Raw genomic sequence first — 57,671 nt, forward strand, 5'->3', positions numbered from 1 at the left:
AACTCCCTTTGGGAGTGTCCAGAAGTACTTGACCACCACAGATTCACGGCGTCCCCCGCAACCGGACCCACCCCGCCAACCCGCAGGAAACCAGCTCCTGCTTTGGCCGTTGCCGTTGCAGTTGCAGCTGCCTCTGCGGGTGCAGGGCGCAGCCCTGCCGAGAACCCCCAACCCTTACTGCAGCAGGGAACGCAGCATCCACGCGTACTTCTCGTGGGTCTGCAGGCGCTGGGTCATCAGATCCTCGGTCGGGGCGTCGTCAGCGTCGTCGGCCACATCCAGCACTTCACGTGCCGTACGGCATACCGCTTCGTTGGCGACCACCAACTGGCGTACCATTTCACGCCAGTCCGCACTGTCGGTCAGGCCCGGCTCCTCGACGATCGAGGTCAGCGCAGCAAATTCCCGGTAGGAGCCCGGGGCATTGAAGCCCAGTGCGCGGATGCGCTCGGCCACATCGTCCAGTGCCGCCCACTGCTCGGTGTACTGCGTCTCGAACATGGTGTGCAGCGAGTTGAACATCGACCCGGTGACATTCCAATGGAAGTTGTGGGTCTTCAGGTAGAGCGTGAACGCATCGGCCTGGAACCGCGCCAGACCGTCGGCGATCTTCTTGCGGTCGCCCTGGGTGATCCCGATATCGATGTTGGGGGCCGACGGCGCGGAAGCCGCAAGCTTCTGCTTGCCGGTCTTGGGCTTGGTCGTGCTCTTGGTCTTCGCCATGGGGTTCCTCCTTGTGGAATCGTTGGCCTTCACAATAAATCAGTCTTGATGACTGGTCGCATTCAAAGTTTTAAACGAACCGATTGATGAACGCTATCGACAAAATGCCGCAGCCCCGCCAGCGCCAACAGCGTGCCGCCATCGACGGCGCCATGAGCCGCGACCGTGGACGATTGCTGGGAATGCTCTCGCGTTGCCAGGCCAAGCCACAGGATGCGGCGTTGGCCGCCAGCTTCGAGCAGGCCTTGCAGGTTTCGGTGCAGCGCCGGCAGGCGCGGGCGCAACAACAGCCGGCCATTACTCTGGACCCTCAGCTGCCGATTGCGCGTGAAGCCGAGACCATCACCCAGTTGATCCGCGACCACCAGGTGGTGGTGATCGCCGGTGAAACCGGCTCGGGCAAGACCACGCAGCTGCCGAAACTGTGCCTGGCCGCCGGCCGCGGCCAGGCCGGCATGATCGGCTGCACGCAGCCGCGACGGATCGCCGCGCGTGCGGTGGCCAGTCGCGTCGCACAGGAGCTGCAGAGCGAACTGGGCCAGCTGGTGGGCTACCAGGTGCGCTTCAACGACAAGGTCGGCGAAGACACCCGCATCAAGTTCATGACCGACGGCATCCTGCTGGCCGAAATCGCCAGTGATCGCTGGTTGTCGAACTACGACACGATCATCGTCGACGAAGCGCACGAACGCAGCCTCAACATCGACTTCCTGCTCGGCTATCTCAAGCAGCTGCTGCGCAAACGCCCGGACCTGAAGCTGATCGTCACGTCGGCGACCATCGACACCGAGCGTTTCGCCCAGCATTTCGACAACGCGCCGGTGATCAGCGTCGAAGGCCGCACCTATCCGGTGGAGGTGCGCTATCGCGCGCTGGAAGGCGAGGGCGAAGACCAGGGCGAGCGCACGGTCAACGATGCGATCGTCTCGGCCATCGATGAAATCACCCGCCTGGATTCGCGCGGTGACGTGCTGATCTTCCTGCCGGGCGAGCGCGAGATCCGCGATGCGCACCAGTCACTGGAACGGCGCAAGTACCGCAATACCGAAGTGCTTCCGCTGTACGCGCGGCTGTCCAACCAGGACCAGGACCGGGTGTTCAACCCGGGTCCGAACCGGCGCATCGTGCTGGCCACCAACGTGGCCGAGACCTCGCTGACGGTGCCGCGCATCCGCTACGTGGTCGACCCCGGTTTCGCCCGCGTCAAGCGTTACAGCCCGCGCAACAAGCTTGACCGCCTGCATATCGAGCCGATCTCGCAGGCCAGCGCCAACCAGCGCAAGGGCCGCTGTGGCCGTGTGGCTGAAGGTATCTGCTACCGCCTGTATGCCGAGGCCGATTTCCAGGCGCGGCCGGAGTTCACCGATCCGGAAATCCGTCGCTCCAGCTTGGCCGGGGTGATCCTGCGCATGCTGCAGCTCGGCCTGGGCCGCATCGAGGACTTCCCGTTCCTTGAGGCGCCGGATGAGCGGGCCGTCGCTGATGGTTGGCAGCATCTGACCGAGCTGGGGGCGATCGACAGCGAGCGCCATCTGACCGCGATCGGCAAGCAGATGGCGCGCCTGCCGGTGGACGTGAAGCTGGCGCGCATGCTGGTGGCCGCACAGGCGGCCGGCTGCCTGCGGCCGATGCTGGTGATCGCCTCGTTCCTGGGCATCCAGGATCCGCGCGAGCGCCCGCCCGAAGCCCGTGGCGCCGCCGACAACGCACATGCACAGTTCGCTGACGGCCGCTCTGAATTTGTCGGTGTGCTGCGCCTGTGGGATGCCTATCGCCAGTCCCATGAGGATCTGACCCAGTCAAAGCTGCGCGACTGGTGTGGCCGCCACTTCCTCGGCTTCCTGCGCATGCGCGAATGGCGCGAGCTGCACCGGCAGCTGCGCCTGCTGTGCGAGGAACTGGGCTGGAAAGAAGAGACCAATGAGGTATCGATGGCGCCGTTGCTGGCCGGCAGCAGTGCGCCGGCGCCGACGCGCGATGATGCCGCGGCGGTGAAGGCGACCCGCGGCCAGCTGCACCGTGCCGCGCGCCTGGCCCGCGAGGGCAAGGCCGAAGCAACGCCGGCACCGGTTGCTGCACGCGCACAGAAAGATCAGGCTCCGGAGGGCGGCGGCTACAGCGAGCGCGCGCGCGCCAATGCCTACCAGACCCTGCATCGGGCGCTGGTGGCGGGCCTGCCCACGCAGATCGGCCATCGCAGCGAGAAGGGCGATTTCCAGGCGCCGCGCCAGCGGCGCTTCCTGCCGTTCCCCGGCTCGACGCTGTCCAAGCGGCCGCCGCCGTGGCTGCTGGCGGCCAACCTGCTGGATACGCAGAAGGTATGGGGCATGACCCTGGCGGCAATCGAGCCGGACTGGGTGATTGCCGAACTGCCGCACCTGCTGCTGCGCAAGCACTTCGATCCGCATTGGTCGCGTGCACAGGGACAGGTGCTGGCCTCCGAGCAGATCAGCCTGTTCGGGCTGGTGCTGGCACCGAAGAAACCGGTGCACTACGGCCGCATCAATGCCGGCGAAGCGCACGACATCTTCGTGCGCCAGGCGCTGGTGACCGGTGAGATCAACACCCGTGCCAGCTTCGTGGCCGACAACCAGAAGGTGCTGGAGCAGGCCCGCGAGGAAGAAGCCAAGCTGCGCCGTGCCGGCATCGTCGCCGACGAGGACTGGCAGGCACGCTGGTACCTGGACCGGGTGCCGCCGCAGATCCACTCCGCGTCTGGACTGGATGCGTGGTGGAAGGGGTTGCCGCCGGAACAGCGCAAGGGGCTGCACTGGTCGCTGGTGGATCTGCTGCCGGGCGAAGGCAGCGAGCAGGAGCGCTACCCGAAGTACCTGGCGCTGGGCCAGGCACGGTTGCCGCTGCACTACCGCTTTGAACCGGGGGCCGAAGATGACGGCGTGACCCTGGACGTGCCGCTGCATCTGCTCAATGCGCTGGATGCAGTGCAGTTGGGGTGGCTCGCGCCCGGTTTCGTTGCCGACAAGGCGGCGGCCTTGATCCGCAGCCTGCCCAAGGCCATGCGGCGCAACTACGTGCCGGCACCGGATTTCGCGCGCGCGTTCTACGAGGCCTTCCCGCAGCCCAGCGCCGACGCGATCACCGGTGAGCTGGCGCGCTTCCTGTCACGGGCAACCGGGGCAAGCGTGGCCGCGACCGATTTCGAGCCCGGTTCAATCGAGCCGCACCTGCACATGAACCTGCGCCTGCGCGACGAGCAGGGCAAGGTGCTGGCAACATCGCGCGACCTGGATGCGCTGCGTGCGAAGTTTGGCGGCCGGGCCGGCGATGCGTTCGCCGCGCGTGCCGGGCGCGAGATGGGGGCCGATGGTCTGCGCACCTTCCCGGCCACACCGATTCCGCTGCAGGTACCGGGCGAGGCCGGCGTGCCGGCCTATCCCGCACTGAAGGATGAGGGTGACAGCGTCGCATTGCGTATCTACGCCGATCGCCAACAGGCCGAGGAATCACACCCGCTTGGTGTGCGCCGACTGCTGGAGATCGGCCTGGGCGAGAAGATCAAGCAGGCACGCAAGCAGTTGCCGGTCGCGCCGAAAACCGGACTGTTGTACGCCTCGATCGAAACCCAGGAACGCCTGCGTGGCGATCTGGTCGACGCGGCGCTGAATGCCGTGCTGGCTGATGGTCTGGGCGATATCCGCGATGCGGCGGCATTCGAGCAGCGCCGCGAACACGCAGCAAAAACGCTGTTCGGCGAAGCCATGCAGCGGTTGAAGCTGGCCGAGTCGATCCTTGCCTTGGTGGCCGAGTTGAAGCCGATGCTGGAGGCGCCGTTGATGGGCTGGGCGCGCGGCAATCTGGATGACATGGAAGCGCAGCTGGTCGGGCTGATCCATCCGGGTTTCCTGCGTGACACGCCGGCTGACGCCCTGGCGCAGTACCCGCGCTACCTGAAAGCGATGATCCTGCGCACCGAGCGTGCCAAGCGCGATCCGCCGCGTGACCAGGCGCGCATGCTGGAACTGCATCCGTTCCTGGAGGCGTTGCAGGTGGGCGAGCAGCAGGGCCTGCGCGAGCGGCCGCAGTGGCAGGCACTGCGCTGGGACCTGGAAGAACTGAGGGTGTCGTTGTTCGCGCAGGAACTGGGCGCACGCACCGGCGTTTCGGCAAAGAAACTGGCGCAGCGGGTGACCGCACTGCGCCAGGCCTCGTAACCCTTGGTCCGACCCCGCCGGGTGCTCGCCGGTGGGGTCAAGCGGAATGCCATCCACGCGTGGCGTGGATCTGCTGCGGGTCCCGGCGGTAGCGGCCGATGGTGCCGCTACTTGGTGCGACGCACCTTGGGCTGGGTGTTCACGCCTTCGACCTTCATGTACCACACGCCCATCACCCCGGGGCTGATGCTGACCTTCGGCGACTGCTTGCGCACGCCGGAAACCGAGGTGGTATCGGTCTGTTCCCATTGCTGGCCATTGTCGAGCACGTAGATCCGGCCCTTGCCGAAACCGCGGAACTCGCCCTGCAGCACACCGCTGATCGGCTCGTTGCTGCCGAAGTCGAAGAAGCCGCGGTTCTTCACGATCACTTCCTGGCGGCCTTCCTCACGCGCTTCTTCGCGCACCGCAGCGACGGCTTCGGTGGTGGCGGCTTCAACCTTGCCCTGCAGCCAGCGGTTCAGCGTCGCCAGCTCGGCGGCATTGAGCTTGTCCAAGCCAGCGGCCTTGAATTCGGCTGCTGACATCTGCTGCTGCAGGTCACCCTGCACCACGCGCTGGGCCAGCGCGGGCGCCGACAGGGACAGCAGCAGGGCGGTACAGGCCAGCAGGCGCGGGTGGAAAGGCAGGGTGATCGAAGGCATGGCGGAACTCTCCGGTGGATGCCGGCGAGTGTAGCGGCATGTCCACATTCCCGGCGATGGTGGCCGCGGCGATTGTTCCTGAACGGCTGCGGCGCTAGTGTAGGGGCTTCTGTCTTGCCTGCTCGATGCTGTGAACCGCGCTTCCGTCCCCGGCCTGGATGCCTTGTTGAACCGTCCCTCGGCAGCCGTGCTGCCGGCTCCGCTGCGCCAGGCCCTGCGCGGGCATTGGGAATCGCCGGACTGCGACCCACAGATGCGTGCCAGCTGGTCGGTGCTGGGCGATACCCTGGATGCGCTGGCGATGCTGTCGGCAGACGAGGGCGCCGTGGTGGCGGCCCTGCTGTTCGATCTGCCGGGCCTGCGCGTCCACCTCGACGCGTTGCCGCTGGGCAGCCACAAGGCGGCAGTGATCGGCCTGCTCGACGGCCAGGACGCGGCCGATCCAGTGTGGGCCCTGCACGCCGGTCGCGAGGCGGGCCGCAACAGCGAAGGCCTGCGCCGGTTGCTGCTGGCCATCATCCGCGACCTGCGGGTGGTGCCGATCCTGCTGGCCCGGCAGCTGGCGCGCATGCGCGCGGCCGACAAGCTCGATGAGGAGCAGCGACGCGCACTGGCCCAGTTGACCCGCGACATCCATGCGCCGCTGGCCAACCGGCTGGGCATCTGGCAGTTGAAGTGGGAACTGGAAGACCTGGCGTTCCGCCACCTGGAACCGGACACGTACCGGCGCATCGCGCGCGAGGTCGACGAAACGCGCATCGCCCGCGAGCGCTACGTCGAGAACGTGAAGAAGGTGCTGTCGCGCGAACTGGGCGTGCAGGGCATCCACGCCGAGGTCAGTGGCCGGCCCAAGCACATCTACAGCATCTGGCGGAAGATGCAGAAGAAGCGCCTGGCCTTCGACCAGCTGTATGACATCCGTGCGGTACGGGTGATGGTCGATGACGTGGCCGCCTGCTACGCCGCGCTCGGCGTGGTGCATGCGCTGTGGGCGCCGGTGCCGAGCGAGTTCGACGATTACATCGCCCGGCCGAAGGCCAACGATTACCGCTCGCTGCACACGGCGGTGGTTGGCCCGGAAGGGCGCACCATCGAAGTGCAGATCCGCACCCACGACATGCACGCGCAGGCCGAGCTGGGCGTGGCCGCGCACTGGAAGTACAAGGAAGGCGGCAAGGGCGCGGAGAAGTCGTTCGATCGCAAGATCACCTGGATGCGCCAGCTGCTGGAGCAAGCACAGGACGGGCAGGGCAATGAACTGGCTGGCGCGCTCGATGCCGAGCTGACCGAGGACCGGGTCTACGCGCTGACCCCGAAGGACGAGGTGCTGGACCTGCCGCAGGGCGCAACGCCGCTGGATTTTGCCTACCAGGTGCACACCATGGTCGGGCACCGCTGCCGCGGGGCCAAGGTCAATGGGCGCATCGTGCCGCTGACCTATCGCCTGCGCAGCGGTGACCGGGTCGAGATCCTGACCGGCAAGGAGGCCGACCCGCGCCGCGACTGGCTGATGCCGGCCAACGGCTTCCTGGCCAGCAACCGCTCGCGCGAGAAGGTGCGCAGCTGGTTCCACAAGCTGGACCGGGCGCGCAACGTGCAGGCAGGGCGCGAGCTGCTGGAGCGCGAACTGAAGCGGCTGGGCCTGCAGCATTCGGACCTGTCCGCAGCGGCGAAGAAGTTCCATGCCGACAGTGTCGACGACCTCTACATCCAGGTCGCCCTCGGCGATACCGGCCCCAACCAGGTCAGCCGTTCGCTGCTGGAAGCCGAGCGTGCGGCCAGCCAGCCGGTCGCACCGCCGTCCCTGCCGCGGCCGACCGCGCGCCGCGAGAACCTGGGCAAGTCCAAGTTCACCGTGCAGGGCGTGGGCAATCTGCTGGTACAGCTGGCGCGTTGCTGCCAGCCGGTGGCGGGCGAACCGATTGTCGGCTACCTGACCCGTAGCCGCGGTGTCACGGTGCATCGTGCAGACTGCGTTGCACTGGCGCGGCTGGCTGCGACCAGCCCGCAGCGGATCCTGCCGGTGGAATGGGGCCAGGCCGGCGGCGGCTATGAAGTGGACGTGGTGGTCGAGGCAGTTGACCGCCGCTGGCTGCTGAAGGACATCACCAACCTGATCGCACAGGAAGACGCCTACGTGCTGGACATCCACAGCGACAACGTCCGCAACAGCGGCCGCGCGCATCTGCGCCTGCGGCTGAAGGTCAGCGACTACGGCCAGTTGTCGAATCTGCTGGGCAAGCTCGATGCGCTGCCGGGCGTCAGCGAGGCGCGTCGTCTGGGCTGAGCTTCACGCTGCCCCGGCTACCCTGCACGCATGGAACGCGAGCCCCCGCATCGCTCACACGGCGCCGCACATCCGGCGCTCGATCGCGTTCGCCGCGAAAGCCGCTGGTGGTGGCTGCAGGCGCGCCATGCGCGCCGGGTGTGGCGTTGGGCGCTGTTGGCGGCTGCAGCGGTGTTCGTGCTGCTGGTGCTGGTGCGCAAGCCGCTGGCCGACTGGTTCTGGGATGAGCCACAGATAGAGCAACTGCTGGCCGAGGGCGATCGCGCGCTGGCCGACGGGCGCCTGACTGCGGTCGACGGCAGCGGCGCGCGCGAACGCTACCAGGCGGTGCTGGCGTTGGATGGCGACCGCCCGCAGGCGCGGCAGGGACTGGCCCGCACCGGCGCGGCAGCGTTGCAGCAGTCGCGTGAGCGGCTGCAGGCGGGCGACCTGGAGGGCAGTGCGCAGGCCCTGGCGTTGGCGCGTGAGCTGCAGGTGCCGCGCGCCGAAGCGGATGCAGTGGCCCAGCAGCTGCAGGCGCGTCGTCGCGCCGGCGCTGGCATCGGTGCCTTGCTTGCACAGGCCCGCAATGCCTTTGCAGCAGGGCGGCTGGACGACGGCGACAGCAGCGCGCTGCCGTTGTTCCAGCGTGTGCTGGCGCTGCAGCCGGACTATCTGCCTGCGCTGGAAGGTCGCGAGGATGCATTGAGCGATCTGCTGCAGCAGGCGCGTGCACAGGCCGCGCGCGGCGAACTGGCCACGGCGGCCGCGATCCTGCAGCGTGCACGCCAGTTCGATGCAGGTCATTCCGAACTTCCTGCCAGCCAGGAAGCGCTGGCCCAGGCCGTCGACCAGCGGCTGCAGCAGGGCCAGCGTGCGCTCAAACGTCAGCAGCTCGAGACGGCCGCAGACAGTTTCCAGGCCGTGCTGGCGGTCACGTCCGATGATCCCACTGCACTGCGTGGGCGCGAGCAGACCGTGCAGGCATTGCTGGCGCGCAGCCAGAAGCGGGCCGACGACTTCCAGTTCGAGGCGGCCGACAAGGATGCTGCGCTGGCGGCAGGGCTGGGCGCCTCGCAGACGGCGCAGCAGCAGCTGGCACAGCGCCTGCAGCGTGCGCGACAGGCACGCCAGTCGTTGCAGCAGCCGGGCATCAGCGCTGCCCAGCGTGAGCGCCAGCTGCGTGATCGGTTGCGCCAGATCGATCGTGCCGAGCGTGCCGGGCAGTGGATCAGCCCCCCCGGTCACAGCGCCTTCGATGCGTTGCGCGAAGCGCAGGCACTGGCGCCGCGCGACAGCCGGGTCAAGGCGGCGGCAGCGCGTCTGCTGCCCGCCAGCAGGTCCTGCTTCGATGACAACCTGCGACAGAACCGGGTGCAGGCTGCGGGCGCTTGCCTGCAGGCCTGGCAGACGCTGGCGCCGACCGCCGCAGGATTGCCCGATGCGCGTTCCCGCCTGGCACAGCGCTGGCTGGCGATCGGCAGCGAACGGCTGGCCCGCGGGGATGTGGAATTTGCCGCCTCGGCCGTGGAGCAGGTGCGGCGGCTGCAGCCGGATCTGGCCGAACTTGCCGCGTTCGAGGACCGCCTGCGGCACGCTGGCGGCCACATCGACTAGTCGAAGAACACCCGCTGCACGGTTGCCGACGCGGCATCCAGCGAGAAATGCTCGGCCACGTTGGCCAGGCCAGCGGCGGCCAGCTGCTGCCAGAGAACGGGGTCCTGGTACAGGCGGACCACCGCATCGGCAAAGCCCGTTGCATCGTCGGCCACCAGCACATCCTGGCCGGCACGCAGGTGCATGCCTTCCACCGCGCAGGTGGTGCCGACCACGGGCTGGCCATGGGCCATGCTCAGGTTGATCTTGCCCTTCACGCCAGCGCCGAAACGCAGCGGCGCGATGGCGATCCGGGCACCGTCCATGTACGGAACGATGTCTTCGACGAAGCCATGCATCACTACGCCCGGCTGGTTGGCTGCCAGGGCATGCAGCGTGTCAGGTGCGCCGGCACCGATGCAATGCAGGCGCACCTGCGGCAGCGCACCGCGGATGCGCGGGAACACGTCGCCGATGAACCACTCCATCGCATCCAGGTTCGGCGGATGGCGGAAGCCGCCGACGAACACCAGGTCGTGGCGCTGCGCGAACGGCGCGCCCGCGCCGGCAACCTCATGCAGGTTGGAGATCAGCTCCACCCGCACCTGGGGTGCATCGGCCTGCAGCTGTTCGCGCTCGGCGGCGCTGACCAGCACGGTGATGTCGCACCGGTCCATCACTGCCAGTTCGCTGGCGCGGGTGCGTTCGGCGTTGCGCAGCAGGCCAGCATCGCCCGCCACTTCCGCACCACGGCGCTCGCGCAGGTAGTGCAGGTCGACGGTGTCGAACACGGTGCGGGCCTGCGGTGCATAGCGTTTGAGCAGCGGCAGGCATTCGTTGGCGACGTGGTGGCGCACCATCATCACCACGTTGAAGCGGGTGCCGTGGCTGCGCAGCCAGCCTGCAACACCGTCCAGGAAGGGCGTGTACCAGACTTCCACGCCCATCCGCTGCAGGGCTTCGGTCGCCACGCCGCCGTGTTCGCGCCGGGTGGGCACGAACACCACGTGGGCGCCGCCCTGCAGCAGCAGGCGGATCAGGTTGACCTGCCGCAGCGAGCCGGAGTCGCGTTCCGGACGCGGCACTTCCTCATCCAGGATCAGCACCTGGCGCCGGCCGCGCAGCAGCAGCGCCGGCGAGGGCACTTCGCCGACCTTCGGATGGGAGGCCAGTTCAGCGGCCCATCTGGCTGCGAAAACACCTTGGTTGCGTACCTGGTAGGCCTTCACGCCGCTGCCGGTATCGGTGCCGTTGCTGGTGCCTTCATCGTGGATCACCCGGCTGGCCGGCTGCACCAGCACGCGCAGGCCCTGCGCACGTACGCGGAAGGCCAGGTCGGTGTCTTCGTAGTAGGCCGGCTTGTAGCGGGTGTCGAAGCCGCCCAGTTGTCGCCACAGTGCGCGGGGCAGCATCAGCGCGGCGCCGGAGCAGTAGTCGACGTCGCGCAGGCTGGCGAAGCGGGGATCATCGGCCGCTTCGAAACGGCCGTAGCTCCAGCCACTGCCATCGGCGAAGATCACCCCGCCCGATTCCTGCAGGCGGCCGTCGGGGTACAGCAGCTGGCTGCCGACCAGGCCGGCATCGGCGACGGTCGCAAAGGTGTCCAGCAATGCTTCCAGCCAGCCCGGCTGCGGCACCGTATCGTTGTTGAGCAACACCACGTAGCGACCGCGCGTGCGCGACACGCCATCGTTGCAGGCCTCGATGAAGCCACCGTTGCGCTCGCGCACTTCGTAGCGCAGGCCGCTGATCTGCGGCATCCACTGCACCGTAGCGTCGCTGCTGCCGTCGTCCACGACGAGGATCTCGCAGGGCACCGACGGCGGGTGTGCGGCCAGGGCGCGCAGGCAGGCCAGAGTATGGTCGACGTGGTTGTAGACCGGAATGACGATGCTGACGTCCGGCGTATCGCTGGTCGGCACCGTGAAGGGAGCGAAGGGCTGTGCCGGTGGCAGGTACAACGGTTTGCGCGGTGCTGGGACGGCGCGCTGGCTGTGCACGCGGATCCGCTGCCAGGTGGCCCGCCAGCCGCGGGTGCGCAGGCTGGCCAGGCTGCGGCGGGCCAGCCCGGTCAGGCGATTGATCAGGTAGCGGATTTCGGCCAGGGACATCGCCATCCGGGTGCAACTCCAGCTTAAGCAGGGGGGCCGGGAGAATTCGCCTGCCGCAGCGGCTGGGGTAGACTCGCCAGACCCTACATTGTCGCATTCCCGTGCCCCGACGCTACGATTCAGACGATATCGACGATTTCGACGACGACGACCAGCAGGACACCGGTCCGCTCTGGCGCCGCCGGCTGATCACCTGGAGCATGGCGGCGGTCGCGTTGGGATTGGGTTTCCTGATCCCCTATACGCTGTACCTGAACCAACAGGTGACGCAACGTTTCGGTGAACTGCGCTGGCAGATCCCGACGCGCGTCTATGCACGCCCGCTGGTGCTGATACCCGGCAAGGCGATGGATGCGGCGACCCTGAAGACCGAGCTGGCCGCCTCGGCCTATCGCGATGATGGCCAGGGCAAGGAACCGGCAACCTATGCGGTGCAGGGCGGCCGCTTCGTCATCTCCAGCCGCGGCTACAACGATGTCGACGGCCAGGTCGCGGCGCGTCGGGTCGAGCTGTCGCTGTCCGGCGGCAGCATCGCCTCGCTGCGCGACGCCGACAGCCGCAAGGCGCTGAAGGCGGCCCGCATGGATCCTGCGCGCATCGCCACGCTGTATGGGCAGAAGCAGGAAGAGCGCCGCCTGATCCGCATGAACGAGGCCCCGGACCTGTTGGTCACTGGCCTGCAGGCGGTCGAGGACAAGGATTTCAACCGCCATCACGGCATCGATCTGTCCGGCATCGCGCGCGCGGTCTGGGTGACGGTCCGTTCCGGCGGGCAGAGCCGGCAGGGCGCTTCCACCCTGACCCAGCAGCTGGCCCGCAGTGGCCTGCTGGGTATCGGCAAGGAACAGACCTATACCCGCAAGTTCAACGAAGTGCTGTATGCGTTGATCATGGAAGCGCGCTATGACAAGCGCACCATCTTCGAGGCCTACCTCAACCAGGTGTATCTGGGCCAGCGCGGCAGCCAGGCGATCCACGGCATGTCCTCCGGTGCCGAGTTCTGGTTCGGGCGCGATCTTTCCTCGCTGGAAACCGAGCAGATCGCGCTGTTGATCGGCCTGGTCAAGGGGCCGTCGTACTACGACCCGCGGCGCAATCCCGAGCGTGCGCTGGACCGTCGCAACTTCGTGCTGGGCAAGCTGCACGAGGCGACCCTGATCGATGATGCCGAGTACCAGCGGGCGTTGAAGGCGCCGCTGGGCGTGCCCAAGACCCCGGGCCTGGTGGCGGCCAACCGCTTCCCCGCCTACGTTGACCTGGTGCGTCGCCAGCTTGGCCACGACTATCCGGAATCTGCCCTGCAGGGCGCCGGCCTGAGCGTGATGAGCGGCATGTCGCCGTCCGCGCAGGCCTATGCCGAAGGCGCGGTCACGCGCACCATCAAGTCGCTGGAAAGCAAGCGTCGCCCCGAGCTGCAGGCCGGCCTGGTGATGACCGACGTGCACAACGGTGACGTGGTGGCGGTGATCGGCAGCCGCGAAGTATCCGAGGTCGGCTTCAACCGCGCCATCGAGGCGCAGCGCCCGGTCGGCTCGCTGCTCAAGCCGTTCGTGTACCTGCTCGCACTCGCGCAGCCGGACCGCTACTCGCTGGCCAGCTGGGTCGACGATTCACCGGTGACCGTGCAGCTCAGCCGTGGCCGCAACTGGAATCCCGGCAATGCGGACAACCGTAGCCATGGCACCGTGCGCCTGATCGACGCGCTGGCCCATTCCTACAACCAGGCCACAGTCCGCGTGGGCATGCAGGTTGGCCCGGAGCGGGTGACCCAGCTGATCCACGTGCTGGCCGGCATCAAGGCCGAGGCAAACCCGGCGGTGATCCTCGGTTCGACCGACCAGAGCCCGTACGCGATGGCGCAGCTGTACCAGTTCCTGGCATCGGGTGGCGAGATCCAGCCGCTGCACGCGGTGCGTGGTGTCCTTGATCCGCAGGGCAAGCTGCTCAAGCGCTACGACAAGACCCCCGCACCGGCACAGGAAGGCGACTCGATTGCCGCCAACCTGATCAGCATCGGTCTGCAGCAGGTGGTGGCCAGTGGTACCGCGCAGCGCTTGAATGCCGATGGCCTGGGCCGGCTGCAGCCGGCCGGCAAGACCGGCACGACCAATGATGGCCGCGACAGCTGGTATGCCGGTTACACCGGCGACCATCTGGCGGTGATCTGGATGGGCAACGACCAGAACGAACAGGCCGGCCTGTACGGCGCCACCGGCGCGATGCGGGTGTGGTCGGGCATCTTCCAGCGTCTGCCGACGGCGCCGCTGAAGGTCAGCAACAAAGGCCTCGACTGGCAGCCGGTTGCGGCGACCGGTACCAACAGCACCGATGAAGGCTGCCCGGGCGCGCGGCGATTCCCGTTCGTGGTGGGCTATGCGCCTGCCTACGAACCGTGTGCACCGGCCGCCGTGCCGGACGCGCAGGGCGGTGCCGAAGGCGAGGGCGGCGGCTGGCGCAGCTGGTTCGGCCTTGACCGTAAACCGGAACCCGCCGCTGAACCTGCCGCAGCACCCGCTGCAGCGACTCCTCCCCCAAGCCGATGATGCCGATGACTAACCGTTCGCTGTTCCAGCCCCTGGTCCTGAGTGGCCTCGCCCTGGCCCTGGCGGCCTGCGTGAGCAGCGCGCCGCAGGTGGTCAAGCCGGTGGACACCACCACGCCCGCACAGCGACTGGCAGCGGTGGAAGCCGCCGCCGGTCCGGATGACAAGGAACTGTCGGTGCAGCCGCTGCGCGATTCGCAGGTGGAGGATCTGCGGCAGACGGCGCTGAGCCAGCGCCAGGCCAATGATCTGGCCGGCGCGGCCGGCAGTCTGGACCAGGCGTTGCAGATCGTGGCTGGCGATCCGTCGGTACTGCAGGAACGCGCGGAACTGGCGCTGCTGCAGGGCCAGTGGGCGGAAGCGGAAACGTTCGCGCGCAAGGCCGTGGACCTGGGTTCGAAGACGGGGCCGCTGTGCCGCCGGCACTGGGCGACGATCGAACAGGCGCGCCTGGCGCGGGGCGAGAAGGAGAATGCGGTGTCGGCGCATGCGCAGATCGAAGGTTGCACGGTGCCGGGGATCAAGCGGTACTGAGGTATTCCCCTCCATCGGGCGCTGCCCCCTCTGCGGCGGGCGGGCTGATGGCCTGATGTGGGTTGGCCGGGTGGATGGACTGGGCAGGGGGCGCTGCAAGTACGTCCATGTAAGCTCGGTCGCCGCATCCATGCGGCTCACGCCCCTGTCCAGCCCATCCACCCGGCCACGGACAGTTTCCTGTGGCCGCCGCAGGCAAGAACAAAATCAAACTCAAACGCGGGTCGCGCGCTGCGCGCACTCGCTGAGGGGTCGGAGCCGTTCTCCGCAGGAAAACGGCTCCGACCCCTTCTACTTTCCCCGTCCAAACCAACCGCTTCTGCTCCGCCTTTGCCTCCCGTCACCGGGAAACTGTCGAGGGTGGGGCGGGCAGGGCAGGCAGGACCGTTGGCGCCATGGATGGCGCCATCGAGCCCCCAGGGATGGGTTCGCGGCGTGTCCTGCCTGCCCTGTCCGACCCACCCCAGCACGTAGCAACCCAGAGCCATGAACAAACGCGGTTGCCGTTGCTTTTGCCTGTGCTCCGGCTTGAAACGGGTGCCGGGCAGCGCCCGGCCGGGTATCCTTTCCACCTGATGTCCGACCTTGTCCATGCCAGCCGCGAAGCCCTCAGCGAAGGCGGCGCGCTCGCCTCCCATCTGGATGCATTCGTTCCGCGTCCTGCGCAGCTGCGCCTGACCGAGGCCATTGCCGCATCGATGCAGCAGCGCGACCTGCTGCTCGCCGAAGCCGGTACCGGCACCGGCAAGACCTTTGCCTATCTGGTGCCTGTGCTGCTGTCCGGAATGCGCACCATCATTTCCACCGGTACCCGCGCGCTGCAGGACCAGCTCTATCACCGTGACCTGCCGCGCGTGCGCCAGGCGCTGGGCGTCGGCCTGCGCAGCGCGTTGCTGAAGGGACGCAGCAACTACCTGTGCCGTTATCGCCTGCAGCAGGCACGCGGTGAACCGCGATTCTCCAGCCCCGAACAGGCGGCACAGTTCCAGCGCATCCTGGCCTGGTCCGGCCGCTCGGATTCGGGCGATATCGCTGAACTCGATGGCCTGGCCGATGACTCGCCGCTGCTGCCGATGGTCACCTCCACCGTCGACAACTGTCTGGGCAACGAGTGTCCCTTCTGGGATGACTGCTTCGTCGTGCGTGCCCGCCAGCGTGCTCAGGCCGCCGACCTGGTCGTGGTCAACCACCATCTACTGCTCGCCGATCTCGCGCTGAAGCAGGAGGGCTTCGGTGAGCTGTTGCCCGGCGCGCAGGCCTTCGTCATCGACGAGGCCCATCAGTTGCCCGAGCTGGCCGCGCAGTTCTTCGGCGAGGGCTTCGGCATGCGCCCCTGGCAGGAGCTGGGCCGTGACTGTCTGGTTGAAGCGCGCGGCGTGGGTGGCGCGCAGTCGGCATTGCAGGAACCGGTCGATCATCTGCAGCAGGCCTTGTCTGCGCTGCGTGCTGCGATGGAGGGCTTGCCCGCGCGCGGTACGCAGTGGCGGGCGTTGGCAATGCCACAGGTGCGCGAGGGTTTCGATGCGGTGATGTCCAGCCTGGTGGTGCTGGAGCAGGCACTGCAACCGTTGCGCGAAGCCGCTGCCGGCCTGGATGCCTGCCATGCGCGTGCGCGTGAGGCGATCTCGCGGCTGGGCCGTTGGCTCGGCGATGAAGAGCCCGCACTCGACTTCGATGCCGATCCCGCCGAAACGAGCGCCGCCGCCGGCGACGTGCTCTGGTACGAGTTGACCCCGCGCGGTTTCCGCTGCCAGCGCACGCCGATGGATGTGTCCGCGCCGCTGCGCGAACATCGCGAGCGCAGCCATGCCGCATGGATTTTCACCTCGGCCACGCTGACCGTTGGCGGCGGCTTCGAGCACATCGCCACGCGCCTGGGCCTGGACGATCCGCAGACACTGGTGCAGCCCAGCCCGTTCAACTGGCCCGAGCAGGCACTGTGCTATCTGCCTGAAGGTCTGCCCGATCCGGCCGCGCGCGGTTTCGGAACCGCACTGATCCAGGTGCTGCGCCCGGTGCTGCAGGCGTCGCAGGGCAGGGCGTTCCTGTTGTTCGCTTCGCATCGTGCGCTGCGCGAAGCAGCCGAGGCATTGCGTGATGGACCCTGGCCGCTGTTCGTGCAGGGCGAAGCGCCGCGCGCGACCCTGCTGCAGCGTTTCCGCGAATCCGGCAATGGCGTGCTGCTGGGATCGGCCAGCTTCCGCGAGGGTGTGGATGTGGTTGGCGAGGCATTGAGCGTGGTGGTGATCGACAAGCTGCCCTTCGCTACGCCCGATGATCCAGTGTATGAAGCGCGGCTGGAAGCAATCCGTACCCAGGGCGGCAATCCGTTCCGCGACGAGCAGTTGCCGCAGGCGGTCATTGCCCTGAAGCAGGGCGTTGGCCGGCTGATCCGCAGCGAGACCGACCGCGGCGTGCTGGTGCTGTGCGACCCGCGTCTGCTCAACCGTGGCTATGGCAAGGTCTTCCTGCAGTCGCTGCCGCCGTTCCGGCGAACCCGGGCACTGGCCGATGTGCAGGCCTTCTTTGCGCCACAATGGGCCCCCGTGGCAGATGCCGCAGCCCCGACCGCCCCCGTGGCTGGCCCGGAGCCGGTTCCCGGTGCCACGTTCCCCCTGTTCTGACCCGATCCGATGAAACTGCTCGCCTTTGAAACCGCCACCGAAGCCTGTTCCGTAGCCCTGCATGTCGATGGGCAGGTACTGGAACGCTTCGAGATCGCCCCCCGCCGGCATGCCGAACTGAGCCTGCCATGGGCGGAGGAGCTGCTGGCCGAGGCCGGCATCAGCCGCCGCCAGCTGGACGGCATCGCGCTCAGTCGCGGTCCCGGTGCGTTCACCGGCGTGCGCCTGGCGATCGCCTTGGCGCAGGGCATCGCGCTGGCGCTGGATCGCCCGTTGCTGCCGGTGTCGACGCTGCAGGTGCTGGCACTGCGCGCGCCGATGGAAGAGAAGCAGATCCTGTCGGCGATCGATGCGCGCATGGGCGAGTTGTACGTGGCACGTTTCGAGCGCGTGGATGGACTGCCGGTGGCGCGTGATGCCGAGCGCGTGTACGTACCGACGGCGGTGTCGTTGCCGGAAGACGCATCCGTCTACGGCGTCGGCACCGGTTTTGCCGCGGCGGAGGGCGCGCTGGTCGCGCAGCTGGGTGCGGGTCTGCGCCGCTTCGATGCGACGGCGCTGCCGCATGCAGCGGATGTGCTGGCACTGGCGGTGCCGGCGTTCGCACGCGGCGAAGGCATTGCTGCGGAGAAGGTCGAGCCGGCGTACCTGCGTGACAACGTGGCGCTGACGCTGGTCGAGCAGCAGGCTGCGCGGGACGCGAAGGCGAAAGCCAACGGCTGAGCCCCTCGTGGCGTGTCGCTGAAAGCAGAAGCCGTGGGTTGGCCGGGCGGGTGGGCTGCGCAGGGGACGCTGCAAGTACGTCCATGTAAGCTCGGTCGCCGCATCCATGCGGCTCACGCCCCTGCGCAACCCACCCGCCCGGCCACGGACAGTTTCCGTGCGCGCCCGCCACGCAAAATCAAAAAAACAAAATCAAAGTCAAAAGCAGATCGCTTCGCTCGCATCCACGCATGGCGTGGATCTACTGTGCAGGCATGGCGTGGATACGTCGTGTCGACCAAGGTCGACACCTACCAACAGCAAAGATGCGCCGCGATCTGTCAGAGGTGGGGCGGTGTGGGCTTGCAGGACCGTTGGCGCCATGGATGGCGCCATCGAGCCCCCATGGACGGGTTTACGGCGTGTCCTGCAAGCCCACACCGCCCCGCCAAACCAACAGCCCAACCGCCGCTCTTGATCTTGCCGTTGCAGTGGCAGTTGCTTCCAGCGGGTCCCGGGCCGCAGGCCCGGGCAGAAAACCTTACCGGTCGTCGCGCAGTTCGCCGCCCGGCAGGAACACCCACGTGCGCGTGACCTGCAGAATGTCGATCTGATCGTCGCTGTCGGGCAACGGCGGGAACGGCTGCGCCAGCTGGATCACCCGCAGCGCCGCCTCATCAAGCAAGGGCGTGCCGCTGGAGCGCAGGATGCGGCTGCTTTCCACGCTGCCATCGCGGCGCACCCCCACGCTGATCACGACCTGCCCGCCCAGCCGGCGCTGCCGCGCTTCGTCGGGGTAGTTCAGGTTGCCGACCTGCTCTGCGCGGTCCACCCACGCGCGAAGGTAATTGGCATAGGCGTATTCGCGCGTACTGGCCGAAACGAATTTCCGGTTCGGGCGCTTGGCGTACTGCGCCGAGCGCAGGTGCACTTCCGCCGCCAGCCGAGCCATCTCGGCATCGCGCTGTTCGCGTGCAGTCAGTGGTGCATCCGGCGTGGGCTGCAGCGGGGTAGGGCGCGACTGCGCCAGGGCCACCGTGTCCTGGCCATTGCGGCTGCTGACCACCCGCGCCTGCGGCGGCGGCACCGGTGCTGCCGACTGTTGCTGCTGCGGTACCGGGCTGATGCCGGACTGCGCCTGCGGCACGATGCCGGCCTGGTTGTCGCGTGGGCGCTGCGCACGATCATGTTCGCCACCACCCTCCTGGCTGGCGGCGGCCAGGAAATCCGCCTGCTTCGGGGTCAACGCGGTGCGGGTCTGGCTGAAGATCACTTCCAGGGTCGGCACCAGTGGCGCATCGCCTTTCACGGCAAAGCCGACCCCTAGGATCAGCAGGGCGTGCACCAGCACCGACAGGGCGATGGTGGCGCCCAGCCGCTGCGCTTCGCGCGGCGGCGGGGCGAGGACGGCAGGTGCGGCATCCATCAGTGCAGATCGGCCTCGATCGCGTCGAACAGGGTGCCGGCAATGTTCAGGCCGTACTGCGCGTCCAGTTCGCGCACGCAGGTCGGGCTGGTCACGTTGACCTCGGTCAGGTAGTCACCGATGACGTCCAGGCCGACGAAACGCATGCCACGACGCTTCATCTCCGGGCCGACCTGGGCGGCGATCCAGCGGTCGCGTTCGCTCAGCGGGCGGCCTTCGCCGCGGCCACCGGCGGCCAGGTTGCCGCGGAACTCATCGCCCTGCGGAATGCGCGCCAGGCAGTAGTCGACCGGCTCGCCATCGACCAGCAGGATGCGCTTGTCGCCGGCGGTGATGTCGGGAATGAACTTCTGGGCCAGGGCCAGCTTGCGGCCGCCGTCGGTCAGCGTTTCCAGGATCACGTTCAGGTTGGGGTCGCCCTGGCCGCTGCGGAAGATCGAGCGCCCACCCATGCCATCCAGCGGCTTCAGCACGGCCTGACCGTGTTCCAGCGCGAAGGCCTTCAGCGCCTTGGCATCGCGGCTGACCAGGGTCGGCGGGCAGCACTGCGGGAACAGCAGCGCGGCCAGCTTCTCGTTGTAGTCGCGCAGGCCCTGCGGGTTGTTGACTACGCAGGCACCGGCGGCGGCAGCAACATCCAGTACCTGGGTGTCGTAGACGTACTCGGCGTCGACCGGTGGGTCCTTGCGCATCAGCACGATCTGGCCGGGGCCGAATTCAGTCCGGCTGAATGCGCCCAGCTCGTACCAGCCGGCCGGGTCGTCGCGCACCTGCAGGGGGGCGGTCCAGGCCACGGCTACCCCGCCTTCCAGCGCCAGTCCGCCCGGGCGCACGTAGTGCAGGGCGTGGCCGCGGCGCTGGGCTTCCAGCAGCATGGCGAACGTGGTGTCCTTGGCGATCTTGATGTGGGCGATGGGATCCATCACCACGATGACGTTCAACGGCATGGGCGCACCTGTCAGGCAAGGCGTTGATGGTAGCGGCAACGCCGGCTGTGCGCCTCCCCGGCGATGTGCAACGCAGCGTCCCTTGCCCGGCTGCGCAGTGATTGCCAATCCGGTCACGTTCAGCCCGGCGCCACGCCCCGCGCCACGGACCGCCCTTGAAGCGGGCGCGGGAAGTGCGATATAGATACGCTTTCGCAGCGGCTCCCGCCAAAGATTGGGCCGCGCGCTTGGGGAATGGCAATGACTGAAAACACGACTGCGGGCGGGGAGCTCGCAGGACTCCGGGTGATGGTCATCGATGACTCGAAGACCATCCGCAGGACTGCGGAAACACTACTGAAGCGCGAAGGCTGCGAAGTAGTGACCGCAACGGACGGTTTCGAGGCCTTGGCCAAGATTGCCGACCAGCAGCCGCAGATCATCTTCGTCGACATCATGATGCCGCGCCTGGATGGCTACCAGACCTGCGCACTGATCAAGGGCAACCAGCTGTTCAAGGCGACCCCGGTGATCATGCTGTCGTCCAAGGATGGTCTGTTCGACAAGGCGCGGGGGCGCATCGTCGGCTCGGAGCAATACCTGACCAAGCCATTCACGCGCGAAGAACTGCTGGGTGCCATCCGCACGTACGTCAACGCCTGACCAGGGGGGAAAGGCACAATGGCTCGTATCGTCCTGATCGAGGATTCACCGACCGACCGCGCGGTGTTCACCCAATGGCTGCGCCGTGCCGGCCATGAGGTGCTGGAAGCGGACAATGCCGAAGATGGCCTGCAGCTGGTCCGCGACCAGGTGCCGCAGCTGGTCCTGATGGACGTGGTGCTGCCGGGCATGAGCGGTTTCCAGGCGACCCGGGCGATGGCCCGCGACGCCGCGATCAAGCACATCCCGGTCATCATCGTCAGCACCAAGGCGATGGAAACCGACAAGGCCTGGGGGCTGCGCCAGGGCGCCGCCGATTACATCGTCAAGCCGCCGCGCGAGGAAGAACTCATCGCGCGGATCAACGAGCTGGTGGCCTGATGCGCTCGCCCTTCGACATTCTTGAAGCCTACGAACGGCGCAGCCTGGCCCACGCGGTACAGCTGCCCGGGCGACAGTTCGCCCAGGACCTGTGGCGTGGCGTCGGATTCCGTGTCGGCCAGCGCCGGCTGGTGTCCGATTTCCGCGAAGTGGTGGAGATCGTACCGATGCCGCCGGTGACCCCGGTGCCCTGTGCGCAGCCGTGGCTGCTGGGCGTGGGCAACCTGCGCGGCAACCTGTTCCCGGTGGTCGACCTGAAGTACTTCCTGGAAGGTGCGCGCACCGTCCAGCAGGAAGGCCAGCGCGTGCTGATCATGCGCCAGGCCGGTGGCGACGTCGCCCTGACCATCGACGAACTGTTCGGCCAGCGCAGTTTCGAGCTGACCCAGCAGATCGAGGCCGGTTCACTGGCCGAAGGACGCTACGGGCACTTCGTCGATCGCGCTTTCCACGCCGATGGCAACGACTGGGGCGTGTTCTCGCTCTCGCTGCTGTCGCGCACCCCTGAATTCCGGCAAGCCGCGGCCTGAGGCCGGGCATCGCCCCCTGCATTGAAAATCGAGGTTGAACGATGAGTACTGCTTCGGATGCCAACAAGTCCGGCAAGCTGCGGCTGGGCGGCAGCAACCTCTGGCTGGCGCTGTTGGCGCTGTCGATGATCCTGTTCGGCGTGAACACGGGTGTGTCCACCTGGCAGGGCAGCCGCCTGGCCGATGCCGGCTCCAAGGCAGCGGACCTGCAGGTGCTGTCGCAGCAGCTGGCCAACCAGGGTCGTGACGCGGTGGGCGGCAACGCGCAGGCCTTCACCGCCTTCAAGGCCACCCGCAACGCGATCGAGCAGAACGTGTCGACCCTGCAGGGGCGCTACGGCAACGAGCCGGGCGTCTCCGGGGCGATCTCGACCCTGGCCGACACCTGGACGCCGCTGGGCAAGCAGGCCGGCCAGCTGGTCGCCAGCGAGCCGGCGGTGCTGGCCCTGGCCGGCAACGCCAACAACTTCTCCGGTGCGGTGCCGGGCCTGCAGGCCCAGTTGAACGAACTGGTGCGTGCGATGTCCGCCTCCGGCGCCCCGGCGTCGCAGGTCTACAGTGCCCTGCAGCAGGTGGTGGTGGCCGGTTCGATGGCCCGTCGCGTGACTGAAATCCGTGCCGGCGGCACGGCTGCGGCCGCTGCCGGCGACGCGCTGGCCCGCGACATCACCGTGTTCTCGCAGGTACTCGATGCGCTGCGCAATGGCAACGAGGATCTGGGCATCACCGCCGTGCGCGGCGCTGCCGCCGTTGCGGCGCTGGAGCAGTCGCAGCAGAAGTGGGAGGCGATGAAGCAGGACGCCGACGCGATCCTGGCCAGCTCGCGCCAGCTGTTCGCCGCGCAGTCCGCTGCCGCCACGCTGGGCCAGGGTTCGGCGAAGATGCTGACCGACAGCCGCAAGCTGTTCGAAGCGTTCTCCTCGTTCGGCTCGGTGTCCGACACCCGCCTGTTCCCGAATTTCTGGATCGGCGTGGTATCCGGTGCGCTGTCGCTGATCGCGATCATCGGCTTCGTCTCCACCAACGTGCGCAGCCGCTCGCGCGAACAGGAACTGCGCTACCAGACCCAGGTGGAGTTCAACAGCCGCAACCAGCAGGCGATCATGCGGCTGCTGGATGAAATCTCCTCGCTCGGTGAGGGCGACCTGACCGTGAAAGCCTCGGTGACCGAGGACATGACCGGCGCGATCGCAGACGCCATCAACTACGCGGTGGATGAACTGCGCCACCTGGTGACCACCATCAACGACACCTCGGCCAAGGTCGCGCTTTCGACCCAGGAAACGCAGGCAACGGCGATGCAGCTGGCCGAAGCGGCCGGCCACCAGGCCAACCAGATCACCTCGGCATCGGACCGGATCGGCGAAATCGCCGCCAGCATCGAGCAGGTATCGCGTAACTCGGCCGAGTCGGCCGACGTGGCACAGCGTTCGGTGGTGATCGCCGCCGAGGGTGCCGGCGTGGTCCGCGAGACCATCCAGGGCATGGACCAGATCCGCGACCAGATCCAGGAAACCTCCAAGCGCATCAAGCGCCTGGGCGAGTCCTCGCAGGAGATCGGCTCGATCGTGGAACTGATCAACGACATTTCCGAGCAGACCAACATCCTGGCGTTGAACGCGGCCGTGCAGGCGGCGTCGGCCGGTGAAGCCGGTCGCGGTTTCGCGGTCGTGGCCGACGAAGTGCAGCGCCTGGCAGAGCGCACCTCCGGTGCGACCCGACGCATCGAGAACCTGGTCCAGGCCATTCAGGCCGATACCAACGAAGCGGTCACCTCCATGGAACAGACCACCGCCGAAGTGGTGTCCGGTGCACGCCTGGCCGAAGACGCCGGTACCGCACTGACCGAGATCGAGCGCGTGTCCAACGCACTCAACACCCTCATCAAGAACATCTCCATCGCCGCGCAGCAGCAGTCGTCGGCGGCGTCGGACATCACCCGCACGATGGGCGTGATCCGCCAGATCACCGGCCAGACCTCGCAGGGTGCCGGGCAGACCGCCGAGTCGATCGGCCACCTGGCGCAGCTGGCGGCCGACCTGCGTCGTTCGGTCGCCGACTTCAAGCTGCCGGCGTGACACGGGCAGGGCGGCGAGCAAGGAACCAGTCGATGAAGCATTTCCATTTCCCACGCCAGGATCCGCGCGACCGTCGCGCGGCGGCGACCGGAGCGCATCCATGAGCAGCCTGCGCGATGCGATGAGCCACGCGGCCCTGGGCTGGGTCAAGCCCGAGCTGGACGAGACCCTGCGCCTGGTGCGCAACGAGGTCGAGTACTTCGCCGAAGACCCGGGCGACAGCAGCCGCATGCGCATCTGCGCCGGCTATCTGCACCAGGTGCAGGGCACGCTGCGCATGGTTGAACTGTATGCACCGGCGATGGTGGCCGAAGAGCTGGAACAGCTCGCCATTGCTGTCGGCAAGGGCGAGGTGGCCGAGCGCGATGAGGCCTGCGCTACCCTGATGCGCGGCAGCGTGCTGCTGCCCGATTACCTGGAGCGCCTGCAGAACGGGCACCGTGACATTCCGATCGTGCTGCAGCCGCTGCTCAACGAGATCCGCGCCGCCCGTGGCGAGGCGCTGATCAACGACAGCGTGCTGTTCGCGTTCGCGCCCGATTCGGTGACCGCCACCGAAGCGGAACTGGACCACGCGCGTGGCAGCCTCAGCGGCCGCAACCGCGAACTGCTGGATACCGTTGGCAATGCGGTCAAGGAAGAACTGCTGCAGGTCAAGGACGCCCTGGACCTGCACCTGCGTACCGACGGCGCGCCGCAACAGCTGCAGGAGCAGGTGACCAAGCTGGGCTCGGTGGCCGATACGCTGGGCATGCTCGGCCTGGGCGCCGCGCGCGGCGTGGTCGTGCAGCAGCGTGATGCACTGCGCGGGGTTGTCGAAGGCCGCCAGCAGATCGACGAAGACATGCTGCTGGATATCGCCGGTGCGCTGCTTTATGTCGATGCATCGCTGGACGACCAGGTCGCACACCTCGGTGCCAGTGGCAGTGGCCAGGATGATCCGAGCGCGGTGGAGAACCGGCGCACGGTGGAAGTGCTGGCGCACGAGGCGATCGCCAATTTCGCCGCCGCCCGCGAGCATTTCGTCGCCTTCATTGAAACCAGCTGGAACCACGCGGAGCTGCAGGACGTGCCGCGCCTGCTCGGCGATGTCTCCGGCGCATTGCGCATGCTCGACCTGGGCACCGCCGCCGACTACCTGCGCGGCGTGCAGCAGTACATCGAAGCTGAACTGATCGGTCGCCAGCGCGTGCCCAGTGGACGCCAGCTGGACACCCTGGCCGATGCCATGGCCAGCCTGGAGTACTACCTGGAAGCGCTGCGCGACCGCCGTCCGGGTCGCGAGGACATCCTCGACATCACCCGCAGCAGCCTGGAAGCGCTGCGCTACTGGCCGCTGCCCGAGCGCGGCGTGGCCGCAGCCGAGCAGGTGCAACCGGTCGAGCGCGAAGCCGTGCCCGTGCCGGCCGTTCCGCTGCAGATCGAACCGCTGGACGCCATCGTGCAGGCCGCCGCGCCGACGCCGGGCGACGTGCCCGCCTCGCTGCCCGATTTCACCTTTGATCCGCTGCCGGAGGCCCCGGCCGCCGACAATGGCGTGATGTTCGGATCGCTGGCTACGCCGGCTGTCCCTGCCGAACCGCGCGACGCCCCGGCGCCACTGCTGTTTGCCGCCTCCAGCGCACCCGCGCCGGAAGTGCCGCAATGGGAACTGGGCGGGTTCGACGCGCCGGCAGGTACGGCTGCCGAACACAGCGACGAGCGTGCACCGACCTTCGCCAGCTTCGATCCGGTCAGCTTCGATCCGCTGTCCGCCGAGCAGTCCAATACCGCTGCCTGGACGTTGTCCGAAGCGCCGGTGCTGGAACACGGCAACGCGCAGGTAGCCACCGTGGACGGCAACGATGACGCCTTCCTGGCGACGTCGTTGGACGAGGCGTCGTTGGCTGCGCCGCTGGATGCGGTCATTTCGCCGGCATTCGATCCGGTTGCCGCCGAACAGGACGGCCAGCCGCAGCCGAACGACGACGTGGTGTTCCGTTTCGACAGCAGCCTGCTGGACAACGCCGATGACGTGCTGTCGCTGGAGGCGATGGAAACGCTGTCGCTGGACGACGAACAGGAGTCGCCTGCGACGCTGGAACTCATTGATGCAGTTGCGGTGCCGCAGTTCGACGACGGCCTGGCCATTGCCGAATTGACCGACGCCACCGCCGAGACCGAGGCTGAGGCTTACGTTGAACCGGTCGCTGATCTGCGCGCGCCCGAAGACCTGCCGGCATCGGCGGCTGCGCCGACCGTGTCTCTGGTCGATGTGGATACCATCGCGCCGATCGACTTCAGCGAGGCCGATGCGCAGTTCTTCGCAGAGCTGAATGCCGCCGCCGCCGACTTCAATCCGCAGGCCATGCAGGCAACTGCCGGGCCGACCGAAACCGTACCGCCGGCCGTGGCCGAGGGCGGGTTCGATGCGGGTTTCGACGACGATGCCGAAAACATCGACCAGGACATCCGCGAGGTGTTCCTGGAAGAATTCGACGACGAGCTGGGCAATCTCGGCACGCTGCTGCCGGCCTGGCGCATGCAGCCGGACAACATGGATCGGCTGCGGCCGATCCGGCGCATCTTCCACACACTGAAGGGCAGTGGCCGCCTGGTCGGCGCACGTACCCTGGGTGAGTTCGCGTGGAAGATCGAGGGCATGCTCAATCGCGTGCTCGATGGCACCCGTGCCCCCACGCCGGCGGTGCTGGCGATGGTCGATCACGCATACACGGCACTGCCGCAGTTGAACGCGGCACTGCGCGACGGCCAGCGTGTCAGCGTGGACCTGCAGGCGATGCAGGCCATCGCCGATCGCGTAGGTGCAGGCGAAGAGACGTTCTACGTTGCGCTGCCGGGCGCTGCTGCACCGGCGCTGGTGACAGCGGCCGATGCTGTCGAGCCCGTTGGCAGCGCCGAGCCGGTTGTCGACGCCCCGGCAGAGAGCGCTGTCGAAGCGGCGGGTACGCCGGCCAACATCGACAGCGTGCTGCGCGAAATCCTGGAAGCCGAGGTGGAACTGCACCAGGCCACGCTGCAGGGCTGGTTGCGCTCGGCGCAGCAGGCGCCGCAGCCGGTCAGCGATGCGTTGCTGCGTGCGGTGCACACCATGAACGGCGCCTTCGCGATGACCGAAGTGCCGGAAATCACCGCCGTTACCGGCGGCGCCGAGTCGTACATCAAGCGCGCGCTGGCCGCCGAGGTGGTGCCCGGTGATGACGCCGTGGCGGCCCTGGACGAGACCGCGCGGGCGATCAACGCGACCATGGACGCGCTGCAGGCCGAGCAGCCGCGGATTGCGCCGCAGGCTGAACTGGCGCAGCGCCTGCAGGCGCTGGCCGGTGAACTGCCGGAAGCACGCTGGCCGATGACCGGGCTGGACGTCGAGGATGAAGATGAAGACGGCCAGCTGCTTTCGCTGGTCGTCGATGCCGAGGCTGATACCGATACCGATGTCGTCGTGTCGACGCATGAGGTCGAGATCGAGCCGGAAGCCGGGCGTGATACCGATGATGTCGATACCGACGTGCTGGATGCAGTGCAGGTCAGCGAGGACGCGTTGAGCGACGCGGGCCTGGAGTCCGCTGAGTTGACCGGCAGCGATGATCTGTCGCGTTACTTCGACGCAGGATGGCCTTCGATGCCGGACGCCCCGGCACCGGAATCGACGTTGGAAGTGGCTGCTTCCACGCTCGTTGCCGCGGAGATTGAAGCCGGACAGGCGGTGGTGACATCGGAAGACACTGCGTTGGAAGACGCCGCGTTGACTGCGGTGGACGATCTGTCGCCGTATCTGGACGCCAGCGCGCTGCCGGTTGACGATCGCGACCTGGATGTCGCAAACGACCTGAATACGCCGCCGCCGTTCACATCTGAAACGGCGGTGGATGAAGACGCTGCTGCAGTGCCGCTCGACAGCGAGCTGTCCAGCCTGCAGGATGAAATGGCTGTGCCGGGCTTCGCAGACCCGGTCACGCTGGAAGCCGCGCTCGAGGCCGGCCTTCACGTGATCGACGAGGAGCAGGACCGGGATGAAGACGGGCAGTGGCCCGTGCTCGGCCTGCAGGCCAGCGAACTCGCGCCTGGCGAGGCGGAAGCCTTTGCCGAGGATGCGGACGTCGGCGGGGAGGCGGCGGTCGGTGAAGGAGAGAGCACCGACCAGCCGTCCCCGGCGACGGTGGAAGACGTCGGGCCCGTGGAGACGGCGCAGGACGCCATTTCGCCCTCGCGCTTCTTCGAACTGGAAGATGCTCCGGGCCAGCCTACCGTGGCGGACAGCGGCATGATCGTGGTGCCGATCGTGGCTGAGGCTGAGGCTGCGGCGACCGATGCCGAACCTGTCGCCATCGACAGCGCCGATGCGGTGGTGTCGGCGGACACTGCTCTGCTCGACACCCAGACCGAATCCGAGACCGAAGACAGCGCCGACCTGCTCGACTTCAGCGTCTATGACCGCGAGCTGGTCGACATCTTCGTCGAGGAAGGCAAGGACCTGCTGGATCATTGCGATGGGCTGATCAGCGAACTGCGCGAAGCGCCGCAGGATCGCGAAGCCCTGGCCGGCCTGCAGCGCGATCTGCATACGCTGAAGGGTGGCGCGCGCATGGCGGGCATCAACGCCATCGGCGATCTCGGCCACAGCATCGAATCGCTGCTGGAGGCTGTCGCCGGCGGGCGCACCGAGATCGAACGTCGTGACGTGCAGTTGCTGGAGCGCGGTTTCGACCGCCTGCACCAGCTGCTGACGCGCACTGGTGAACATCGCGTTGTCGAGCCGGCACAGGATCTGCTCGATGCCTTTGAAGCACGGACCACGACCGACATCGCCGCCGCTGCCAGCGCAGCTGCAGCCGCTGCTGCCACCGAGGCGGAGCAGACTCCGCAGGTCACTCCGGCCGTGGCCGTGGTCGACGCCCCGTTGTCGGCACCGTTGCCGGTGGAAGGCTCCACCGAAGAAGACCCGCTGGCCCGTCCGCAGCAGGAACAGGTGCGTGTGCGCGCCGACCTGCTCGACCGCCTGGTCAACCACGCCGGTGAAGTGGCGATCTACCGTTCGCGCCTGGAACAGCAGCTCGGCGCCTTCCGCGGCGCGATGGGCGAGCTGGAACGCACCAACGCGCGTCTGCGCGACCAGCTGCGTCGCCTGGACCTGGAAACCGAAGCGCAGATCGTTGCCCGCTACCAGCGCGAGCAGGACCAGGCCGACCACAAGTTCGATCCGCTGGAACTGGACCGTTTCTCCACCCTGCAGCAGCTCAGCCGCGCGCTGAACGAGTCCGCCGCCGATCTGGGTGGCCTGCAGGGCGTGCTGGACGATCTGTCGCGCCAGTACGATTCGCTCCTGCAGCAGCAGTCGCGTGTCAGTTCGGAACTGCAGGACGGCCTGATGCGCGCGCGCATGGTGCCGTTCGACGGCCTGGTGCCGCGCCTGCGCCGGGTGGTCCGCCAGGCCGGCATGGACACCGGCAAGCAGGTCCACCTGACCCTGGAAGGCACCCACGGCGAACTCGACCGCAACGTGCTTGATCGCATGGTCGCGCCGCTGGAGCACATGCTGCGCAACTCGGTTGCCCATGGCCTGGAAGCGCCGGAACAACGTCGTGCCGCCGGCAAGCCGGAAGAGGGCGAAATCGCCATCCGCCTGCACCGTGAAGGCTCGGAAATCGTGCTGGACGTGGCCGACGACGGCGCGGGCCTGGATCGTGAGGCAATCCGCCGTCGCGCCATCGAACGCGGCTTGCTGCCTGCCGATGCGCAGCCGAGCGAGCAGGAACTGGACAACCTGATCTTTGCTTCGGGCTTCTCCACTGCTGACCAGGTCAGCCAGCTGGCGGGCCGTGGCGTCGGCATGGACGTGGTCGGCAACGAAGTGCGCCAGCTCGGCGGCTCGGTCGACATCCAGTCGGTACGTGGCCAGGGCGTGCGTTTCACCCTGCGCCTGCCGCAGACGCTGGCGGTCACCCAGGCGGTGTTCGTGCAGATCGGCGAAACCACCTTCGCAGTACCGGTGGCGTCGGTCAGTGGTATCGGCCGGCTGTCGCACGAGCGCTTCGAAGCGGCTGACAGCAGCTACCGCTACAGCGGCGAAGACTATCCGCTGTACGACCTCGGCAGTCTGGTCGGCCAGGCGCCGGCGCGCGCCGACGGGCAGGCCCAGGTGCCCTTGTTGCTGGTCCGCGCAGGCGACCTGCGCGCCGCCGTTGCGATCGACCAGGTGCTGGGCAACCGCGAAGTCGTGGTCAAGCCGGTGGGCCTGCAGATCGCCTCGGTACCGGGCATCTATGGCGCCACCATCACCGGCGATGGCCGCGTGGTGGTGATCCTGGACGTGGCCCCGCTGGTGCGTCGTTTCCTGGCCAACCCGACCGCGCCGGTGCTGGTCAATGCACCCCGCCAGGAACGCCAGGTGCCGTTGGTGATGGTGGTGGACGATTCGCTGACCATGCGCAAGGTCACTGGCCGCATCCTGGAGCGTCACAACTTCGAGGTGAGCGTCGCCCGCGATGGCGTCGAAGCCCTGGAACAGCTGGAAGAGCGCGTGCCGGACCTGATGCTGCTGGATATCGAAATGCCGCGGATGGACGGTTACGAGCTGGCTACCGCAATGCGCGCCGACCCGCGCTACAAGGACGTGCCGATCGTGATGATCACCTCGCGCAGCGGCGACAAGCACCGCCAGCGCGCCTTCGAAATCGGTGTGCAGCGCTACCTGGGCAAGCCGTACCAGGAGCTGGACCTGATGCGTAACGTGTACGACTTGCTGGGGATTGCCCGTGTCCGTGAGTGACCTCGATCCGGTTCCGGCCGTAGCCCTGCTGGCCCGCCCGGGCGCGGCGCGCGAGCGCCTGCGCGAGGCGTTGGCCCATGCCGACGTGCAGATCGTGCTGGAAGACGATCCCATCACGCTGGAACCGCAGGCGCTGCAGGATGCACGCCCGCAGTTCGTGGTGATCGCGCTGGAAGCGGCCATTGAAGATGCGTTGGAGCGCCTGGAACCGGCGCTGTCGGCACCCGGGTTGACCCTGGTGTTCGACGAGGCTGAACTGGCCGCGCGTCGCGATGGGTGGGAAGCGCAGCGCTGGGGTCGCCACCTGGCCGCCAAGCTGCACGGCCACCAGCAGGTGCTGCCGCCGGGTGCCGAGGACGAACCGGCACTGCAGCTTGAGCCGGGCCGGCCGTCGACGCCGCCGCCGGTGCCGAAGGAAGCCGCGCTGCAGCCGCACCTGGAACAGGCCCGTTCGTGGGCCGACGACGTGCCGGCAGATGGCCTCTATTCGCCGCCGGCACATCTGCATGAGCCGATCGCGCTGGAGCAGGCACTGGCGGCGCTGCAGCCGGTGCTGGCGGAGACGGCGACGCCCGCTGATGCAGCGGCTGCACCGCCGCCGGTGCCGGCAGCTCCACCGACGGCGTTCACCGATCACACGGCCTGGTCGCTGGTCGACGAGGCCAGCGACGCGCCGGCAGAGCCGCGTGCTGCTGCGACGGTCGCGGCGCCGGAACCGGCGTTCGACACCGAGCATCTGTCACTGGTCGACCTGGACGCCGCCGCACCCGCAGGCAGCCGCGCCGGTGCGCTGCTGGTCCTGGCCGGTATCGGCGGCCCCGATGCGTTGCGCCGCCTGCTCGCGGCACTGCCCAGCGGGCTGGCCGTGCCGGTGCTGGTGCACATGCGCCTGGACGGCGGCCGCTACGGCAACCTGGTCAAGCAGATGGCGCGCGTATCACCGCTGCCGGTGCAGTTGGCCGAAGCCGGCCAGCGCGCCACCGCGGGCGAAGTGCATGTGCTGGCCGATGACATCGGCGTGCACGCTGCTGCCGACGGCCTGTATTTCCAGACCGAAGCGCAGGGCATCTCGATTGCCGCGTTGTCGGCCGAGCACAGCGCGCTGGTGCTGCTCAGTGGTGCCGACCTGGCCCATGTGGGCCCGGCGTTGGACCTCGCCGCCGCCGGCGCCTGGGTGGCCGGGCAGGTGGGCGAAGGCTGCTACGACCCGGCTGCGGCGACGGCCGTGGTTGCTGCCGGCATGGTGGCCGGTGAACCGCAGGAACTGGCGCAGGTGATCGCCGCGCGCTGGGGCCTGGATGACGACGGAGATGCCGCATGAGCTACGCCAGCAATGATGAGATCCGCGGCGTCCTGATCTCGGCCGGTGCCGAACGGGTCCTGCTGCCCAATGCCACCGTGGCCGAGATGATGTCGCGGGTGCCGGTGCAGGCGGTGGCCGACGCTCCGCGCTGGCTGGTGGGTGAGATCGGCTGGCACGGCTGGCAGGTGCCGCTGGTGTCGTTCGCACGGCTCTCCGGGTTGGGCGAAGAGACGGTGGCCGGCCACAACAAGGTGGTGGTGCTCAAGACACTCAGCGGCAACCCGGAGCGTCCCTACTACGCGCTGTTGACGCAGAGCTTCCCGCAGCTGATCTCGGTACCGCGCGATGGCCTGCTGGCCGACGCGTCCGAGGAAAACCTGCCCGACATCGTGCACATGCGCGTGTTGCTGGGTGAACAGAGCGCGCTGTTGCCGAATCTGGACGCACTGGAAGCCGCGCTGGATTCGCTGACGGCGTGACCGGAATCCGCCGGGCATGGCCCGGCGCTACCGCAGGCGTTCCGGATATCGGGTAGCGCCGGGCCATGCCCGGCGAGCGCAGTGGTCGCGCGATCCGTCGCTTATCCCAGATCGCCCAACCGAGCCTGCAATGCCGCGATCGCGGCCAGGCCTGCGGTTTCCGTGCGCAGGATACGTGGGCCCAACTGCAGGCCCTGGAAGCCTGCGGCCGCCAGCTGTTCACGGTCACGTGGCGACCAGCCACCTTCCGGGCCGATGGCGATCACCACGCCGCCGGCGGGCGCCGCCTGCAGTGTCGACAGCCGGTGCGCTCCCAGCGGGTCCAGGGTCAACCGCAACGTGTCGGCTGGCAGTGCCGCGCTGGCCTGCGCCAGCGACTGCGGCGGCCCTACCTGCGGAATGCGCGCACGGCCGGACTGCCCGCAGGCCGACTGCACCACGTTGTTCCAGTGCGCCACGCGCTTTTCCGCGCGTGCTGCATCCAGCTTCACCTCGGTACGCTCGGCATTCACCGGAACGATCGCGCTCACCCCCAGTTCGGTGGCCTTCTGCAGGATCAGATCCATCTTCTCGCCGCGTGCAATGCCCTGCAGCAGGGTGATGGTCAGCGGCGATTCGTTGCCGATCGGCTGCACCTGGTCGATGCGCGCCTGCACTTCGCGCTTGCCGGCCAGCGTCAGCGTCGCGGTGTAGTCGTGGCCATCGCCGTTGAACAGCACGCAGGTGTCACCCTCTCGCAGGCGCATCACCCGCACCAGGTGGTTGGCCGTCTCTTCCGGCAGGGTCACGGTCTGGCCGCTGTGCAGCGCCAGGTCGATGGGGCAGCGGGTCACGCGCATGCAATCGCCTCGTCGATGGCTGCCAGCGTCGTATGCGCCAGCAGCTCCAGTTGTTCGTCGTCCACGCAGTACGGTGGCATCCAGTACAGCACGTTGCCCAGCGGGCGCAGCACCACACCGCGCTTCAGCGCCGCCTTGTAGGCATGCAGCCCCAGCTTCAGCGCCGGATCGAAGGGCGTGCGCTTGTCGCCGTTGCGGGTCAGTTCGAAGGCCACCACCATCCCGGCCTGGCGCACATCGGCCACGTGTGGATGGTCGGCGAACGGTGCGGCCAAGGTTCCCATCACCGAGGCGATGCCGCGGTTGCGCGCGATCACATCGTCGTCGCCGAAGATGTCCAGCGTGGCCAACGCCGCCGCACAGGCCAGCGGGTTTCCCGTATAGCTGTGCGAATGCAGGAAGGCACGTTCGCGCGAATCATCAAGGAACGCGTCATACAGCGCCTGCGTGGCCAGCACCGCAGCCAAGGGCAGGAAACCGCCGGTCAGGCCCTTGGACAGGCACAGCAGATCAGGCATCACCCCGGCCTGCTCGCAGGCGAACATCGTGCCGGTGCGGCCGAAGCCGGTGGCGATCTCGTCGGCGATCAGGAAGGCGCCATGGGCGTCGCACAGTTCACGCACGCGCTGCAGATAGGCCGGATCGTGCATGCGCATGCCACCGGCGCACTGCAGCCGTGGCTCCAGGATCACCGCGCAGATTTCGCCCGGATGCTGGTCGAACAGCGTGGCAAGGCCGTCGGCGGCCTGGCGTGCGCGGTCGGCCGCACTCTGTCCGGGCTCGGCCAGGTAGGCATCGGGCGAGGGCGCGAACAGGCCCTCGGCCAGCAATGGCGCATAGACGCGGCGATACAGCGGGATGTCGGCCAGTGCGAGGGCGCCCAGCGTCTCGCCGTGGTAGCCGTTCTCCAGCGAGACGAAGCGCGTGCGCCGGGTCTCACCGCGGTTCTGGAAATACTGGAAGGCCATCTTCAGCGCCACTTCGACGCCGGCCGAGCCGTTGTCGGCGTAGAACACCTTGGCCAGCGGCGCGCGGCCGGGCTGGCGCGGCGCCAGGGCCAGCAGGCGTTCAGCCAGGGTGATCGCCGGTTCATGGCCGAAGCCGGCCAGCATCACCTGTTCCAGCTGCCCGGCCTGGGCGGCGATGGCACCGCCGATGCGCGGCTCGGCATGGCCGAACAGGTTGGTCCACCAGCTGCTGACGGCATCCAGGTAGCGGTTGCCGTCGTGATCGATCAGCCAGGCGCCTTCGCCGCGGGCGATCGGCACCAGCGGCAACGTGTGCGGATGCTCGCGCATCTGCGTGCACGGGTGCCATAGGACCTGGAGGTCGCGTTGCCGCCAGTGCTGGACCAGCGGAGAGGGGGTTGGGTCTGCTAGCATTTCGGGCTCATGAACATGTTGCTGCCTGCACATTCTATCGGCCTCGGCGCATGCGCCGGTTGCCACGGAGATTCCGCATGAACGATGACCGCGCCAGGCGTCCTCTGCCGATCATCCATCGGATCACCGACGAGGAGAACGGGCACTTCCAGCGCCAGCACCTGGACCTGGAGTTCTCCAACGGCGAACGCCGCCGCTTCGAACGCTTGGTCAGCCGTGGCCATGGCGCGGTGGTGGTGGTGCCGATGCTCGATGATGAAACCGTGCTGCTGGTGCGTGAATACGCGGCCGGCATGCATCGCTACGAGCTTGGCCTGGTCAAGGGCCGGATCGATGCCGGCGAAACGCCGGAGCAGGCCGCCGACCGTGAGCTGAAGGAAGAGGCCGGCTATGGCGCACGGCAGGTCGACGTGCTGCGCGCGATGACCCTGGCGCCGACCTACATGAGCCATCAGTCCTGGCTGGTGGTCGCGCGCGACCTGTATCCGGAGAAGCTGGCCGGAGACGAGCCGGAGGAACTGGAAGTGGTGCCGTGGAAGCTGGCCGATCTGGACCAGCTGATGCTGCGCGAGGACTTTTCCGAAGGGCGTTCGCTGGCGGCGCTGTTCATCGCCCGCCAGTGGCTGCAGGGAGCACGATGATCAAGCTGACCACGGAACTGCGCGAGACCGCGATCGCCATCGCCCAGGAAGCCGGGCAGGCCATCATGCAGATCTACAGCAACGGTTTCGACGTGACACTCAAGGACGACGACAGCCCGGTCACCGCTGCCGACCTCGCTGCCGACCGGGTGATCCAGCAGGGGCTGCGGCAGCTGACCCCGGACCTGCCGATCCTGTCGGAAGAGTCGCCGCTGGTGCCGTGGGAGCAGCGTCAGCACTGGGGCGCGTACTGGCTGGTCGATCCACTCGATGGCACCCGTGATTTCGTCAAACGCAATGGCGAGTTCAGCGTCAACATCGCGCTGATCTACCAGGGCGCGCCGGCTTTCGGCGTGGTCCAGTCGCCGGTCACCGGCATTGTCTGGCACGCGATGCGGGGCGAGCTGGCGTATCGCCGGCAGGGCGTACATGACACCGTACTGCGTACCCGTACACCCGCGACTGCGCCGCTGCGGGTCGCCGCCAGCCGTTCGCATCGCTCAGCCGAGACGAATGCGTTGCTGGCCCGGATGGGCGACATCGAGACCGTGGTGCAGGGCTCGTCGCTGAAGTTCTGCCGGATCGCCGAAGGCGGACTGGATGTCTATCCGCGGCTGGGCCCGACCTCCGAATGGGATACCGCTGCCGGCCAGTGCGTGCTGCACGCGGCCGGTGGTGCGGTGCTTTCGGTCGGTACCGGCAAGCCGTTCCGCTACAACCGCCGGCCGACGCTGTTGAACGGTGAGTTCATGGCGCTGGGCGATACCAGCCTGCCGTGGCGGGACTGGTTGTCCGATTGATCCTGGAGAAATGCATGAGCACGCACGACACCCCTGCCACCGGCGACGCCAGCGCGGAGCTGGAGCGCCTGCTGGCCATCATGGCGCGCCTGCGCGACCCAGAGGGCGGTTGCCCCTGGGACCTGGAGCAGAACTTCGCCACCATCGCCCCCTATACGATCGAAGAAGCCTATGAGGTGGCCGATGCGATCGATCGGGGCGATCTTGACGACCTCTGCGATGAACTGGGGGACCTGCTGCTGCAGGTGGTGTTCCATGCGCGCATGGCCGAAGAGCAGGGCGCGTTTGCCTTTGCCGAGGTCGCGCGCGCGATCAGCGACAAGATGCAACGGCGGCACCCGCATGTGTTCGCCGATGTCAGCGTCGACGATGCTGATGGTGTGATGCGCAACTGGGACGCGATCAAGCGTGCCGAGCGCGCGGCCAAGGGTGAGCGGGACACCTCGGCGCTTGCGGGCATCTCGCGTGGCCTGCCGGAATGGCAGCGGGCGGTGAAGCTGCAGTCGCGCGCGGCCAAGGTCGGTTTCGACTGGCCCGGTCCGCTGCCGGTGCTGGACAAGGCTGCCGAGGAACTGCAGGAACTGCGCGAGGAGTTCGAGCGCGGTGACATCGCCGGCAACAAGGCGCGCCTGCAGGAGGAACTGGGTGACCTGCTGTTTGTCTGCGCCAACCTGGCGCGGCATGCGGACATCGATCTGGGTGCCGCGCTGCGTGGGGCCAACCACAAGTTCGAACGTCGCTTCCGGTCGATGGAGGCGCAGGCCGAGGCACACGGCGATTCGCTGGCTGCACTCGATCTGGATGCGCAGGAAGCGCTCTGGCAGCACGCCAAGGCTGCGGAAAAAGCGTGAAAACGCTGGGTCTGTTCCTGCTGACCGCGCTGGCCGAGATCGTCGGCTGTTACCTGCCCTGGCTGTGGCTGCGCAGAGGCGGCAGCATCTGGCTGCTGCTGCCGGCGGCGGCCAGCCTGGCGTTGTTCGCCTGGCTGCTGACCCTGCACCCGACCGCCAGCGGCCGCGTTTACGCCGCGTATGGTGGCGTGTACATCGGCACGGCGCTGTTCTGGTTGTGGCTGGTCGACGGCATCCGTCCCAGCCGCTGGGACATGCTGGGTGCTGCACTCTGCCTGGCCGGCATGGCGGTGATCATGTTCGGGCCGCGGCAGCCGGGGTAAGCCGCGGCGGTGTAGAGTCGAGTGATGTTCGACCGCTGTTGGCAAAGGAAGCCGGGCATGGCCCGGCACTACCCTCAACGAACGGAGCATGCGCATGTCCCGCTTCGCCAGCTTCCGCGAGTTCTACCCGTTCTATCTCAGCGAGCACCGCAACACGGTGTCGCGTCGCCTGCACTTCATCGGCAGCTGCGGCGTGCTGCTGCTGGTCGCCGCCGCCGTGCTGCGAGGGCAGCCGCTGCTGCTGTTGGCTGCACTGGCCTGCGGCTACGGCTTTGCCTGGGTCGGCCACTTCTTCTTCGAGAAGAACCGCCCTGCAACCTTCCGCCATCCGCTGTATTCCTTCATCGGTGACTGGGTGATGTTCGCCGACATCCTGCGCGGCAGGGTGAAATGGTGATGTTGCCCGGGGAGCTGGCCCGCGCTGCGTGATTCAACGCGCCGTGCAGCCCAGCATCGCCAGGTCGATCGAATCGGCCATGCGCCGGTAGCCCTCGTCGTTCGGGTGCAGATGATCGCGGGTGATGTTCGCCGGCAATGATTCAGGCTGTTTCGGATCGCGCAGCGCCGCATCGAAATCCACCACGCCATCGAAGCCGGTGTCCTTGCCACGCGCCCACTGGTTGATCGCGGTACGGGTGGCGGCCGATACCGGTTCGTAGCGCTCCGAATCGCCGAAGGGCGTCAGTGTGCCGAGATGAGCGCGGATGCCATGCGCATGCAGTCGTGCGGCCACCTGGCGGTAGCCCAGCAGCATGTCCGTCGTGCTGCGTCCCGGCAGCGGCTGTGCACCGCCACCGTGGCGGATGTCATTGATGCCTTCGAACAGGATCACCTGGTCGGCGTCGGCAACCGCGATCACGTCGCGATCCAGCCGTGACAGCGCGCTGTGGCTGCGGCCATGGTCCAGCAGCTTGTTGCCGCTGATGCCCTGGTTGAGCACCACGAAGCGGTCCGGGCAGGCCTGCTGCAGACGCTGGCCCAACCGCTCGGGCCATTGGTTGAAGGAGCCACGCGAGGCCGTCGCACCTTCGGTGATGGAATCACCCAGGGCCACGATCACCTGCGGCCGATCCGCGCGCTGCACCAGCACGGCCGAGAACACATTCTGCTGGTAACCCACGCGCACGCTGTCGGCCACCGCATCCTGCTTGCCGTCGGCCACCCGCACCACGGTGCGGCGCACCGCAGGGCGGGTGGGCTGCGGGAAGTACGCGGTCACGCTGATCTCCTGCAGTGCGGCGACCTGCAATGGCAACGCATCACTCAGCAGCGCGGCACCCACTGGTACGTCGATGGACGCGCGTCCATCGACGGTGAGCGGTAGCGCTGTCGCCCTGCCATCCTTCAGGCGCACCCGTACCTCTTCCACATGCAGCGGCGTGGTGCCCAGCTCGTTGCTGATGCGCAGACGCAGCGCATCGCCCTTGCTGCCCAGGCGCATGTCCTGGCGCACGGTCTGCGCGGCGAACTGTACGGGCGCGTCGGCGCTGCCATCCTTGCGGTCAGGCGCGGGCGAGGCGGTCCAGGCGGTGACCCAGACCGGTGCGGCCAGCGCCACGGGGGCGGCCACGGCGCTGCCGATGGCCAGGGAAAGCAGGGTGATCCAGCGCTGCATGGGCTTCGGTCCGGTCAGGAGAAGTAGGTGCCGCCGTTGACGTCCAGATTGGCGCCGGTGACGAACGCTGCTGCGTCCGACGCCAGGTACACCGCTGCATCGGCGGCTTCCTCCGGCAGCCCCTGGCGACGCAGCGGCGTCGCGCCGGCCACCGCCGTGCGCACTTCCGGCTTGGTGAATTCATCATGGAAGCGCGTGGCGATCATGCCGCAGCACAGCGCATTCACGCGGATGCCCTTCGGCCCCAGCTCCTTTGCCATGGCCCGGGTGAAGGTCATCACGCCGGCCTTGGCGGTGGCATAGATCGCCGCGCCAGGGCCGCCGCCATCGCGACCTGCCTGCGAGGCGAAGTTCACGATCGCTGCGCCATCGCCCATGTGCGGTACCACGGCGTGGGTGGTCAGGTAGGTGGAGGTCAGGTTGAGGTCGATGACCTTGTGGAAGAACGCCGGATCGATGCCGGCCAGCGGGCGACGCTCGACCATGCCGCCGGCCACGTTCACCAGCACATCGATGCGCTGGCCGAATGCAGCCTGGGTTGCTGCGACCAGACCGGCCACCGCGGCCGGATCGGTGACGTCGGCGCGGTGAGCGATGGCCTGGCCACCGGCCGCCTTGATCAGCGCCAGCGTTTCCTGTGCGCTGGCTTCGTCGTTGGCGTAATTGAGGCAGACGCGTGCACCGGCCGCAGCCAGCTTGATCGAGACGGCACGGCCGATATCACGGCCACCACCGGTGACGATGGCCACCTTGTCCTGGAACGACATGCGGGAAACTCCTTGGTTTGCGGGGGAATGCGAGGGAAAGGGGGGCTCAACCGTCGTTGCGGTCGAGCTTGTGGATCGGTCCGGTCCACCACCACAGCGCCACCAGCGACAGCGGCACCAGTGCGGCAACGAGGATGAAGATCGGTGCGTAGGAATGGCGGGTCAGCACCGGCACCAGCCAGGTGGTGATCAACGTGCCGGCCACTGCGGCCAGGCCGCCGAGACCGGCCAGCGTGCCGACCGAGCGGCCGTCGAACAGATCGCCGGGCAGGGTCTGGATGTTGCCGATGGCGATCTGGAAACCGAACAGCACCGCAGCGATCGCCAGCACCGCAAACAGCGGCTGGTTGGCCAGTACCGCACCGAGCAGGGCCGGTGCCATGATCACGCAGCCGAGCGAAATCGAAAGTTTGCGTGCGCGGTCCACGCCATGGCCGGCATTGATCAGCCGCCCCGACAGCCAGCCGCCGCTGAGGCTGCCCAGCATGGCGCCGACGAACGGCACCCAGGCGAACAGGCCGATCTGCTTGATGTCGAAGCCGAAGGTCTCGGCCAGATAGATCGGCAGCCACGATACGAACAGCCACCAGATCGGGTCCAGCAGGAAACGGCAGGCCAACATGCCCCAGCTCTGCCGGTGCGCCAGCAGCGAGCGCACGCTCACCTTGGGCGCATCCGCGCGCTGCTGGCCGGTCTGGTCTTCCATGATCAGGCGTCGCTCGGCGTCACTCACCCACGGGTGCTTGTCCGGGCCGGCGCGATAGACGAACAGCCACGGCAGCAGCCACAGGAAGCCAAGCGCACCGACCAGCACGAAGGTGCCGCGCCAGCCCAGCCACAGGTACAGGCCGGCGATGGCCGGTGCGGAAACGATGGCGCCGATGGACGCACCTGCGTTGAAGATGCCCTGTGCGAGGGCGCGCTCACGCGCGGGGAACCATTCGGCGTTGGCTTTCACCGCACCGGGCCAGGCGCCGGCTTCGCTGACGCCCAGCATCGCCCGCACTACGCTGAAGGACAGCATGGAGTGGGTGACCGAATGCAGCGCGATCGAGATCGACCACACACTGATCGACAACGCGAACCCCAGTCGCGTCCCGATCATGTCGAACAGGCGCCCGAACAGGAACTGGCCAGCGGCGTAGAACAGCATGAACACCGTTACCAGCAGCGCGTAGTCGTCCTTGGTCGCGCCGACCTCCTTGGCGATCTCCGGCCACATCACCGCCAGCGCATTGCGGTCGATGTAGTTGATCACCGTGGCCACCGCGATCAGGCCGACGATCAGCCAGCGCACGGCCGAGCGCACCGGCACCTTGCGCAGCGTGGCCAGGGCCGAGGGGCCGTTCATCGCACGTCACCCTTGCCGCGGTCCATGCGCGCATGGCTGCCGCTCCAGCGGTAGGCATAGCCGTCCACCGTCACGCTGTGTTCGCCCTTCGCCTCGCTGTCGTCGGCCACGCCGAGTGCGATGCGTGCGCCGCTGGCCAAGCGCAGTTCGAGCACCTCGGCATCATTGCCGCGCGTTCGGATGATCTCCCTGATGCGGCTGTCGGCGCCGTGCACGTACTCGGCGGTGCCGTTGTACTCGCCATGCGGCTCCAGCACGCTGAAGAAGGTCACATCCTTCTGTCCTTCCACGCGCTGCAGCAGCGCAGGTTCGCGGCGCAGGTTGAATTCGGGATCGTTGGCGCCGCTTTCCACCAGCAACGCCTGCGATGGCGCACTGCTGCCGAAGCGATAGGTGTAGAAACGCCCGTCGAGCAGCCATGCAAGCGTGCGCGGTTCACTGCCGGCCTTGCTGCGTGCGTCCAGCCACAGGTGCTGATAGCCGTTGTCGCCGCCGAGCACCGGGCGCTGGGTGGGGAAATGCTCGGCCTCGAATCCGGTGGTGACGATATGGCCGTTGAAGTGCAGCGGCAGGTCGTAACGCGCGGCCTTGTCGCCGTGCACCTGCAGCAGGTCCAGCACCACCGGCAGTCCCAGTTCGGGGTGGCGCAGCAACGCCTGGGTGCGGGTGAATACCACGCCGGGATAGGCATCGCGCATCGTCGCCGAAGCGATCTGGGTATCGGCGTCGGCCTGGAAGAAACGCACCGTGGGTGCATGTTCCTCACCGCGCTTCCAGTCGCCCTTGAAGTGGCTCTGCTCGTTCACCACCAGGGTGTTGTGGGCCACGGTCTGCTTGGCCCAGCTGCGGTTCTCGGCCAGGTAGATGCCACCTCGCTTGGCTTCCACGTTGAGGAAGCGTGCTGCGCCGTAGTCGGTCACCACGGCATTGCCGTTGTCGTAGAACAACCAGTTGAGCTTGTCGAAGTGGCCGTGGCCCATGCCCTGCATGGTGTCCTTCTGCACCAGCGCCTGGCCGCGTTCGCCGCCCATGCGCAGGATCGCCAGACCGCCGCGTTCACCGTCCGGGCCATCGCGCAGCAGCATCGGCCGGTAGTCGAACGGTTTGGCCTTGTTGGCCGCCAACGCCTGCGCCACCTGCAGCCCTTCCGGTGACAGCAGCAGGCGCTTCTGCTGCTGCGCGACCGACAGCAGGCGATCATCGCCGGCCTGCGCATAGGCGATGCCGATGCCCGCCACCAGCTCTTCGGTGTCGATGCCCTTGTCCAGGATCGCATCGTTGATCGGGAAGAACAGGCCGTCGTAGCTGGTCTGCACCAGCACGTCCACCGCCTTCAGCAGCACGCCATCGCGGCGCGCGAAGATCTTCCGCTGCGGCTCGTTGCGCTCAATGGCGTTGGCGAACAGCAGGAACGGCGCCAGCGCGTAGCGCTGGTAGTAGGGGCCTTCCTCGTAATAGCCATCGGGCGAGAACAGCAGGTCGATCTGCCGCAGGAAACCGAACTGGTCATCCTTGCGGCTGCCGCGCAGCGATTTCTCCACCAGTTCCGGATCGCGCAGAACGTAGCCGGTCATGCCGGTGGCCGCCACCGCCCAGGTTGCGTGGTTGTGGATCTGGTCGTAGTTCTTCGGCTCGCTGGCCAGGAACTCGGCCATCGGCCGGAACACCTGCGATTCGATGGTCTGCCGATCCTGCGGCGACAGCGCATCGCGGATCGCGTCGTAGCCCTGGATGGCGTTGACCAGCCAGACCGAATCGTTGAGCACCTGCCAGAACACCCGGCCGGGAATCTGCCCGCGTCCTTCCGGATGCGGGCCGAGGGTCGGGTAGAGCTTGGCGTACTGCAGCAGCATGTCGCGCGAATAGGTGACATAAGCCTTGTCGCCGGTCAGCCGGTACAGGGTGCCGGCGGCCAGCAGTGCCTGGTAGTTGCGCTTGTGCTGCTCATGGGTGCGACCGCCGCCCTTGTCCTTCGGTACCGGCACGTCGATGCCGGCCTTCATCATCTTCTGCAGCGATTTCTGCGTACGCGCCTGCTCCTTGGCGAACCACGGGTAGCGGCTGCCCTCGCTGGCCATCTGCTGCCACTGCGCAGCGGTCACCAGGACCGGCGCGGTATCGCCTTGTCGCGCGGCTGCGGCAGGTGCCGCGTGCAGCGGTGCCGTCGGCATCAGGGCGAAGGGAGCGGCGAGGGCAAGGGCGAGCGCCAGGCGGTGGGAACACAGGGACAGCGGCTGCAACCTCATCGATCAACTCCGGTGCTGGTGCGTGACAGGGCAACCTCGCCCACCTTGGGATACCAGTCCACCCCGGTCTGTTCGCGCGGGGTCATCGCCAGCGCCGGATCGGCGCCGATGGCGGGCAGGGGCGCTGCCGGCACCCACAGGCCGCTGGCTGCCAGCTGCAGGGCGACGCTGGCGCTGCTCACTCCGCCCGGGAATACGCTGCTGGCCTGCGGCGACTGCACGTTGTTGCTGAAGGCGATGCCCGCTAGCGAGCTGGCCGCATTCGGTGGATTCTTGCTGGTGCGGTTGACGATCAGGTTGCCGCTGAAGTGGCTGTTGCTGGCCGCGACCACGATCCCCTTGGCCTCGTCGTGGCCAACGCCGAAGCTGATCTTCGCCACGTCGACAAAAGTGTTGCGGCTGATGGTTGCGTTGACCACCGGCGCATAGCCGGACAGTGGCGGATTGGCCTGTGCGTCCATCACCGCCAGCGCCGAACGGTTGCTGGAGCCGGCCAGCCGTTCGAAGTAGTTGTTGCTGACGGTCTGGTCGGCATTGATGATGCGCACGCCGCCGGTGCCGGCCTTGTCGTCGCCGAGGAAGAGGTTGTCGATCACCCGGTTGCCGTTGCCATGGCGCAGGGTCAGCGCGCCGGCCGAACGATAGAACACGTTGCCGCGGAAGGTATTGCCGCCGGACTTGTTGGAGACGATCTCGGTCTCGCCATCGCAGCCCTCGAACCAGTTGTTCTCGACAGTGCTGTTGGAATCGCTCAGCGAGGTGTCGCTGGTGCCGACGCGGATCGTTTCGCCGCCATTGACGCCCAGTGCAGGGCGCGGGCCGAACCAGTTGTGGTCGATGCGGTGCTGGTTGTCCAGGCCTTGGGTGGCATCGCGCACCACCACCACCGTCGGGCCAGCGTTGGTCTTGCCACGCAGCTGGCTGTGGTCGAGGCGGTTGTTGCTGCCGTACAGCGACACCCAGTAGTCCTGGTCGCTGCCATCGGGGTTGCTGTAGTCATCGATGACCAGGCCGGTGACGCGGCTGTGGCTGGCTACCGCCTTGCTCGACTCGCGGAAGGCCACCACCGCGTCACCCGGGGTGTAGCCGTTGCGGAACACCAGGTTGGAGACCTGCAGGTAGCTGCCGGCCAGGCGCAGGTCCGACGCCCCGCTGAGGATCACCTTGCCGGGTGTCTGCGCGCGCAGCACGATCGGTGCGGCGGCCGTGCCCTGGCCCTTCAGCAGCAGGCGCGCGTCGGTCCAGGTGCCATCGGCCAGCACGATCTCATCGCCAGGCTGCAGGGCGGCAGCGGCGGTGGCGAACGCGCCGACGTCGTGTACGAGCCAGCTGGCAGCTGTTGCCGGCGAACTGGTCAGGCATGTTGCCAGTCCAATTGCCAGGCAATATCCAAGTGCAGGTTTCGAAAGGCGGTGCGAAGTCGATTGAATGCGCATGAAGTCCTTCCAGAGACGGCGATGCCGCGGTTTCAGAGTGGGTGTGCATACCACTTGTTGGGTGTGTTGTAAGCCACGTTGCGCGCAAAGTCATGCTGCATCAGCACATGAAATGGCGGGCAACCGGTCTGAATCAAAGGTATTACGAAAAATCCAGTCCAGTTGGTTGACATTTCTGTGTCGGCGTGTCGAAGCTGCGTCCCACGCCTACCGTCCGGGCGATCCTTTGGGAGGAGGAAAACCATGCGGCAACCTGCCGGAGTTGTACGTCGTACACCGTTGTCACCCACACCACTGATCGTGGCACTGCTCGCTGCGCTGGCCGCTTCGCCGGCCGTACAGGCGCAGTCTGCCGCTACCGGTTCCGGGCAGGACGCCTCCACCCTGGACCAGGTCCAGGTCACCGGCATCCGCGAGTCGATGCAGAGTTCGATCAACAAGAAGCGCGACGACACGGTGATCGCCGATGTGTTGTCGGCCGATGACATCGGCGACCTGCCCGCGCCATCGCTGGCCGATGCGATCGAAACGCTGACCGGTGCAGCCTCGACCCGCGACAAGACCGGCGCGTCGGAAATCTCGATCCGTGGGCTTGGCGCATTCCTCAGCAGCACCAACTTCAATGGCCGCGAGATCACCAACGGCAGCGGCGACCGCTCGGTGAACTTCAACATGTTCCCAGCCGAGCTGATCAACACGGTGGCGATCTACAAGACCCAGCGTGCCGACATCATCGAAGGCGGTGTCGCCGGCACCATCGGGCTGGAGACGGTCAAGCCGCTGGAGTACGGCAAGCGCTCGGCGCAGATCGATCTGCGTGGCAGCTGGGCCGAGTATGACAAGAAGTACCGCGACGACGATGGCATCGGCTATCGCGGTACCGCCAGCTACATCGACCAGTTCGAATTCGGCAACGGCCAGAAGCTCGGTATCTCGCTGGGCATCCAGCGGCTGGAGGGCACCGATCCAGAGGAGAGCATTACCAGCGGCTCCACCTGGTATGCCTGCGACGGCAGGCAGAACGTGGCCAATGCCAACTGCAGTGAAGTCAGCGCCCAGGCCATCGCCAACGGTGCCCCGTATTACCTGGTGCCCAGCAGCCGCATCTATCGCATGAAGCAGGAACGCAATGATCGCCAGAGCGAGTTCGCGGCGCTCCAGTGGCGGCCCAACGACGTGGTCGAGGTCAACCTCGATTTCGAGCATACCGAGCGCAACTGGGACGAGAACCGCAGCGACCTGAGCCTGTCCAACGCGCGTCGCGGCATCACCCAGCGTGACGTGGACGAGGACGGCATCGTCCGCCACCTGCATGGCAGCACCTCCATCGATTCGACCTCCAACCGCTATTGGCGTGGCGAGGAGTACACCGGTGGCGGCCTCAACCTGATCCTGCGCCCGAGCCCGGCCTGGGAGCTGTCCACCGATCTTTCCTATTCGCATACCAACCGCCTGGACAGCGAGCGCATGACCCGGCTGCGCGCCAACCAGCGCGACGTCAACAACGCCATCGTGCCGGGCATCAGCAGCGGCGCCACCGGCTATGTCGACTACGACTGGGACTGGCATGGCGAGGTGCCAAGCGTCGCGCTGGCGCCGAACTTCGATCCCAACAACTGGGATGCCTACACCGGTGCAGCGCGGGTCACCTCCAGCGCTACCGAGAACGACCACAAGATCAAGGCTGGCCGCTTCGATGCCAGCTTCATGCCCGAGTCCGGTTTCTTCACCCGCGTCAAGGGTGGCGTGCGCGCCAGCCAGGCCGACTATCGCCTGCGCGACAACACCCTGGTGACCGACTACGACCAGCGCGTTGCGGCAGACAAGGCGAAGATCATTGCCGCCAACCGTGCCTGCCGTGCACCGTTCCCGCAGGATGACTTCATGGATGCGGCCAGCGGCAACACGATCTCCTCGTGGGCGTACTTCGATCCGAGCTGCCTCTACGAGTCCTTCCGCGGCACCAGCGACAGCGGCCTGGACCCGGATTTCCAGGATCCGAACAACGTCGATGTGACCGAGAAAACCCGCGCGCTGTACCTGATGGGCGAGTTCAGCAGCACGCTGTTCGGGCTGCCGGTCACCGGCAATGTCGGCCTGCGCTGGGTCAAGACCGATGTGCGCTCGGAAGGTGTGCGCACCGACCTGGCGATCATCGACAACGGCGACGGCACGATCCGCCTGCAGCCCACGGGTGATTTCACCACCCAGGTGTTCAAGTCGGGCAACGACAAGCTGCTGCCAAGCGTGAATGCCGCCTTCGAGCTGAAGCCGGACCTGCTGCTGCGGGTGGGCGCGTATCGTGCGATGTCACGCCCGGATATCGCCGCACTCGGTGCCGGTCGAACCATCAATGTGAGCAGCGATGCCACCTATACCGGCCTGGCCGACGCGCTGGACGACATCAGTGCCAGCGGCAATCCGGCCGCACAGCCGTTGATGTCCTGGAACGGTGATGTCTCGCTGGAGTGGTATGCGAACCCGGACACGCTGCTGGCCGGTGCGGTTTACTGGAAGCAGTTCAACGGCGGCACCGCCACCGCGCTGGTGCCGGAAACCTACACCATCAACGGACAGACGGTGACCGTGCCGGTGCGCCAGCAGGTGACCACCGATGAGGACAGCACCCTGACCGGTATCGAGCTCAGTGCCACGCACCGGTTCTCGTACCTGCCCAAGCCGTTCGATGGCCTCGGCTTCAAGGTCAGCTACAACTATGCCGACGCCGACTACCAGACCCAGGACTCGCGGTTGGGCGAGCAGTTGGCCGCCGACGGATCGATCATCCCGGCCATCGTGCCGCCGGCCGGCCTGAGCGGATTCTCGCGGCACGTGCTGTCCGGTTCGATCTATTGGGACGTGGGCCGCTTCAACATCCAGGCCATCGGCAAGTTCCGTTCGCACTATTACCAGGACTTCACCGGCAATACGGCGCAGCAGAACCGCTATTACGATGACAACACCAGCGTCGACCTGCGCCTGCGCTACCGGGTGAACAAGCAGCTGTCGCTGTCGCTGGAACTGATGAACCTCACCAACGAGCCACGCGTGGCGTACCAGCCGCTTTACGGGAATTTCCGCGAGGTGGTGAGCTACGGGCGGCGTGCGTATTTCGGTGTACGATACAAGTTCTGAACAGGGCGGCGCGGCCAATGGTCGCGCCGTCGCTCCAACCGGACCCGCACCGTGCCCGGTGGCCGGGGACGGGCCCGGAGGGAACCGCCAAGGGTCAGCCGCATGTCCGCCAACCGTCTTTACCAGACCATCGCCGCCAAGCTCCGCAAGCTGATCGAAGATGGCGAATATCCGTCGGGTTCGCGCCTGCCGGGCGAACGTGAACTTGCCGAACGCTTCGGCGTCAGCCGGGTCACCATCCGCGAGGCGGAAATCGCCCTGGAAGCGCAGGGCTGGATCGCGATCCGTATCGGCTCGGGTGTCTATGTGAAGCCGCGCCCGGCACAGGCTGCCGGCGGGCTGCCCGATATCAGCGCCTTCGACCTGACCGCTGCGCGTGCCGTGTTCGAGGCAGAAGCCGCCGCGCTGGCGGCAAGCAATATCGATGAGGCCGGCATCGCCGAGCTGCAGGTGCTGGCCGAAGCACTGTGCCGGCGTGACCTCAGCGATGAAGAGGCCGGCGATTACGACCGCCGCTTCCATCTGACCATCGCCCGCCTGTCGGGCAATCCGGTGGTCGAGTATTTCGTGCAGCAGATCTGGCGCATGCGCAGTGAGCTGCCGCGGGTGACCGAGGTCTATGCCCGGGTGTGCCATGACGATGGTGCCAGCCGCGCCGACGAGCACATGGCGATCTTCGAAGGTCTGCGCGCGCGCGATCCGGTCGCGGCACGCAATGCGATGCGGCATCACTTCCAGCGCCTGTTCGAGGCGATGCTGGAGGCGACCGAAAGCCAGGCGCTGGCCGAGATCCGCCGGCAGACCCAGCAGGACCGCGAGCGCTTCCTGGCCACGACCCGGATCTGACCGGGCCCATGCTGTAGAGCCGGGCCACGCTCGGCTGCTTTCCGCTGGAACCTCCCGCACCCGCACTGCCTGCATCCGCGCGCTATGCTGGGCTCCGGACGTCTCCCATAAGGAAAGCGCGATGTTCCCGACCATGTTCTTCAGCGCGGTACTGGCCTTCGTGGCCGTGGTCATCCTGTTCAAGGCGGTACGGATGGTGCCGCAGGGTTATGAGTGGACCGTCGAGCGGTTCGGCCGTTACACCCACACGATGTCGCCCGGCCTGCATTTCCTGATCCCGATCGTCTACGGGGTGGGGCGCAAGGTGAACATGATGGAGCAGGTGCTGGACGTGCCCGGCCAGGAAGTGATCACCAAGGACAACGCCGCCGTGCGCGTCGATGGCGTGGTGTTCTTCCAGGTACTGGACGCGGCCAAGGCCGCCTACGAGGTGTCGGTGCTGGAAGTGGCGATGATCGCCCTGGTGCAGACCAACATCCGTACCGTGATCGGCTCGATGGACCTGGATGAATCACTCAGCCAGCGCGAGGTGATCAACGCCAAGCTGCTCAGTGTGGTCGACCATGCGACCAATCCCTGGGGCGTGAAGGTCAACCGCATCGAGATCCGCGACATCCAGCCGCCGCGCGACCTGCTCGATGCGATGGCACGGCAGATGAAGGCCGAGCGCGAGAAGCGCGCGCAGATCCTCGAGGCGGAAGGTTCCCGACAGTCCGAGATCCTGCGTGCCGAAGGCGAGAAGCAGGCCACGGTGCTGGAAGCGGAGGGGCGGCGCGAGGCCGCATTCCGCGACGCCGAAGCACGCGAGCGCCTGGCCGAAGCCGAAGCCAAGGCGACCCAGGTGGTGTCGGCGGCGATCGCCGACGGTGACGTCCAGGCCATCAACTACTTCATCGCACAGAAGTATGTGGAAGCGTTCAAGGAACTGGCCACGTCGCCGAACCAGAAGCTGGTGCTGATGCCGATGGAGGCCAGCGGCGTGATTGGTTCGATCGCCGGCGTGGCCGAGCTTGCCAAGCAGGCGCTGTCCAACCAGGAAACCCGGTCGCCGGCCAAGCGGCCGCCGCCGATTGGAGGCTGACATGCGCTGGGAAGTCGTTGCCTGGGGTGCGTTGGCGTTGTTGCTGTTCGCCGCCGAAGCGCTGGCGCCCGGCGCGTTCATGCTGTGGATCGGCATCGGTGCGGCGGCGGTGTTCGCGCTGGTAGCGGTGTTCGCCGATATCCCGGTGTTGTGGCAGGTGGTCGCCTTCGTGGTGCTGAGCGTGCTGTCGATCCAGTGCTACCGGCACTGGGGCAAGCCGCGTGCGCGGCAGAGCGACGCGCCGCTGCTGAACCGTCGCGCTGAACAACTGGTCGGGCGGGTGGTGCCATTGCAGCAGGCCATCGTCGGCGGGCAGGGCAGGGTCAGCATCGACGACGCGTCATGGCAGGTGAGTGGGCCGGAGCTGCCGGCCGGCACGCTGGTGCGGGTGGTGGCGGTGCAGGGCAGTGCGCTGGTGGTCGAAGCTGCCGGCTGAGTTTTCCAGCCAACGGCGCAGCCCCTCGTGGGTGGTCGCTGAAAGCAAAAGCAGATGCTGGGTTGGGTTGGGTCGGGCGGGTGGGCTGTGCAGGGGACGCCGCAAGTACGTCCTTGTAGGCTTGGCCGCGCCATCCATGGCGCGGACACCCCTGCCCAGCCCACCCGCCCGACCCCCGACAGTTTCCGTGCGCGTCCAGCCCACGGAGAAGAAATTAAAAGCGAGAAGCAAAAGCGGGTCGCTGCGCTCCGTGCGCCCGGGGTCGGATCCCTTTCCGCAGGAAGGGGATCCGACCCTTCTCTCTATATCTATATATGTATCGACACCCAAATCTGCTCTTGCTCTTGCTCTTGCTCTGGCATTTGCCTTCCGTCCCGTCACCGGGAACGTTGAAAGGCTGGAGCGGTATGGGCGAGCGGGACCGTTCGCGCCATGGATGGCGCGAACGAGCCCCCAGGGATGGGTTCACGGCGTGTCCCGATCGCCCATACCGCTCCAGCCAAGCCGTCGACTTCGCTGAGCCGACACGCTTTGCGCTATGGCTTGTAGAAAGCACCCGCCGGCCGCAGGCCGGCCAACATCCCCCCGCTGCGCTGCGGCGCGACCTGCGGCCGACCGATCTGGGATAATGCGCGTTCTTGTTTCCTCTGCTGCCGGACCCGGTCATGACCCAGAAGACGCTGCTCAACGATACCCACCGCGCCCTTGGCGCCAAGATGGTCGATTTCGGGGGTTGGGACATGCCCATCCACTACGGCTCGCAGCTGGACGAGCACCACCTGGTGCGTCGTGAGTCGGGCGTGTTCGACGTCAGCCACATGACCGTGGTCGACCTGCGCGGCGACCAGGTCAAGCCGTTCCTGCGCCGCCTGCTGGCCAACTCGGTCGACAAGCTCAAGGCCACCGGCAAGGCGCTGTACTCGTGCATGCTGAATCCGCAGGGCGGCGTCATTGACGACCTGATCGTCTATTACCTGGGCGAAGACTTCTTCCGCATGGTGGTCAACGCCTCCACCCGCGAGAAGGATCTGGCGTGGCTGCGCGAGCAGGCGGCGCCGTTCAACGTCTCCGTCGAGCAGCGTCCGGACCTGGCGATCCTCGCCGTGCAGGGGCCGCAGGCGCGCGACATCGTCATCGGCCTGGCCGGCGAAGCCGACCGTGAGTCGCTGGGCAAGCTCGGCCGCTTCGCCGCGCTGCAGGTGCAGTCCGATGACGGCGTTGAACTGTTCGTCGCCCGCACCGGCTACACCGGCGAAGACGGTTTCGAGATCCTGCTGCCGCAGGATGCCGTGGTCGCGTTCTGGAACCGCCTGCTTGCTGCTGGCGTGAAGCCGGCCGGCCTCGGCGCGCGCGACACCCTGCGCCTGGAAGCCGGCATGAATCTGTACGGCCAGGACATGGACGAAGCGATCAGCCCGTACGAGGCGGCGCTGGCCTGGACGGTGTCGCTGGACGAAGGTCGCGACTTCATCGGCCGCGACGTGCTGGAGGCGCAGAAGGCGGCCGGCAACGCACGTCAGATGATCGGCCTGGTGATGGATGAGAAGGGCGTGCTGCGCCATGGCCAGGCAGTCACCACGGCCGGCGGCCAGGGCGAGATCCTGTCCGGCACCTTCTCGCCGACCCTGGCCAAGGGCATCGCATTCGCGCGCGTGCCGGCCGGTGAACTCGGTCAGGTCACCGTCGACATCCGCGGCCGCCAGGTGCCGGTGCGGGTGGTCAAGTTCCCGTTCGTGCGCGAAGGCCAGGCCCAGCCCGGCGTGCTCACCGACGCGTGATCCAAACGTGCCGGTCGTCACTGCCAGCAGTGGCGGCCGGTTGGTTACACTAGCCCCGTTTTTTCCACCCCCTGCATATCTCTGGAGCAGTCCCATGAGCGAGATCCCCGGCGACCTCAAGTTCCTCAAGTCCCATGAGTGGGCCCGTGTCGAAGGCAATGGCCGCGTTACCGTCGGTATTTCCGACCACGCTCAGGGCCTGCTGGGTGACCTGGTCTACGTCGAGCTGCCGGAAGTCGGCACGACCGCCAAGGCCAACGAGCAGATCGCGGTCGTCGAGTCGGTGAAGGCCGCCTCCGACGTCTACAGCCCGATCAGCGGCACCATCGTCGAGGTCAACTCGGCGCTGGCCGACAAGCCGGAAACCATCAACGAGGACGCCTACGGCGAAGGCTGGATGTTCGTGGTCGAAGTGTCCAACAGCGAAGAGCTCAACGAGCTGCTGGACCCGGACGCGTACGCCGAAGGCCTGGAAGACGAAGAGCACTGAGTCGTCGTTTCCCCGGTACGAAAACGGCCACCCTCGGGTGGCCGTTTTCGTTTTGGAGGACGCGTCGAACTTATGCCGACCGGTTCGCCGCATGCCATCGCCATGGCATCAGCCGGAGTTGAGCGCGGCCAAAAGGCGTGCGCAGTTTTGCGCAAATCCGCGTTTCCACCCCCGCGGCGGCGCGCCCGGATGTGAAAAGTTTTTGGCCTTGTTGCAGGTCCGTTGTGCTGGCGTTGGCGAGTGCATCGCCGTGCACGACCACGTCGCCGTGTGGCGTTCCACTCCAGACCTCTACATGACGCAGAGTGCTTGTTTCAAGTGTTTTTTCTTCGCTGTTCGTACGCAGCCGATGGCAGCGACGATGCGCGATGCCGTGTTTGACGGCGCTCGCGGAGGAACATCGGCAGGCGCGGGAAGGGCTCCCGGGACGCGGCGGATGTGAAAATTTTTCGCGGGGGTTGTTGACAGTAAAAAAAACCGTGATTAGGTTTCGCCTCAGCAGACCTTGCCTGCCAAACCGAGTGCGAAGAATCAATCGTCCGATGCGAAGCAGCCCCTCGAAGACCACCGCGATCCTCAAGACGGTGGACATGGCCCCGCTTCCCCCGGAGAAATGCAAGGCGACCCCTGTTCCGATGCCTGCTCCGCCGATCGTGGCGGGCATCACCGCATCCGTAACGGCGCGCCTGACGCGCCGGCGGTCCCCGCACGCAGCATGGGCGGGTTTGATCCACCTGGGCGTTTCAACTCCCTATCACTGACGAGGAGCCATCACCATGGCAACCAAGAAAGCTGCGAAGAAAAAGCCCGCCGCCAAGAAAGCGGTGAAGAAAGTCGCCAAGAAGGCCGCTGCCAAGAAGGCAGTGAAGAAGGTCGCGAAGAAGGCGACCGCCAAGAAGGCAGTGAAGAAGGCTGCCAAGAAGGTCGCCAAGAAGGCCACGGCGAAGAAGACAGTGAAGAAGGCTGCGAAGAAGGTAGCCAAGAAGTCCGCTGCCAAGAAGGCCGTAAAGAAGACCGCGAAGAAGGCCGTCAAGAAGGTAGCCAAGAAGGCCACCAAGAAGACTGCCAAGAAAGCCGCCAAGAAGACCACTGCCCGCAAGCCGGCCAAGAAGGTCGCCAAGAAGGCAGTGAAGAAGGCGGTAAAGAAGACCGCCAAGAAGGCGGTGAAGAAGACTGCGAAGAAGGCCACCAAGAAGGCTGCCCCGAAGAAGGCTGCCAAGAAGGTTGCCAAGCGCAAGCCGGCCGCCCGCAAGAAGAAGGCCGCCCCGGTGGCCCTTCCGGCAACGCCGGCACCGCTGATCTAAGTACCTCCCGATAGCCGTACCCTGAGACCCCTTCCCCGACTGCCCAGCGGGGAGGGGGTTTTTTTATGGGCATCAGCGTTGGCTAGCTGCGATGGCCAGCTGCTTCACCGGGAAACCGCTCGACCAGGAAATCCACGAAGCTGCGCAGCCGGGTCGAGTGATAGCGGTCGTGCGGATAGACCACGTGCATGGGCCGACCGCGCTGACCAAGTTCCGGCAGCAACGGGACCAGGCCACCCGCATCGATGTCCGCTGCCAGCAGCAGGCTCGACTGCAGGATGATGCCCAGGCCCTGCAGCGCAGCCAGCCGCAACGCTTCTCCGTTGTTGATCTGCAGGCGCCCTGAAGGTGGCTGCGTCGCCGACGTTGCCTCATTGCCCAGCCAGTGCAACAGCGCCGCCGGATCCAGCGACAGGCATTGATGCTGCTGCAGCGCCTGCGCGCTGTGCGGCGTGCCATGCCGCGCGAGATAGGCCGGTGATGCACACAAGGTCAGCCGGTAGGGGCTGAGCGGACGCGCTACGAGATGGCTGGTGTCGGCAAGCGTACCGATGCGGATGGCAGCCTCGAATCCCTCATCGGCCAGTTCGACCACGCGATCGGTCAGGACCAGTTCGACGCTGACCTCGGGGTAGCGGTCCATGTAGGTCGACAGTGCCGGCACCAGCGCATGCGTGCCGAAGATCACCGGTGCACTGATCCGCAGCGTGCCCGCCGGTGCCAGATGGTGATGTTGTGCCTGCGCATCTGTTTCCTCGACCAGGCGCAGGATCTCCTTGCAGCGGCCGTAGTAGGCCTCACCGAACGCGGTCATGTGCTGCCGTCGCGTGGTGCGGCTCAACAGCTGCATGCCCAGCCGTTCCTCCAGGGCGCGCAGGTGCTTGCCGGCCATCGTCGCGGAGATGTCCAGTGCCGACGCCGCGGCACTCAGGCTGCCCTTTTCCACGGCCAGCACATAGACCTGCATGCTCTCCAACAGGTTCATCTGACACCCCGGGTTCTGAATGTTGAAACCTCGCTGGAGTTTATCAATCGAGGGTATTCAAAGAGCATGTCCGCACGGCCAGATGGGCCGTCAGAACCTGGCAGGGCAACGCATGAAACTGGATCTCGAAGAACGTACCGCGCTGGTCACCGGCGCAGGCAGTGGCATCGGCGCCGGTGTCGCGCGGGTGTTGGCGACGCTGGGTGTGCGCGTGGCGATCACTGCGCGGCGGCAGGCGCCGTTGCAATCGGTGGCGGCCGCGATCGAGGCGGCGGGTGGGTCAGCACCGGTCGTGCTGCTGGGCGATCTGACCGACACCGACGACGTGCAGCGCATCGCCAGCGCGTCGCTGGGGGCGCTGCAGCGCGTGGATATCCTGGTCAATGCGGCTGGTGGCGCGCGGCTGGCCGGGGTGGCTGCCGCAGACGACGTGTGGGACGAGGCGATGGCGCTGAACTTCTCGGCAGCAAGACGGTTGACGCAGGCGTTGCTGCCGTCGATGCGGGCCAATGGCTGGGGGCGTGTTATCAACCTCAGTGGCTCGATGGAGCCGCGCGCGGTGAATGCCGCGAGCCCGGCGAAGGCGGCGCTGCATCTGTGGAGCAAGGGGCTGTCCTGCGACGTGGCGGGCGAGGGCATCACCGTCAACGCGATTGCACCAGGGCGTATCAACAGCGCGCAGATCCTGGATCGACTGCATCCCACCGAAGAGAGCCGGCGTGAGTTCATCGCCCGCAACATCCCGATGGGGCGTTTCGGCGAACCGGAGGAGGTGGCGCACCTGGTCGCGTTCCTGGCCTCACCGTTGGCGGGGTACATCACCGGCGCGGTGATTCCGGTGGATGGCGGAATGCACTACTTCGCCCACTAGCGCTGCGGAACGGTAGAGCCGAGCCAGGCTCGGCTGCTTGAATCAGCCGAGCATGGGCTCGGCTTTGCAACAACAAAAAAGGGCGACCCGAGGGCCGCCCTTCTGCTTACGGTCGAGCTCGCCAGTTCAGCGCGGCGAGGCCACCGCGCGGTTGCCCGAGGCGCCCTTGCCCTTGCGCTTGTCCTGCTGTGCCGGGGCGGCGCCCTCGGCCATCAGGTTGTCGCTGCCGAAGTCGGTGTCCACGTCCAGCCAACGCTGCGACGGCAGGCCGAGGGCGGCGTCGAGCACGGTCGGCAGCAGGCCGCTGGGCAGGCCGCTTTCACCGTTCCACATGATGGCGATGCCGAGGTCGCGCTCGGGCACCAATGCCACCAGGCCGCGGTAACCCTGCACGGCGCCGGCATGGAACACGACATCGTGACCGGCGTAGTCGAAGGTGCGCCAGCCGAGCGCGTAGCCGGCCGAGTGCAGGCGTTCGCGGCGCCAGCCCGAGCGCATCTCGCCCGGCGTGTTGATCAGGCTGGAGTGCAGGGTGGCCAGCAGCGGCGCCGGCAGCACGTCCGGGCGGTGGCCGGTATGGGCCAGCAGCCACTGCGCCATGTCACTGGCACTGGCGTTGACGCCGGCAGCCGGGGCAACGCGGTAATAGGTCGGCTTCGGCGTCAGCGATACCCAGCCGTTGCGGCTGCGCACGTGCGGGCGTGCCCAACGCGAGCTGGCCTGGATGCCGGCCAGGCCGAGGCTGGCATCGTTCATGCCCAGCGGCTTGAAGATACGGCGTTCGACCGACTGCTCGTAGAAGCTGCCGGAGGCGGCATACACGACATCGCCGATCAGGCTGAAGGCCACGTTCTGGTAGGCGTAGCAGTCGCCCGGCAGGCACTTCAGGCTGGTGTTGGCCAGCTTCTGGGTCAGCGCGTAGTACTCGGCATTGCCTTCGATGTCGCGGTCGTAGGCGTTGTACGGCAGGCCGACGCGATGGCTGAGTACATCGGCCACGGTCAGGCGGTCGGTGGCCTCCGGCGAGTTCAGGCGGAAGCCCGGCACGTAGTCGGTGACCTTGCTGTCCCAGCGCAGCGTGCCGTCGTTGACCAGCAGGCCGGCCATGGTGCCGGCGAAGGCCTTGGACAGCGACGCCAGGCGGAACACGGTGTGGGCATCGACCGGCAGCGGGTTGTTGACGTCGGTGACGCCGTAGCCGCGCGCGCTGAGCACACGACCGCCCTGCACGATGGCCACGGCCATGCCCGGCACGCGCTCGCCATAGGTGAGCTGCTGCGCCATTGATTCGATGTTGGCGACGTTGAAACCGGCGGCCGGCAACTGCACCTGCGGCACCAGGCCGGTGCGGTAGGCCGCTGGCTGGGTGTGGGGGATGGCGCCACCGGCAGCGGTCTCGATGTTGGTCGGCATCGGCGGCAAGGCCGGCGGGGTCTGCGCGGTGGTGGACAAGGCAAGGGGCATCAACATGCCCAGCAAACCGGTGGCCGCCGAACGGATCGGACGACGCAGGCTGTTCTTTTTCATCGGTTGGAACCCGTGCGCGACTGCTGGGGATGATTCTAGCGCCGCTTTTCGCCTGTGCACAAACAAAGCGAAGATGAATGCGCATCTCGTTGAAAAAGTTGGAGTTTTGACGCCAGAAAAGCGTGTATCACAAGGTGTCCGCCGGGCCGGTCCGTGACACTGCGTTGCAGCCATCAGCGCCGCCTGCGCTGGCGATGTTGCAGTGCATTGGATAACGTACGCGCTTCACTGCCCCCGGAGCCTGCCATGCCGCTGTCCAACCGCCGTTCGCTGGCGAGGGGAGCCGCGTGAGCGCGGCGCGTGAAAGCGGGGCACTGAAGGGCTTGGTGACCGCGCTGCGCGAGTCGCCGGCGCTCTGGTGGTCGTTCCTGTACTTCTTCTGCCTGCTCAGTGGTTACTACGTGCTGCGCCCGGTACGCGAAGCGATGGCCGCCTCGGCCGACCTGGAGACGGTGTTCCCACCGGTGCTGATCGCCTGGTTCGCCAGCCACGGCATCG

General features: G+C 67.1%; 43 protein-coding genes (1 of these 43 running past the window's edge). 28 read left to right on the top strand and 15 right to left on the bottom strand.

What is annotated here, in order from left to right:
- Positions 1-174: 174 nt before the first annotated feature.
- Positions 175-723, bottom strand: a complete 549-nt coding sequence (locus HFK18_RS09700; protein WP_025879374.1) for a Dps family protein — start codon at positions 721-723, stop codon at positions 175-177.
- An 86-nt stretch (positions 724-809) separates the two neighbouring features.
- On the opposite strand from HFK18_RS09700, the gene hrpA reads away from it, so the two are divergent.
- Complete coding sequence (hrpA, locus tag HFK18_RS09705; protein ID WP_180166079.1) at positions 810-4,895, top strand: ATP-dependent RNA helicase HrpA; 4,086 nt, start codon at positions 810-812, stop codon at positions 4,893-4,895.
- Positions 4,896-5,002: 107 nt separating this feature from the next.
- Here the strand turns inward: hrpA and HFK18_RS09710 are convergent, their stop codons facing one another.
- Positions 5,003-5,539, bottom strand: coding sequence for a hypothetical protein (locus HFK18_RS09710; RefSeq protein ID WP_180166081.1), 537 nt, complete (start codon positions 5,537-5,539; stop codon positions 5,003-5,005).
- Positions 5,540-5,669: 130 nt separating this feature from the next.
- On the opposite strand from HFK18_RS09710, the gene HFK18_RS09715 reads away from it, so the two are divergent.
- Entirely contained in the window at positions 5,670-7,826 is a 2,157-nt protein-coding gene (locus HFK18_RS09715; RefSeq protein ID WP_180166084.1) for a bifunctional (p)ppGpp synthetase/guanosine-3',5'-bis(diphosphate) 3'-pyrophosphohydrolase, read from the top strand.
- Between the two features lie 30 nt (positions 7,827-7,856).
- Entirely contained in the window at positions 7,857-9,422 is a 1,566-nt protein-coding gene (locus HFK18_RS09720; RefSeq protein WP_180166086.1) for a hypothetical protein, read from the top strand.
- On the opposite strand, the gene HFK18_RS09725 is transcribed toward HFK18_RS09720, so the two are convergent.
- Entirely contained in the window at positions 9,419-11,518 is a 2,100-nt protein-coding gene (locus HFK18_RS09725) for a glycosyltransferase (protein ID WP_180166088.1), read from the bottom strand. The two genes, HFK18_RS09720 and HFK18_RS09725, sit on opposite strands and share 4 nt — an antisense overlap.
- Before the next feature lie 95 nt (positions 11,519-11,613).
- On the opposite strand from HFK18_RS09725, the gene mrcB reads away from it, so the two are divergent.
- The 4 genes from mrcB (at position 11,614) to tsaB (ending at position 17,935) form a co-directional block, all read left to right on the top strand.
- Positions 11,614-14,055: a penicillin-binding protein 1B gene (gene mrcB / locus HFK18_RS09730; RefSeq protein ID WP_100460104.1), complete on the top strand. Its 2,442-nt coding sequence runs from the start codon at positions 11,614-11,616 to the stop codon at positions 14,053-14,055.
- Positions 14,052-14,588: a hypothetical protein gene (locus HFK18_RS09735; protein WP_100460103.1), complete on the top strand. Its 537-nt coding sequence runs from the start codon at positions 14,052-14,054 to the stop codon at positions 14,586-14,588. Before mrcB ends, HFK18_RS09735 begins: the two co-directional genes overlap by 4 nt.
- A 575-nt stretch (positions 14,589-15,163) precedes the next feature.
- Positions 15,164-17,212, top strand: coding sequence for an ATP-dependent DNA helicase (locus HFK18_RS09740; protein ID WP_180166090.1), 2,049 nt, complete (start codon positions 15,164-15,166; stop codon positions 17,210-17,212).
- 9 nt (positions 17,213-17,221) lie between these two features.
- The gene (gene tsaB, locus HFK18_RS09745) at positions 17,222-17,935 is read left to right on the top strand and encodes a tRNA (adenosine(37)-N6)-threonylcarbamoyltransferase complex dimerization subunit type 1 TsaB (protein WP_180166092.1); all 714 of its coding nucleotides are present in this window, start codon (positions 17,222-17,224) and stop codon (positions 17,933-17,935) included.
- 520 nt (positions 17,936-18,455) lie between these two features.
- Here tsaB and HFK18_RS09750 read toward each other — a convergent pair.
- Both HFK18_RS09750 and gshB read right to left on the bottom strand, forming a co-directional pair.
- Positions 18,456-19,340, bottom strand: coding sequence for an energy transducer TonB (locus HFK18_RS09750; RefSeq protein ID WP_180166094.1), 885 nt, complete (start codon positions 19,338-19,340; stop codon positions 18,456-18,458).
- Positions 19,340-20,287 carry a glutathione synthase gene (gene gshB / locus HFK18_RS09755; RefSeq protein WP_180166096.1) on the bottom strand — a complete coding sequence of 316 codons (948 nt, stop codon included), beginning with the start codon at positions 20,285-20,287 and terminating at the stop codon, positions 19,340-19,342. Before gshB ends, HFK18_RS09750 begins: the two co-directional genes overlap by 1 nt.
- A gap of 240 nt (positions 20,288-20,527) precedes the next feature.
- Here gshB and pilG point away from each other — a divergent pair, with 240 nt between their 5' ends.
- From pilG to HFK18_RS09790, 7 genes are all read left to right on the top strand, one after another.
- On the top strand, positions 20,528-20,929 hold the full coding sequence (gene pilG / locus HFK18_RS09760; protein WP_005418455.1) for a twitching motility response regulator PilG: 402 nt from the start codon (positions 20,528-20,530) through the stop codon (positions 20,927-20,929).
- An 18-nt stretch (positions 20,930-20,947) separates the two neighbouring features.
- Positions 20,948-21,310: a response regulator gene (locus tag HFK18_RS09765; RefSeq protein ID WP_025877749.1), complete on the top strand. Its 363-nt coding sequence runs from the start codon at positions 20,948-20,950 to the stop codon at positions 21,308-21,310.
- Positions 21,310-21,840: a chemotaxis protein CheW gene (locus HFK18_RS09770; protein WP_025877750.1), complete on the top strand. Its 531-nt coding sequence runs from the start codon at positions 21,310-21,312 to the stop codon at positions 21,838-21,840. Before HFK18_RS09765 ends, HFK18_RS09770 begins: the two co-directional genes overlap by 1 nt.
- A gap of 41 nt (positions 21,841-21,881) precedes the next feature.
- A complete protein-coding gene (locus HFK18_RS09775; RefSeq protein ID WP_180166098.1) occupies positions 21,882-23,918 on the top strand; it encodes a methyl-accepting chemotaxis protein in 2,037 nt (678 codons plus the stop codon).
- Between the two features lie 100 nt (positions 23,919-24,018).
- Positions 24,019-30,687: an Hpt domain-containing protein gene (locus HFK18_RS09780; protein ID WP_180166100.1), complete on the top strand. Its 6,669-nt coding sequence runs from the start codon at positions 24,019-24,021 to the stop codon at positions 30,685-30,687.
- Positions 30,674-32,008, top strand: coding sequence for a chemotaxis protein CheB (locus HFK18_RS09785; RefSeq protein ID WP_100554178.1), 1,335 nt, complete (start codon positions 30,674-30,676; stop codon positions 32,006-32,008). The genes HFK18_RS09780 and HFK18_RS09785 overlap by 14 nt, the downstream gene beginning before the upstream one ends.
- Positions 32,005-32,469, top strand: a complete 465-nt coding sequence (locus tag HFK18_RS09790; protein WP_100553281.1) for a chemotaxis protein CheW — start codon at positions 32,005-32,007, stop codon at positions 32,467-32,469. The genes HFK18_RS09785 and HFK18_RS09790 overlap by 4 nt, the downstream gene beginning before the upstream one ends.
- Before the next feature lie 101 nt (positions 32,470-32,570).
- On the opposite strand, the gene HFK18_RS09795 is transcribed toward HFK18_RS09790, so the two are convergent.
- Positions 32,571-33,308: a 16S rRNA (uracil(1498)-N(3))-methyltransferase gene (locus HFK18_RS09795; RefSeq protein WP_180166102.1), complete on the bottom strand. Its 738-nt coding sequence runs from the start codon at positions 33,306-33,308 to the stop codon at positions 32,571-32,573.
- Positions 33,299-34,690 (bottom strand): adenosylmethionine--8-amino-7-oxononanoate transaminase, encoded by a 1,392-nt coding sequence (bioA, locus tag HFK18_RS09800; RefSeq protein ID WP_218946662.1) that lies wholly within the window; start codon positions 34,688-34,690, stop codon positions 33,299-33,301. The genes HFK18_RS09795 and bioA overlap by 10 nt, the downstream gene beginning before the upstream one ends.
- A 77-nt stretch (positions 34,691-34,767) precedes the next feature.
- Between bioA and nudE the strand changes: the two genes are divergently transcribed.
- The 5 genes from nudE to HFK18_RS09825 all read left to right on the top strand — a co-directional run bounded on the left by nudE (position 34,768) and on the right by HFK18_RS09825 (position 37,702).
- On the top strand, positions 34,768-35,331 hold the full coding sequence (nudE, locus tag HFK18_RS09805) for an ADP compounds hydrolase NudE (RefSeq protein WP_180166106.1): 564 nt from the start codon (positions 34,768-34,770) through the stop codon (positions 35,329-35,331).
- Positions 35,328-36,131 (top strand): 3'(2'),5'-bisphosphate nucleotidase CysQ, encoded by an 804-nt coding sequence (cysQ, locus tag HFK18_RS09810; RefSeq protein WP_089236523.1) that lies wholly within the window; start codon positions 35,328-35,330, stop codon positions 36,129-36,131. The genes nudE and cysQ overlap by 4 nt, the downstream gene beginning before the upstream one ends.
- 14 nt (positions 36,132-36,145) lie before the next feature.
- The gene (mazG, locus tag HFK18_RS09815) at positions 36,146-36,982 is read left to right on the top strand and encodes a nucleoside triphosphate pyrophosphohydrolase (protein ID WP_180166108.1); all 837 of its coding nucleotides are present in this window, start codon (positions 36,146-36,148) and stop codon (positions 36,980-36,982) included.
- Positions 36,979-37,305, top strand: a complete 327-nt coding sequence (locus HFK18_RS09820) for a YnfA family protein (protein WP_180166110.1) — start codon at positions 36,979-36,981, stop codon at positions 37,303-37,305. Before mazG ends, HFK18_RS09820 begins: the two co-directional genes overlap by 4 nt.
- A 94-nt stretch (positions 37,306-37,399) precedes the next feature.
- Positions 37,400-37,702: a DUF962 domain-containing protein gene (locus HFK18_RS09825; RefSeq protein ID WP_180166112.1), complete on the top strand. Its 303-nt coding sequence runs from the start codon at positions 37,400-37,402 to the stop codon at positions 37,700-37,702.
- A 33-nt stretch (positions 37,703-37,735) separates the two neighbouring features.
- Here HFK18_RS09825 and HFK18_RS09830 read toward each other — a convergent pair whose 3' ends face one another.
- The 5 genes from HFK18_RS09830 to HFK18_RS09850 are packed head-to-tail and all read right to left on the bottom strand — an operon-like array spanning position 37,736 to position 44,720.
- Positions 37,736-38,920 carry a GDSL-type esterase/lipase family protein gene (locus tag HFK18_RS09830; protein ID WP_180166114.1) on the bottom strand — a complete coding sequence of 395 codons (1,185 nt, stop codon included), beginning with the start codon at positions 38,918-38,920 and terminating at the stop codon, positions 37,736-37,738.
- A gap of 14 nt (positions 38,921-38,934) precedes the next feature.
- A complete protein-coding gene (locus HFK18_RS09835) occupies positions 38,935-39,687 on the bottom strand; it encodes a glucose 1-dehydrogenase (RefSeq protein ID WP_180166116.1) in 753 nt (250 codons plus the stop codon).
- Positions 39,688-39,733: 46 nt separating this feature from the next.
- Complete coding sequence (locus HFK18_RS09840; protein ID WP_180166118.1) at positions 39,734-41,038, bottom strand: MFS transporter; 1,305 nt, start codon at positions 41,036-41,038, stop codon at positions 39,734-39,736.
- Positions 41,035-43,284, bottom strand: coding sequence for an oligoalginate lyase (locus tag HFK18_RS09845; protein WP_180166120.1), 2,250 nt, complete (start codon positions 43,282-43,284; stop codon positions 41,035-41,037). Before HFK18_RS09845 ends, HFK18_RS09840 begins: the two co-directional genes overlap by 4 nt.
- A complete protein-coding gene (locus HFK18_RS09850) occupies positions 43,281-44,720 on the bottom strand; it encodes a polysaccharide lyase 6 family protein (RefSeq protein WP_180166122.1) in 1,440 nt (479 codons plus the stop codon). Before HFK18_RS09850 ends, HFK18_RS09845 begins: the two co-directional genes overlap by 4 nt.
- A 243-nt stretch (positions 44,721-44,963) precedes the next feature.
- Between HFK18_RS09850 and HFK18_RS09855 the strand changes: the two genes are divergently transcribed.
- The 6 genes from HFK18_RS09855 (at position 44,964) to gcvH (ending at position 52,486) form a co-directional block, all read left to right on the top strand.
- Positions 44,964-47,855: a TonB-dependent receptor gene (locus tag HFK18_RS09855; RefSeq protein ID WP_180166124.1), complete on the top strand. Its 2,892-nt coding sequence runs from the start codon at positions 44,964-44,966 to the stop codon at positions 47,853-47,855.
- 102 nt (positions 47,856-47,957) lie between these two features.
- Positions 47,958-48,701: a FadR/GntR family transcriptional regulator gene (locus HFK18_RS09860; RefSeq protein ID WP_099818855.1), complete on the top strand. Its 744-nt coding sequence runs from the start codon at positions 47,958-47,960 to the stop codon at positions 48,699-48,701.
- Positions 48,702-48,822: 121 nt separating this feature from the next.
- Positions 48,823-49,782: an SPFH domain-containing protein gene (locus tag HFK18_RS09865; RefSeq protein ID WP_089236512.1), complete on the top strand. Its 960-nt coding sequence runs from the start codon at positions 48,823-48,825 to the stop codon at positions 49,780-49,782.
- Position 49,783: 1 nt separating this feature from the next.
- A complete protein-coding gene (locus HFK18_RS09870; RefSeq protein WP_099818856.1) occupies positions 49,784-50,218 on the top strand; it encodes an NfeD family protein in 435 nt (144 codons plus the stop codon).
- A gap of 665 nt (positions 50,219-50,883) precedes the next feature.
- On the top strand, positions 50,884-51,996 hold the full coding sequence (gene gcvT, locus HFK18_RS09875; protein ID WP_100553269.1) for a glycine cleavage system aminomethyltransferase GcvT: 1,113 nt from the start codon (positions 50,884-50,886) through the stop codon (positions 51,994-51,996).
- 94 nt (positions 51,997-52,090) lie between these two features.
- Positions 52,091-52,486 (top strand): glycine cleavage system protein GcvH, encoded by a 396-nt coding sequence (gcvH, locus tag HFK18_RS09880; RefSeq protein ID WP_180166126.1) that lies wholly within the window; start codon positions 52,091-52,093, stop codon positions 52,484-52,486.
- Between the two features lie 70 nt (positions 52,487-52,556).
- Here the strand turns inward: gcvH and HFK18_RS09885 are convergent, their stop codons facing one another.
- Positions 52,557-53,078, bottom strand: coding sequence for a hypothetical protein (locus HFK18_RS09885; RefSeq protein WP_180166128.1), 522 nt, complete (start codon positions 53,076-53,078; stop codon positions 52,557-52,559).
- A gap of 184 nt (positions 53,079-53,262) precedes the next feature.
- Here HFK18_RS09885 and HFK18_RS09890 point away from each other — a divergent pair, with 184 nt between their 5' ends.
- Positions 53,263-53,790, top strand: a complete 528-nt coding sequence (locus HFK18_RS09890; RefSeq protein ID WP_100460080.1) for a histone — start codon at positions 53,263-53,265, stop codon at positions 53,788-53,790.
- 82 nt (positions 53,791-53,872) lie between these two features.
- On the opposite strand, the gene HFK18_RS09895 is transcribed toward HFK18_RS09890, so the two are convergent.
- A complete protein-coding gene (locus HFK18_RS09895) occupies positions 53,873-54,775 on the bottom strand; it encodes a LysR family transcriptional regulator (RefSeq protein ID WP_180166130.1) in 903 nt (300 codons plus the stop codon).
- Between the two features lie 112 nt (positions 54,776-54,887).
- Between HFK18_RS09895 and HFK18_RS09900 the strand changes: the two genes are divergently transcribed.
- On the top strand, positions 54,888-55,646 hold the full coding sequence (locus HFK18_RS09900) for an SDR family oxidoreductase (protein WP_180166132.1): 759 nt from the start codon (positions 54,888-54,890) through the stop codon (positions 55,644-55,646).
- A gap of 126 nt (positions 55,647-55,772) precedes the next feature.
- Here the strand turns inward: HFK18_RS09900 and HFK18_RS09905 are convergent, their stop codons facing one another.
- Entirely contained in the window at positions 55,773-57,173 is a 1,401-nt protein-coding gene (locus tag HFK18_RS09905; protein WP_180166134.1) for a serine hydrolase domain-containing protein, read from the bottom strand.
- A gap of 287 nt (positions 57,174-57,460) precedes the next feature.
- On the opposite strand from HFK18_RS09905, the gene HFK18_RS09910 reads away from it, so the two are divergent.
- Positions 57,461-57,671, top strand: partial view of an MFS transporter gene (locus HFK18_RS09910; protein WP_180166136.1) — the 5' end (the start) only. It continues 1,118 nt past the right edge of the window; only the first 211 of its 1,329 coding nucleotides appear in the window; the start codon lies at positions 57,461-57,463; its stop codon lies beyond the right edge, outside the window.

The organism is Stenotrophomonas sp. SbOxS2 (assembly GCF_013416715.1).
Lineage (GTDB): Bacteria > Pseudomonadota > Gammaproteobacteria > Xanthomonadales > Xanthomonadaceae > Stenotrophomonas > Stenotrophomonas lactitubi.

Bases quoted from the DNA above. Each gene is read 5' to 3' on its own strand.
- HFK18_RS09735 (WP_100460103.1), top strand. From the start codon at position 14,052: ATGATGCCGATGACTAACCGTTCGCTGTTCCAGCCCCTGGTCCTGAGT.
- HFK18_RS09865 (WP_089236512.1), top strand. From the start codon at position 48,823: ATGTTCCCGACCATGTTCTTCAGCGCGGTACTGGCCTTCGTGGCCGTG.
- HFK18_RS09855 (WP_180166124.1), top strand. From the start codon at position 44,964: ATGCGGCAACCTGCCGGAGTTGTACGTCGTACACCGTTGTCACCCACA.
- pilG (WP_005418455.1), top strand. From the start codon at position 20,528: ATGACTGAAAACACGACTGCGGGCGGGGAGCTCGCAGGACTCCGGGTG.
- HFK18_RS09825 (WP_180166112.1), top strand. From the start codon at position 37,400: ATGTCCCGCTTCGCCAGCTTCCGCGAGTTCTACCCGTTCTATCTCAGC.
- HFK18_RS09775 (WP_180166098.1), top strand. From the start codon at position 21,882: ATGAGTACTGCTTCGGATGCCAACAAGTCCGGCAAGCTGCGGCTGGGC.
- HFK18_RS09860 (WP_099818855.1), top strand. From the start codon at position 47,958: ATGTCCGCCAACCGTCTTTACCAGACCATCGCCGCCAAGCTCCGCAAG.
- HFK18_RS09885 (WP_180166128.1), bottom strand. From the start codon at position 53,078: ATGTCCACCGTCTTGAGGATCGCGGTGGTCTTCGAGGGGCTGCTTCGC.
- HFK18_RS09850 (WP_180166122.1), bottom strand. From the start codon at position 44,720: ATGCGCATTCAATCGACTTCGCACCGCCTTTCGAAACCTGCACTTGGA.
- tsaB (WP_180166092.1), top strand. From the start codon at position 17,222: ATGAAACTGCTCGCCTTTGAAACCGCCACCGAAGCCTGTTCCGTAGCC.
- HFK18_RS09725 (WP_180166088.1), bottom strand. From the start codon at position 11,518: ATGGCGATGTCCCTGGCCGAAATCCGCTACCTGATCAATCGCCTGACC.
- HFK18_RS09780 (WP_180166100.1), top strand. From the start codon at position 24,019: ATGAGCAGCCTGCGCGATGCGATGAGCCACGCGGCCCTGGGCTGGGTC.
- HFK18_RS09710 (WP_180166081.1), bottom strand. From the start codon at position 5,539: ATGCCTTCGATCACCCTGCCTTTCCACCCGCGCCTGCTGGCCTGTACC.
- gcvH (WP_180166126.1), top strand. From the start codon at position 52,091: ATGAGCGAGATCCCCGGCGACCTCAAGTTCCTCAAGTCCCATGAGTGG.
- HFK18_RS09720 (WP_180166086.1), top strand. From the start codon at position 7,857: ATGGAACGCGAGCCCCCGCATCGCTCACACGGCGCCGCACATCCGGCG.
- HFK18_RS09700 (WP_025879374.1), bottom strand. From the start codon at position 723: ATGGCGAAGACCAAGAGCACGACCAAGCCCAAGACCGGCAAGCAGAAG.
- HFK18_RS09890 (WP_100460080.1), top strand. From the start codon at position 53,263: ATGGCAACCAAGAAAGCTGCGAAGAAAAAGCCCGCCGCCAAGAAAGCG.
- HFK18_RS09905 (WP_180166134.1), bottom strand. From the start codon at position 57,173: ATGAAAAAGAACAGCCTGCGTCGTCCGATCCGTTCGGCGGCCACCGGT.
- HFK18_RS09790 (WP_100553281.1), top strand. From the start codon at position 32,005: ATGAGCTACGCCAGCAATGATGAGATCCGCGGCGTCCTGATCTCGGCC.
- gcvT (WP_100553269.1), top strand. From the start codon at position 50,884: ATGACCCAGAAGACGCTGCTCAACGATACCCACCGCGCCCTTGGCGCC.
- HFK18_RS09740 (WP_180166090.1), top strand. From the start codon at position 15,164: ATGTCCGACCTTGTCCATGCCAGCCGCGAAGCCCTCAGCGAAGGCGGC.
- HFK18_RS09835 (WP_180166116.1), bottom strand. From the start codon at position 39,687: ATGTCGTTCCAGGACAAGGTGGCCATCGTCACCGGTGGTGGCCGTGAT.
- HFK18_RS09765 (WP_025877749.1), top strand. From the start codon at position 20,948: ATGGCTCGTATCGTCCTGATCGAGGATTCACCGACCGACCGCGCGGTG.
- HFK18_RS09895 (WP_180166130.1), bottom strand. From the start codon at position 54,775: ATGAACCTGTTGGAGAGCATGCAGGTCTATGTGCTGGCCGTGGAAAAG.
- HFK18_RS09870 (WP_099818856.1), top strand. From the start codon at position 49,784: ATGCGCTGGGAAGTCGTTGCCTGGGGTGCGTTGGCGTTGTTGCTGTTC.
- bioA (WP_218946662.1), bottom strand. From the start codon at position 34,690: ATGCTAGCAGACCCAACCCCCTCTCCGCTGGTCCAGCACTGGCGGCAA.
- HFK18_RS09840 (WP_180166118.1), bottom strand. From the start codon at position 41,038: ATGAACGGCCCCTCGGCCCTGGCCACGCTGCGCAAGGTGCCGGTGCGC.
- hrpA (WP_180166079.1), top strand. From the start codon at position 810: ATGAACGCTATCGACAAAATGCCGCAGCCCCGCCAGCGCCAACAGCGT.
- HFK18_RS09795 (WP_180166102.1), bottom strand. From the start codon at position 33,308: ATGCGCGTGACCCGCTGCCCCATCGACCTGGCGCTGCACAGCGGCCAG.
- HFK18_RS09770 (WP_025877750.1), top strand. From the start codon at position 21,310: ATGCGCTCGCCCTTCGACATTCTTGAAGCCTACGAACGGCGCAGCCTG.
- HFK18_RS09830 (WP_180166114.1), bottom strand. From the start codon at position 38,920: ATGCAGCGCTGGATCACCCTGCTTTCCCTGGCCATCGGCAGCGCCGTG.
- mazG (WP_180166108.1), top strand. From the start codon at position 36,146: ATGAGCACGCACGACACCCCTGCCACCGGCGACGCCAGCGCGGAGCTG.
- HFK18_RS09845 (WP_180166120.1), bottom strand. From the start codon at position 43,284: ATGAGGTTGCAGCCGCTGTCCCTGTGTTCCCACCGCCTGGCGCTCGCC.
- cysQ (WP_089236523.1), top strand. From the start codon at position 35,328: ATGATCAAGCTGACCACGGAACTGCGCGAGACCGCGATCGCCATCGCC.
- HFK18_RS09900 (WP_180166132.1), top strand. From the start codon at position 54,888: ATGAAACTGGATCTCGAAGAACGTACCGCGCTGGTCACCGGCGCAGGC.
- gshB (WP_180166096.1), bottom strand. From the start codon at position 20,287: ATGCCGTTGAACGTCATCGTGGTGATGGATCCCATCGCCCACATCAAG.
- HFK18_RS09750 (WP_180166094.1), bottom strand. From the start codon at position 19,340: ATGGATGCCGCACCTGCCGTCCTCGCCCCGCCGCCGCGCGAAGCGCAG.
- nudE (WP_180166106.1), top strand. From the start codon at position 34,768: ATGAACGATGACCGCGCCAGGCGTCCTCTGCCGATCATCCATCGGATC.